The organism is Erysipelothrix larvae (assembly GCF_001545095.1).
Taxonomy (GTDB): domain Bacteria; phylum Bacillota_I; class Bacilli_A; order Erysipelotrichales; family Erysipelotrichaceae; genus Erysipelothrix; species Erysipelothrix larvae.
The window spans coordinates 2,131,314-2,188,984 of record NZ_CP013213.1 but is presented as its reverse complement, the minus strand read 5'-3'; the positions used below and the strand labels follow the sequence as shown (position 1 = coordinate 2,188,984).

Annotated in this window: 46 protein-coding genes, 2 tRNA genes, 6 rRNA genes and 1 other annotated feature; of the genes, 38 read left to right on the top strand and 16 right to left on the bottom strand. The window is 40.3% G+C overall.

The genetic code is table 11. The features are described 5' to 3' along the window. Nucleotides 1-14 precede the first annotated feature (14 nt). Nucleotides 15-1,499 carry a glycerol kinase GlpK gene (glpK, locus tag AOC36_RS10140; RefSeq protein ID WP_067633902.1) on the bottom strand — a complete coding sequence of 495 codons (1,485 nt, stop codon included), beginning with the start codon at nt 1,497-1,499 and terminating at the stop codon, nt 15-17. 105 nt (nt 1,500-1,604) lie between these two features. Between glpK and AOC36_RS10135 the strand changes: the two genes are divergently transcribed. Next, a complete protein-coding gene (locus AOC36_RS10135; protein ID WP_067633899.1) occupies nt 1,605-2,444 on the top strand; it encodes an aldo/keto reductase in 840 nt (279 codons plus the stop codon). Between the two features lie 166 nt (nt 2,445-2,610). Here the strand turns inward: AOC36_RS10135 and AOC36_RS10130 are convergent, their stop codons facing one another. Further along, nucleotides 2,611-2,946 (bottom strand): DUF6054 family protein, encoded by a 336-nt coding sequence (locus AOC36_RS10130; protein WP_067633896.1) that lies wholly within the window; start codon nt 2,944-2,946, stop codon nt 2,611-2,613. Nucleotides 2,947-3,060: 114 nt separating this feature from the next. On the opposite strand from AOC36_RS10130, the gene AOC36_RS10125 reads away from it, so the two are divergent. Beyond that, on the top strand, nt 3,061-3,492 hold the full coding sequence (locus tag AOC36_RS10125) for a GNAT family N-acetyltransferase (protein WP_067633894.1): 432 nt from the start codon (nt 3,061-3,063) through the stop codon (nt 3,490-3,492). A gap of 402 nt (nt 3,493-3,894) precedes the next feature. Here AOC36_RS10125 and AOC36_RS10120 read toward each other — a convergent pair whose 3' ends face one another. The 3 genes from AOC36_RS10120 to AOC36_RS10110 form a co-directional block, all read right to left on the bottom strand. Beyond that, on the bottom strand, nt 3,895-4,392 hold the full coding sequence (locus tag AOC36_RS10120; protein ID WP_067633892.1) for a tryptophan transporter: 498 nt from the start codon (nt 4,390-4,392) through the stop codon (nt 3,895-3,897). A gap of 96 nt (nt 4,393-4,488) precedes the next feature. Then, nucleotides 4,489-4,724: a binding site (T-box leader), on the bottom strand. A gap of 45 nt (nt 4,725-4,769) precedes the next feature. After that, nucleotides 4,770-5,504 carry a GNAT family N-acetyltransferase gene (locus AOC36_RS10115; protein WP_067633890.1) on the bottom strand — a complete coding sequence of 245 codons (735 nt, stop codon included), beginning with the start codon at nt 5,502-5,504 and terminating at the stop codon, nt 4,770-4,772. Further along, the gene (locus AOC36_RS10110; protein ID WP_067633888.1) at nt 5,494-5,823 is read right to left on the bottom strand and encodes a nucleoside triphosphate pyrophosphohydrolase family protein; all 330 of its coding nucleotides are present in this window, start codon (nt 5,821-5,823) and stop codon (nt 5,494-5,496) included. The genes AOC36_RS10115 and AOC36_RS10110 overlap by 11 nt, the downstream gene beginning before the upstream one ends. 313 nt (nt 5,824-6,136) lie before the next feature. Here AOC36_RS10110 and AOC36_RS10105 point away from each other — a divergent pair, with 313 nt between their 5' ends. From AOC36_RS10105 to AOC36_RS10070, 8 genes are all read left to right on the top strand, one after another. After that, nucleotides 6,137-7,591: a hypothetical protein gene (locus tag AOC36_RS10105; protein ID WP_067633885.1), complete on the top strand. Its 1,455-nt coding sequence runs from the start codon at nt 6,137-6,139 to the stop codon at nt 7,589-7,591. Between the two features lie 82 nt (nt 7,592-7,673). Further along, nucleotides 7,674-8,678, top strand: a complete 1,005-nt coding sequence (gene asnA / locus AOC36_RS10100) for an aspartate--ammonia ligase (protein ID WP_067633883.1) — start codon at nt 7,674-7,676, stop codon at nt 8,676-8,678. A gap of 141 nt (nt 8,679-8,819) precedes the next feature. Then, a complete protein-coding gene (locus AOC36_RS10095; RefSeq protein ID WP_067633880.1) occupies nt 8,820-10,811 on the top strand; it encodes a BglG family transcription antiterminator in 1,992 nt (663 codons plus the stop codon). After that, on the top strand, nt 10,808-11,596 hold the full coding sequence (locus AOC36_RS10090; protein ID WP_067633878.1) for a tyrosine-protein phosphatase: 789 nt from the start codon (nt 10,808-10,810) through the stop codon (nt 11,594-11,596). Before AOC36_RS10095 ends, AOC36_RS10090 begins: the two co-directional genes overlap by 4 nt. A 10-nt stretch (nt 11,597-11,606) precedes the next feature. Beyond that, on the top strand, nt 11,607-12,869 hold the full coding sequence (locus AOC36_RS10085) for a PTS sugar transporter subunit IIC (RefSeq protein WP_067633876.1): 1,263 nt from the start codon (nt 11,607-11,609) through the stop codon (nt 12,867-12,869). 16 nt (nt 12,870-12,885) lie between these two features. Next, nucleotides 12,886-13,185, top strand: coding sequence for a PTS sugar transporter subunit IIB (locus AOC36_RS10080; RefSeq protein ID WP_067633875.1), 300 nt, complete (start codon nt 12,886-12,888; stop codon nt 13,183-13,185). Nucleotide 13,186: 1 nt separating this feature from the next. Beyond that, the gene (locus AOC36_RS10075) at nt 13,187-13,507 is read left to right on the top strand and encodes a PTS lactose/cellobiose transporter subunit IIA (RefSeq protein WP_067633874.1); all 321 of its coding nucleotides are present in this window, start codon (nt 13,187-13,189) and stop codon (nt 13,505-13,507) included. 98 nt (nt 13,508-13,605) lie between these two features. Further along, nucleotides 13,606-15,033, top strand: coding sequence for a glycoside hydrolase family 1 protein (locus AOC36_RS10070; protein ID WP_067633873.1), 1,428 nt, complete (start codon nt 13,606-13,608; stop codon nt 15,031-15,033). Nucleotides 15,034-15,067: 34 nt separating this feature from the next. On the opposite strand, the gene AOC36_RS10065 is transcribed toward AOC36_RS10070, so the two are convergent. Next, nucleotides 15,068-15,514 carry a hypothetical protein gene (locus AOC36_RS10065; RefSeq protein ID WP_067633872.1) on the bottom strand — a complete coding sequence of 149 codons (447 nt, stop codon included), beginning with the start codon at nt 15,512-15,514 and terminating at the stop codon, nt 15,068-15,070. Between the two features lie 294 nt (nt 15,515-15,808). Here AOC36_RS10065 and AOC36_RS10060 point away from each other — a divergent pair, with 294 nt between their 5' ends. Continuing rightward, nucleotides 15,809-17,515: an ICP22 family protein gene (locus tag AOC36_RS10060; RefSeq protein WP_067633871.1), complete on the top strand. Its 1,707-nt coding sequence runs from the start codon at nt 15,809-15,811 to the stop codon at nt 17,513-17,515. Nucleotides 17,516-17,834: 319 nt separating this feature from the next. Next, a complete protein-coding gene (locus AOC36_RS10055) occupies nt 17,835-20,813 on the top strand; it encodes an LPXTG cell wall anchor domain-containing protein (protein ID WP_067633870.1) in 2,979 nt (992 codons plus the stop codon). Nucleotides 20,814-20,874: 61 nt separating this feature from the next. Here AOC36_RS10055 and AOC36_RS10050 read toward each other — a convergent pair whose 3' ends face one another. Both AOC36_RS10050 and AOC36_RS10045 read right to left on the bottom strand, forming a co-directional pair. Continuing rightward, nucleotides 20,875-22,287, bottom strand: a complete 1,413-nt coding sequence (locus AOC36_RS10050; RefSeq protein WP_067633868.1) for a GIY-YIG nuclease family protein — start codon at nt 22,285-22,287, stop codon at nt 20,875-20,877. Between the two features lie 274 nt (nt 22,288-22,561). Further along, nucleotides 22,562-22,645, bottom strand: a tRNA-Leu gene (locus AOC36_RS10045). Nucleotides 22,646-22,857: 212 nt separating this feature from the next. Here AOC36_RS10045 and AOC36_RS10040 point away from each other — a divergent pair. The 3 genes from AOC36_RS10040 to AOC36_RS10030 are packed head-to-tail and all read left to right on the top strand — an operon-like array spanning nt 22,858 to nt 24,831. Further along, on the top strand, nt 22,858-23,583 hold the full coding sequence (locus tag AOC36_RS10040; RefSeq protein WP_067633865.1) for a phosphopantothenoylcysteine decarboxylase domain-containing protein: 726 nt from the start codon (nt 22,858-22,860) through the stop codon (nt 23,581-23,583). 2 nt (nt 23,584-23,585) lie between these two features. Further along, nucleotides 23,586-24,107 (top strand): phosphopantothenoylcysteine decarboxylase, encoded by a 522-nt coding sequence (locus AOC36_RS10035; protein ID WP_067633862.1) that lies wholly within the window; start codon nt 23,586-23,588, stop codon nt 24,105-24,107. A gap of 13 nt (nt 24,108-24,120) precedes the next feature. Then, nucleotides 24,121-24,831 carry a type III pantothenate kinase gene (locus tag AOC36_RS10030; RefSeq protein ID WP_157777181.1) on the top strand — a complete coding sequence of 237 codons (711 nt, stop codon included), beginning with the start codon at nt 24,121-24,123 and terminating at the stop codon, nt 24,829-24,831. 184 nt (nt 24,832-25,015) lie between these two features. Here AOC36_RS10030 and AOC36_RS10025 read toward each other — a convergent pair whose 3' ends face one another. The 4 genes from AOC36_RS10025 to AOC36_RS10010 all read right to left on the bottom strand — a co-directional run bounded on the left by AOC36_RS10025 (nt 25,016) and on the right by AOC36_RS10010 (nt 28,203). Then, nucleotides 25,016-25,789 (bottom strand): LiaF transmembrane domain-containing protein, encoded by a 774-nt coding sequence (locus tag AOC36_RS10025; RefSeq protein ID WP_067633858.1) that lies wholly within the window; start codon nt 25,787-25,789, stop codon nt 25,016-25,018. After that, nucleotides 25,786-26,229 carry a LytTR family DNA-binding domain-containing protein gene (locus AOC36_RS10020; RefSeq protein WP_067633856.1) on the bottom strand — a complete coding sequence of 148 codons (444 nt, stop codon included), beginning with the start codon at nt 26,227-26,229 and terminating at the stop codon, nt 25,786-25,788. The genes AOC36_RS10025 and AOC36_RS10020 overlap by 4 nt, the downstream gene beginning before the upstream one ends. An 82-nt stretch (nt 26,230-26,311) precedes the next feature. Then, nucleotides 26,312-27,151 carry a deoxyribonuclease IV gene (locus AOC36_RS10015; protein WP_067633854.1) on the bottom strand — a complete coding sequence of 280 codons (840 nt, stop codon included), beginning with the start codon at nt 27,149-27,151 and terminating at the stop codon, nt 26,312-26,314. An 83-nt stretch (nt 27,152-27,234) separates the two neighbouring features. Continuing rightward, nucleotides 27,235-28,203: a lactonase family protein gene (locus AOC36_RS10010; protein WP_067633852.1), complete on the bottom strand. Its 969-nt coding sequence runs from the start codon at nt 28,201-28,203 to the stop codon at nt 27,235-27,237. Between the two features lie 171 nt (nt 28,204-28,374). Between AOC36_RS10010 and AOC36_RS10005 the strand changes: the two genes are divergently transcribed. After that, entirely contained in the window at nt 28,375-29,733 is a 1,359-nt protein-coding gene (locus AOC36_RS10005; protein WP_067633850.1) for a 6-phospho-beta-glucosidase, read from the top strand. A gap of 73 nt (nt 29,734-29,806) precedes the next feature. Here the strand turns inward: AOC36_RS10005 and AOC36_RS10000 are convergent, their stop codons facing one another. Continuing rightward, complete coding sequence (locus tag AOC36_RS10000) at nt 29,807-30,646, bottom strand: MurR/RpiR family transcriptional regulator (protein WP_232505366.1); 840 nt, start codon at nt 30,644-30,646, stop codon at nt 29,807-29,809. 392 nt (nt 30,647-31,038) lie between these two features. Here AOC36_RS10000 and AOC36_RS09995 point away from each other — a divergent pair, with 392 nt between their 5' ends. Then, nucleotides 31,039-31,239: a hypothetical protein gene (locus AOC36_RS09995; RefSeq protein WP_067633847.1), complete on the top strand. Its 201-nt coding sequence runs from the start codon at nt 31,039-31,041 to the stop codon at nt 31,237-31,239. Nucleotides 31,240-31,487: 248 nt separating this feature from the next. On the opposite strand, the gene AOC36_RS09990 is transcribed toward AOC36_RS09995, so the two are convergent. The 3 genes from AOC36_RS09990 to AOC36_RS09980 form a co-directional block, all read right to left on the bottom strand. Further along, nucleotides 31,488-31,575, bottom strand: a tRNA-Ser gene (locus AOC36_RS09990). A 183-nt stretch (nt 31,576-31,758) separates the two neighbouring features. Further along, the gene (locus AOC36_RS09985) at nt 31,759-32,286 is read right to left on the bottom strand and encodes an NUDIX hydrolase (protein WP_067633845.1); all 528 of its coding nucleotides are present in this window, start codon (nt 32,284-32,286) and stop codon (nt 31,759-31,761) included. 5 nt (nt 32,287-32,291) lie between these two features. Next, on the bottom strand, nt 32,292-34,040 hold the full coding sequence (locus AOC36_RS09980; RefSeq protein ID WP_067633843.1) for a M3 family oligoendopeptidase: 1,749 nt from the start codon (nt 34,038-34,040) through the stop codon (nt 32,292-32,294). Between the two features lie 339 nt (nt 34,041-34,379). Here AOC36_RS09980 and AOC36_RS09975 point away from each other — a divergent pair, with 339 nt between their 5' ends. The 21 genes from AOC36_RS09975 (at nt 34,380) to rrf (AOC36_RS09875) (ending at nt 57,418) form a co-directional block, all read left to right on the top strand. Next, nucleotides 34,380-35,348, top strand: a complete 969-nt coding sequence (locus AOC36_RS09975; protein WP_067633840.1) for an ABC transporter substrate-binding protein — start codon at nt 34,380-34,382, stop codon at nt 35,346-35,348. Nucleotide 35,349: 1 nt separating this feature from the next. Then, nucleotides 35,350-36,288 carry an ABC transporter permease gene (locus AOC36_RS09970; RefSeq protein ID WP_067633838.1) on the top strand — a complete coding sequence of 313 codons (939 nt, stop codon included), beginning with the start codon at nt 35,350-35,352 and terminating at the stop codon, nt 36,286-36,288. Beyond that, nucleotides 36,248-37,027 carry an ABC transporter ATP-binding protein gene (locus AOC36_RS09965; protein WP_067633836.1) on the top strand — a complete coding sequence of 260 codons (780 nt, stop codon included), beginning with the start codon at nt 36,248-36,250 and terminating at the stop codon, nt 37,025-37,027. The genes AOC36_RS09970 and AOC36_RS09965 overlap by 41 nt, the downstream gene beginning before the upstream one ends. A 54-nt stretch (nt 37,028-37,081) precedes the next feature. Continuing rightward, nucleotides 37,082-37,741, top strand: coding sequence for a TetR/AcrR family transcriptional regulator (locus AOC36_RS09960; protein WP_078055151.1), 660 nt, complete (start codon nt 37,082-37,084; stop codon nt 37,739-37,741). Further along, on the top strand, nt 37,734-38,054 hold the full coding sequence (locus tag AOC36_RS09955; RefSeq protein WP_067633832.1) for a hypothetical protein: 321 nt from the start codon (nt 37,734-37,736) through the stop codon (nt 38,052-38,054). The genes AOC36_RS09960 and AOC36_RS09955 overlap by 8 nt, the downstream gene beginning before the upstream one ends. After that, nucleotides 38,041-39,963 carry a V-type ATP synthase subunit I gene (locus AOC36_RS09950; RefSeq protein ID WP_067633830.1) on the top strand — a complete coding sequence of 641 codons (1,923 nt, stop codon included), beginning with the start codon at nt 38,041-38,043 and terminating at the stop codon, nt 39,961-39,963. Before AOC36_RS09955 ends, AOC36_RS09950 begins: the two co-directional genes overlap by 14 nt. 15 nt (nt 39,964-39,978) lie before the next feature. Beyond that, complete coding sequence (locus AOC36_RS09945) at nt 39,979-40,452, top strand: V-type ATP synthase subunit K (protein ID WP_067633828.1); 474 nt, start codon at nt 39,979-39,981, stop codon at nt 40,450-40,452. Then, the gene (locus tag AOC36_RS09940; RefSeq protein WP_067633825.1) at nt 40,452-41,024 is read left to right on the top strand and encodes a hypothetical protein; all 573 of its coding nucleotides are present in this window, start codon (nt 40,452-40,454) and stop codon (nt 41,022-41,024) included. The genes AOC36_RS09945 and AOC36_RS09940 overlap by 1 nt, the downstream gene beginning before the upstream one ends. Beyond that, a complete protein-coding gene (locus AOC36_RS09935) occupies nt 41,021-41,707 on the top strand; it encodes a hypothetical protein (protein ID WP_067633823.1) in 687 nt (228 codons plus the stop codon). Before AOC36_RS09940 ends, AOC36_RS09935 begins: the two co-directional genes overlap by 4 nt. Next, nucleotides 41,700-42,005: a hypothetical protein gene (locus AOC36_RS09930; RefSeq protein WP_067633820.1), complete on the top strand. Its 306-nt coding sequence runs from the start codon at nt 41,700-41,702 to the stop codon at nt 42,003-42,005. Before AOC36_RS09935 ends, AOC36_RS09930 begins: the two co-directional genes overlap by 8 nt. A 14-nt stretch (nt 42,006-42,019) precedes the next feature. Further along, nucleotides 42,020-43,789 carry a V-type ATP synthase subunit A gene (locus AOC36_RS09925; protein WP_067633818.1) on the top strand — a complete coding sequence of 590 codons (1,770 nt, stop codon included), beginning with the start codon at nt 42,020-42,022 and terminating at the stop codon, nt 43,787-43,789. Next, a complete protein-coding gene (locus tag AOC36_RS09920; protein ID WP_236922982.1) occupies nt 43,782-45,158 on the top strand; it encodes a V-type ATP synthase subunit B in 1,377 nt (458 codons plus the stop codon). The genes AOC36_RS09925 and AOC36_RS09920 overlap by 8 nt, the downstream gene beginning before the upstream one ends. After that, a complete protein-coding gene (locus AOC36_RS09915; protein ID WP_067633815.1) occupies nt 45,155-45,763 on the top strand; it encodes a V-type ATP synthase subunit D in 609 nt (202 codons plus the stop codon). Before AOC36_RS09920 ends, AOC36_RS09915 begins: the two co-directional genes overlap by 4 nt. A 358-nt stretch (nt 45,764-46,121) precedes the next feature. Continuing rightward, nucleotides 46,122-47,664: ribosomal RNA gene (locus AOC36_RS09910) — 16S ribosomal RNA — on the top strand. Nucleotides 47,665-47,937: 273 nt separating this feature from the next. Further along, nucleotides 47,938-50,844: ribosomal RNA gene (locus AOC36_RS09905) — 23S ribosomal RNA — on the top strand. A gap of 96 nt (nt 50,845-50,940) precedes the next feature. Continuing rightward, nucleotides 50,941-51,054 (top strand): 5S ribosomal RNA (rrf, locus tag AOC36_RS09900). A 118-nt stretch (nt 51,055-51,172) separates the two neighbouring features. After that, a complete protein-coding gene (locus AOC36_RS09895; RefSeq protein ID WP_157777180.1) occupies nt 51,173-51,736 on the top strand; it encodes a Pycsar system effector family protein in 564 nt (187 codons plus the stop codon). A gap of 171 nt (nt 51,737-51,907) precedes the next feature. Next, nucleotides 51,908-52,087: a hypothetical protein gene (locus tag AOC36_RS09890; RefSeq protein WP_067633811.1), complete on the top strand. Its 180-nt coding sequence runs from the start codon at nt 51,908-51,910 to the stop codon at nt 52,085-52,087. Between the two features lie 398 nt (nt 52,088-52,485). Next, nucleotides 52,486-54,028 (top strand): 16S ribosomal RNA (locus AOC36_RS09885). Nucleotides 54,029-54,301: 273 nt separating this feature from the next. After that, nucleotides 54,302-57,208 (top strand): 23S ribosomal RNA (locus AOC36_RS09880). A gap of 96 nt (nt 57,209-57,304) precedes the next feature. Then, nucleotides 57,305-57,418 (top strand): 5S ribosomal RNA (gene rrf / locus AOC36_RS09875). Together the 16S, 23S and 5S rRNA genes form the textbook arrangement of a ribosomal RNA operon. Nucleotides 57,419-57,671: the final 253 nt, after the last annotated feature.

Below are 57,671 nucleotides of genomic sequence, written 5' to 3'. Positions count from 1 at the left end.
GCGTGTGGTATGTGTTAATCTTCCCAATCAAGGCTTCTTCCCACTGCTTTTTCCCATCCATTTAAGAGTATTTCCCGGGATATATTATCCATGTTTGGGCTGAATGATTTCTCAAATCGATGTTCATCAAGAAGGGATTCTTTAGAAGGATAAAATCCAGTCGCAAGACCTGCAAGCATGCATGCGCCAAGAGCTGTGGTTTCTTTAATCTTTGGTCGATGAACTTCAAGGTTTAAGATATCACATTGAAATTGCATGAGGAAGTCATTGGCACTAGCACCACCATCAACATAAAGCGTATGAAGTGGCATGGTTGAGTCTTCTTTCATGGCATTTAAGATATCATTTGTTTGATACGCAATGGCTTCAAGGGCAGCACGAATCAAGTGATTCTTATTGGCACCACGTGTTAAGCCAAAGATTGCACCGCGTGCATCCATATCCCAATACGGTGCGCCAAGTCCAGTAAAGGCAGGAACAATGTAAACACCGCCATTATCAGGAACTTTTGATGCAAAGTATTCGGAGTCCATGGACGAATCAATGATGTTGAGTTCATCACGAAGCCATTGAATTAATGCTCCTGCAACAAATACCGACCCTTCAAGTGCGTATTCTACACGACCATTCAGTCCGACTGCGATTGTAGAGATGAGGCCGTGTTTAGAATGGACAAGCTTTTCTTTAGTATTCATTAAGACAAAACATCCAGTACCGTAGGTGTTTTTCACATCACCTTGATTGAAACAGGTTTGTCCAAACAAGGATGCTTGTTGATCCCCAACAACACTTGCAATTGGAATTTGTTCGCCACGGATGTTGGCGTGTCCATAGACATGACTGCTGTCAAGCACTTGTGGGAGCATGGATTCAGGAATGCCTAAGGTATCTAGAATTTTTTGATCCCATTGTAATGTTTTGATATTGTAGAGCATCGTTCGAGAAGCATTGGTCACATCGGTAATATGCACCTTACCATCGGTTAGTTTATAAACCAGCCAAGAATCAACAGTGCCAAAAAGCAAATCACCGTTTTCAGCCTTTTCCCTTGCACCAGGCACATTATCTAAAATCCACTTTACCTTGGTAGCAGAAAAATATGCATCCACGATGAGTCCTGTGTTTTCATAGATATAATCGGCAAGCGGAGATTCCTTTATCTCATTTGCAAGATCTGCTGTACGACGGCATTGCCATACAATGGCATTGTAGATTGGTCTTCCAGTGTGTTTATCCCAAACAAGTGTCGTTTCACGTTGGTTTGTAATCCCGATGCTGTCAATTTCTGAAGGATCAATGCCAGATTTCGCAATCACTTCATGCATGACCCCACTTTGAGTTGCCCAGATTTCCATTGGATCATGTTCAACCCATCCTTGTTTTGGGTAGATTTGTGTAAATAATGATTGTGCAGTTTCCACAATGTTATGATCTTTATCAAAGAGAATTGCACGAGAACTTGTTGTTCCTTGATCTAGTGCGAGTATGTATTTTTTCATAGTATCACCATGTTTATTGTAAGTAAGAATAAGTGTGGTGTCAATGATGATATTAATGGTCAAAAAGTGGACTTGTATGGTAAACTAGGTATAGGAGGATTTTTGATGAAAGACATTAAATTATCAAATGGTGTCGTGATTCCACAACTCGGGTTTGGAACATGGCAAACACCAAGTGGGGAAGTCGCAGTAAATGCTGTGAAACATGCATTAGAAGCAGGATATCGTCACATTGATACAGCACAAATGTATCGTAACGAAGCATCTGTTGGAGAAGCACTTGTAGAGAGTGGTATTCCTCGTAATGAGTTGTTTATCACAACCAAACTTACAAATCAAGTTCGTGGTTTTGATGAAGTGACTGAAGCAGTTGAAGCATCATTGGAAAACCTTAAGACAGATTATATTGATTTGTTTTTAATTCACTGGCCAAATCCTATTAAGTTCCGTGAAAATTGGGCAGAAATGAATGCAGAAGCATGGCGTGCTTTGGAAGCAATGGTTGAAGCAAAGAAAATCCGAGCAATTGGTATTTCTAACTTTATGCCACATCACCTTGAAGCATTACTTGCGAGTGCAAAAATTAAACCAACAGTTAACCAAATCTTCTTAGCACCGGGGTGTCTTCAAGAAGAACTTGTTGCATTATGTCGTAAACATGATATTGCGATTGAAGCATACAGCCCATTGGGTACGGGTAAAATCTTTGAAGTTGAACTGATGAATGAGATTGCAGCGAAGTACAATAAATCTGTGGCACAAGTCGCAATTCGTTGGTCATTGCAACATGATTTCATTCCACTACCAAAATCGGTAACACCAAGTAGAATTGAAGAAAACTTCCATGTCTTTGATTTTGAATTATCAGATGAAGATATGGCGAAAATCGATGCACTAGATGGTGTAGTCGGAGATCAAACAAATCCAGATACTGCTGGATTCTAATCACAAAGTCACACTTTTAACAGTGTGACTTTTTTAAGCAATAAACACAAAACGGTTTATGATAAACTAACGTACATCATAACCAATGCGTTTCAACGTCCTTTCTCATAGAAAAAGAATCAGTACCACAGTTTGGGGTATAAAAAAATCACGATGTACGTGATCTTTAAAGTGGTTTATAAGCATTGAGTGCAGAAGTGAGTGAGTTTAAGAAACTGGATTCACCAAAGGTATTGATCTTCAAGAAGACAGCTTGACTGCCGCCTGATGACATCGCAACGCATTCAATATAAGAATCATGATCATAAATAGATACCGTAAGACTGACACGGTTTTTACCTAAGTAAGAATAGCGTTCATAACAGCGCATCGCGAATTTCCCATCTCTGCTTTCATAGACTTCCTCAAGTGAGGCAGAAATACTTTTTCCTAAAACGACAGAGTCAATATACTCTGCGAGTTGTTGTACAGTTCCTGTTGTTTTGAATACATATTGTGCCATATTTACCAATCCTTTCCTAGAATTATCAGGTGTATAAATTATATCATGACAAGGGATGGTTTTCTTATTGTATGATGTAGTGGTAAAATACTATTATAAGAAGAGGTGAGTGAGATGATTAGAAAAGCATGTGTTGCGGATGCACCAAAAATATATGAGTTGTTGAAAGGGATATTAAAGCTCCATAAGTCGTGGTATCCTTCAAGATTCGCAGGAGAATCAAAGTATTCCTTAGAACAAGTCCAATCCATTATTGAAGAAGAAACATCCTTAATTTTCGTATCAGATAATGGGGATGGTGTTGATGGATATATCATTGTTAAGGATCAGTATGATGTGTTGTTCATTGATGATTTATGCGTTGACGAAACAAAACGTGGGCTCAGCATTGGCCGTAAACTGGTTGAGTACATTCAAGAGTATGCGCATGAGCACAATGCCTTTGAAATCCAACTGAATGTTTGGCTTCGCAATGAAGCAGCGGTTAAGTTCTATGAGAAGTTAGGATTTGAACCTCTAAGGACAATTCTCTATAAAGAAATATAAAGCCAGACCCATGGCTTTTTTTATAAATCAAAAAAAGATGAATCTAGGGATTCATCTTCAAGGAAAAAAGGTGGATTCTTATTAGCTATCATATTACAGTGGTTCTAAGGATTTTAGGAAATATGAATGAAATATGATGCGGTTGGAGATACCAGGCTAATAAAAACTTATCCCTTTATAATCTAAAGGGCCACATAAGGATACTCTACAACACAGGGTTGTAAAAGCTAGAGAAACTAGCTAATAGATAGTATCATTTTTACTACCTCTCTGCAATAACTTTCGATAGATTTTATTTATTTTTTGCTTGTTAATGGAAATAATAGTGAGAATAGTTCGTACAATGCCCTTTAATGCGCATTTTTTTACCGAGTCATTCAATAAAGTTGTGATATCGTAACCCTAGGCAGCAGGTGAAACACGCTTAAACCCTTTGTATAAGAATGTGAAGAAAATCATATTTGCAATCGCAGTAGGAACAACAAGCGATATAAATAGGGTTGAAAGTTCCAAAGGCAATACATTCATAACCATCAGTGTTAATAGGAACAGTAACCCTGATAATAGCGTGCCAATAAAGCTGAATAATGCAATTTTGATCATGGAATCCAATGATTTAAGCTTGGTCAGTACAAAGTACATTACTGGCCCAGTAATAAGCTTGTCAACAATATTCGCAATCTCTCCACCCGGTAAGGATGTGGTGAGGGATGCAAGAAAAGCACATGCGATGGATACGATTAGGACATCTTTAAAGCTGGGTGCAATGGTGATGCAGATAAAGAAGGTTGCGAGTAAGAAGTCTGGCTTCATATTTCCAAGAAGTCCAGGTGTCATGGCATGGAGTATCACTCCAAGTGAAAGCAGTGCGGCGTACGTTACTAAATTTTTGATGTTCATAGTGTCTCTCCTTTTCAAAAATATATGTGTATTTCAATTGTGTTCAAACCATCCATTTCACCTCCCTCGATGTTAAAATAAACTAAAAAACCTCGCCAACAGGGCGAGGTTTCGCGGTACCACCTGAATTTTCTACACTAAATCGTAGCTCATAAGAATACTATCATATCCTTTGCTTGCGATAACGGGAGCTTTCCGTCAGTAAGCTACTTACGTGAGTGTTCGCTTTGCCTTTCATGAGTCCATTCACTATGTTCACTAGATACGTTTCCACCAACCACGTACTCTCTATTTTAGATTCCATACTTACTCGTCTCAATCATTAAGTTTATTTGATATAACCTTAACACTTTTCATGAAAATGTCAAGGGTTTGTTTCAATCAATTTTCATTCTTTCAATCATAATCTCGGTCCATGCGTGGGTAAACCCTGCATTTATTGCGACATTGATTGACTGTGTATGGGTAAATTGGGTGCCATACGTGACAACTTTTTTTGGATAGAGTTGGTCGGCGCGTGTTGTAATTGCGCGGACTAAGAGTGCTCCAACCCCTTTACCTTGTGCGTGAGGCAAAACATTGATGCCCAGTTCAACTGTATAAGCTCCTGTTTGATTCAACCCTGCCATTGCGACTACTTCGCCATCAATGGTATATGAAACACCTAACAAATCAGGATGCTTCTCATCATAACAGAAACATTGATCATAATCTTTATTGCCCTTAAATTGTAGAATTTCATCGGGTTGATAGAAGATCAAGTTCTCATTTTCATACGGTTCAAACCAAGGTGACGGGATAAAGAAAGGTGCATAATTCACAATCGTATACCCATGTTTGTTGAGAAGTGTTTCAAGGTTCTTTAAATTTGATACCTCACCAAACCACTGTGCTTGACATGTGCTGTAGATGGATTTCATCTCATTCAATAAAGCTTCGTGATCAAGGCGACAGTAGATTAAGCCTTTGGTTATTACGATTGAACCGTTGGTTTTGGCCCATAAACGCATATCTGAGGTATAAGAACCCAAGGCAAAAACAGGATATCTTAAATCATGGCCTAAGAAATCAATTTCGAATTGTTGAAAAAGAGGGTGTTGATCATGAATCATGAGTCGAACCGATAAATTCTTTCAAGTTGGGGGATTGATTGTATTTGATTGAAGCACGCTGATCTTTCTCAATAAGTGCACGTGTGAGATCGATGTTGTGGACGGTAGCAATTGCAAGTGCATAGTGGATTACATCAACAAGTTCGGATGCCAGTGAATGGGTTGCATCTTCATGCTTTCGTCCTGCCATAATGTTGAGAACCTCTGCAGTCTCTCCAACCTCTTCAACAAGTTTCATAAAAAGACCGGTTGCGAGGTTTTCATCATGATATTTAAGTGCGAGATAATCTTGTAAGTTTTGAATGGTGAGTGTAGACATTGTGTGCTCCTTTAAACTGTGAAACGGGGTGGATAATCCTGAGAAAATAATCAAGACTATACTGCAATCCATATCATCATTTCATCAAATTGATGATCCCGTCAATGTATTTTGTGATAAAAGGATTATATCACAACTTGCTAGAACATCCTTCTATATTCATAATATTAACTTATATCTATTAATGAAAACCCCATCCATGATCCATAGAACATCGAATTGAGAAGGGTTAAGCATATTGTTTGCGTATGTTATCTTTGATATTATTTATGGAGTACCCTATGGAGTATGTAGGTTACCGGGGGATATGTGGATGAACATAAAAAGAAAATCATGGATTGAGATGATTAACATCATTGGGCGGAATATTATGTACATAGTTATCGTCTTATTCGTAAGCAATTTTTTAGGTGTCATAGATGAAGATTGGTTTTCAATGGCGCTTGGCTTTTGGGTGTTGTATCAACCAGTTAGACTTTGTATTTACCTTTATCAATGGTCTGCGAACCAACGCTATACCTTGATTGTTGATTCTGAAAAAATTACGGTCGGTAAGCAAGTTACTTATATCGAGAACAATATCTTTGAATTATCAACGCAACGCTTGATTCCACGTTGTAAGATGTTAGTGATGAATCCATCAGGTAGTGTTGAAGAAACGAGACTTGGAATCATTTCAAAATCAAACCAAGCAAAGATCCAAACAATCTTTCGCCGCATTAACCAAGCACAAAAAGCAAAGGTGTCTGAGGCACAGGAAACTGTGTCATTGAAGGAAACAATCGAACCAATGTCACAAACGATGGCATCAACACCACAAATAGAAACCTATCACTTAAAACAAGAGGATGGAATTGCGGTGGTAACAATTGAAAATCCTGAAGCACTTGAAGAAAATACCACGAAAAACACGCCGCTTTTATCCTGGGGACACGAGCCAATTACAGGGGTTTTGGAAGGCTTTAAAGTGCATGGAGTTTCCTATGTGAATCAAGACAAGGCTGTTTCAACCATCCTACAAACGCACACAGACCAAACAGTAACACCAGATATGATCAATATGTTTGACACACCACAAGGAATTATTGATGTTCGAATCACAGATCATACGCTTGATTTTCTAGTGGAATCAGATACAGACAATGCGCTTGAAGTCGAAGCCTATTTGAAAACAGTCTTTATCCACCTTAATAAACTCGATGTACATTACAAAGAAGCCCCCAACACACTTCCAATAGACAATCAAAAGTCTCTGATAGAGCTTGTGGTTTATGGGATCGGACTGTGTCTTTTACTGATACTTATCTACGTATTGTTGCATAGCTTTGCATTTTTAACCCAATTGGGGCAATCCATTTTCACCAAAGGTTCAGTCTATATTCTAAACATCACATACCTCATTCCCTTTATTACGCCATTCGTCCTTCTTTTCACCATGCAAGGATATAACAAAAAGGTGAATTTTCTTGGGAGTCTTGCAAATGATAACCAACGCAAGTACGTGAAGACAGGCTCCGTCATTTATATGTTAGGTGTTATCCTAGTCGTATATTTTATAGGTATAATCATTCAAGGTGGTATTCTCTTTGAAGTAAACATCCCGATAACATGGGAAGGGTTTAAGGATACAGTCTTTGTTTTAAAGAAATATGATCTCATGCGTGTCTATACATTTGGTTTTTGCTTGAATATATTCTCATGGTTTCTAATATTCAGTGGCACTGTTTTAAATATAAGAGAAAAACATAATAACACCACCGAAGGGTAATCATTGCACTTAAATTGCGATATTTGATTGAAAGTGCTGTGGATACCGTGTATAATTCATTTTAAAACAAGGGAGGGCAAGTATGAAGAAGACCAAATTACCCAAAGATTATAAGCCGTATTTATGCACCTATGAAACACAAACAGCGATTGGTTTTATAAACAATAACTTTGAAGAACAATTAAAAAATAGACTTGAATTAAAGCGTGTCTCTGCACCACTTTTTGTAGCGGCAAAGACTGGACTTAATGATGATTTGAACGGTGTTGAAACACCTGTATCGTTTAATATACCCGCACTAAATCGTGAAGGGGAAGTTGTCCATTCATTAGCAAAATGGAAACGCCTCGCACTACATCAATATGATTTCCATATTGGAAATGGATTGTATACAAATATGAATGCAATTCGACGCGATGAGATCCTGGACAATACGCATTCTGTGTATGTCGATCAATGGGATTGGGAACGTGTAATTTCAAGAGAAGAACGCACACTTGATTATTTGAAGAAGGTGGTACAGGATATTGTGGATTCAATCTGTGAAACAGAAGCAAGAGTCTGTGCGAAGTACCCAAATGTACCGTTAAAGCTCAGCAATCAAGTTTCCTTTATTACAAGTCAAGAATTAGAGGATCTCTATCCAACACTTACACCTGAACAACGTGAGCATGAATATGTTAGAGAACATCCTACGACCTTTATTATGCAAATTGGTGGTGACTTGAAATCAGGAACACCCCATGGCCAACGAGCACCTGACTATGATGATTGGTCACTCAATGGAGATATCTTGTTTTGGCATGAAGCATTGGGACAAGCCCTTGAAATATCCAGTATGGGGATTCGAGTGGATCGTGATGCGATGTTGAAACAACTCGAGACAGCAAATGCACTCCACCGTCTGAACTATGAGTTCCACCAAAAAGTTGTTGATGAGATTTTACCCTTAACAATCGGTGGAGGTATTGGTCAAAGCCGTATGTGTATGTTACTTTTAGGGAACGTTCATATTGGCGAAGTTCAAGTATCACTGTGGGATGATGAAACCCTTAGTGAAGCAGGCGAAGATATTAAATTATTGTAATTTTAAACCAAGAATTAGAAAATAAGGCATCATTAAATTGATGCTTTTTTCTTTTGAGGTAAAAGTAAACGGATATCACCAATTTATTTAGTGTAAAATGATAATAAATAAATGTAGAAAATTAAAGAGTTCCGTTACGTAATGGACAAATCACAGTTTGAAAGCGATTACGATGAATACTATACTTTAAGTGAGGTAAGGTTGATGATGGATACGTTACACATTAGAATACTCAATTCGCTCAGCACAGATCAGTTTATTTCAAGTCAAGAGATTGCACTTGAAGTTGGGAAATCTGACAAAACTGTACGCGCGAAAATTAAAGACTTAAATGAGATTCTGGCACATAATGGTGCGCACATAATTACAAAAATGGGCCTGGGATATCAGTTAGTGGTTAATAATGAGCGACAATTTCATGAGTTTATGAAGAAGTACAATGGATCAAATGATTCCAGTCAGAATCTTAGAAAATTGATTCATTGCTTTTTAGGAACCAGTGAATATTTAAAAGCTGATGATTTAGCGGAAATGTTATATGTTTCAAAGTCTACCTTAACGAAGTATTTAAATGAATTTCGTGTTTACCTTAGACAGTATGATTTGGAGATCGAATCAAGACCGCATTATGGGCTTAAGATATTAGGCTCTGAATTTAACTTAAGACGATTTATTGCAAGTAACTTTGCACAGGATTATTCACAAGACTATGATGAAGTTCAAAATGATGGTTCTTTTGATTACTCCGAATACACAGCACTTCACACGCTTGTGTCTCAGATTGTAATTAAGGAAGTTGAAGATTATGGCATTAATATGAGCGATGCTGTATTGCAAAGTGTCATATCGCATATATCGATTGCGATTCTACGCATTCGGACAAATTCTTTGATTGAACTGAGTTCTGAATTATCCGTAATTGATGGAAATGATCGTCATTATCGCATGGTTCAAAGCATTATGAAGAAAATATCAAAACGTCTTGATGTTAATTTTCCAGATCAAGAAATTGCATATATCTCGATGCATTTTATGAGTAAAAAAGTAATCGGACGGGATCAAATCGATAAGATTCCACAAGAAATCAATGCCTTAATTGATACGATTTTATTGAAGATATCAGTTGAGCGCCATGTTGATTTATCCAATGATTTGGACTTAAGAACGATGTTAGGATTACATATTGTCCCTTTGATCCACAGACTACGATTTGGAACTTATCTAAAAAATCCAATACTAGACGATGTGAAACTGGCTTGTATCGCTGGATATGATCTTGCGATTATTGCTTCTGAAGTGATTGAGGATTATGTTGGGGAAACTCTGCATGACCATGAAATTAGTTACCTTGCGATGCATTTTGATGTAGCACTTAACCAAAATAGAGAACGGATTTATCTAAAAAATATCTTGGTAGTATGTTCATCAGGACGTGCAAGTGGACAACTTCTTAAACATCGTTTCTACCAACACTTCTCACAATACATCAAGCAAATCGATGTGTGTGATATTCATGAAATCGATGCTTTTGAACAAGAAATGCATTACGACTATATATTCACAACAGTACCGCTGGATCGAAAGACCAATGCACCGATGTTTGAGTTTGAGTTTTTCTTAAATCAAGAATCGGTACATGCCATAGAGACAATATTAACACGTAAAAGTGGCGCAATGCATGTGATGGATGTGTTTAAAGAGTCGATGTTCTTTGTGAATGAAGCACCCCTTACAAAAGAAGCTGTGTTGAACGATTTGATTACACAGATTACACAACACGCAAAACTTCCAAAGAATTTTAGAGCATTAGTGTGGGAGCGGGAACGGTTCAGTACTACGGATGTATTACCGCATATTGCAATCCCACATCCAAATCGATTGGTAAGTGATGACTCATTTGTGGCGTGCATGGTATTGGATAAACCCATTAATTGGGGAAATCATGAGGTAAGTATTTTATTCTTACCATGTTTGTCAAAAGAAGACTCAGAGAAGTATGCATTTATTTATGATTGGATTATTAAGTTATCCAACTCGAAAGAGACAATACTAAACATTCAAAACAATAAAACCTATGAAAGTTTGGTAAATGGAGTATTAAAAATTACGAATGATAAGGAGCGAAATTTATGAGATATATTGATTTAGAAGGAACCTTTAATTTTAGAGATATTGGGGGATATAAAACAAATGAAAACAGGACGGTTAGTTTTGGGAAAATCTATCGTTCTGATGCACTGAATTTCTTAACACCGGAAGATGTGAAGCAGGTTGAAGCCTTAGGGATTAAGACAATCATTGATTACCGAAACGAAAAAGAACGTGTGGGTAATGAGGATGTTGAAATACCAGGAACGACAGTTTATTATCTTGATCCTAAAGCCGATGTTGCGGCATTAGCATCATCAGAAATGAATGATAAAGGCAGTGGAGGGCATCAATTTGATACATTAACTGCTGATTTTGCGAAAACACTCATGACACAACAAAATGTGCAATTTGTCCATAACAAGGATTCGGTTGAAGCCTATAAAGCAATGTTTGATATCATACTTGATGAAACCAATATTGCATCGGTTCAACATTGTCGAGGTGGAAAAGATCGAACAGGTTATGGTATCGCACTAATTCTGTTTGCATTAGGTGTTGATAAGAAAACGATTGTAGAAGATTACATGTTAACTAACTTCTACAAAAAAGATAAGAATGAGAAGAGTTTACAAGAATTATTCGATAAGACTGGGGATCATGATAAGGTCTTAGCGGTTCGTTATCTAAAAGAAGCCCATGAATCATTTATCATGGCAGCACTCAATGAGATTGATACTCATTTTGAAACGCCATTAAACTATTTACAAAAAGTGATTGGGCTAGATGACGAAAAAATTACAAAATTAAAAGATCTATATTTAGATTAAGAGGGAAAATATGAAAGACAAACTATTAGGCTTTGCAAGAGCATTTGAAAGTAATACATATATTAAAGCAGTATCAGGAGCAATGACTGGCTTGATGCCTGTTATGATTGTTAGCTCAATCGCTTCACTTGTAGCGTCCATTAATATTGGTGGATCACAAGCATTTATGGAAAGTGTTGGAATTTTAAAAGTTACCACAATTATTAACTCGATGACGATTGATATCGTATCAATCTATGCTGCCTTCTTGGTAGGGTATAAACTCGCAGAATTGAAAGGGAAAGACACACTGAATACAGCAGTGATGTCAACACTCGCATTCTTTATTCTTACGCCACTTACAAACGTCGAAGGACTCAAAGGTCTTGCTACTTCGAACTTAGGTGCGGGATCAATGTTCGTCGCAATCTTTGGTGGGTTAGGAGCAGCAGCACTCTATATCTTCTTAACAGATAAGAAAATTGTGATTAAGATGCCAGACTCTGTACCACCTGTAGTAAGTAAATCATTCTCAGCGATCATTCCAGGACTTGTAATTGCAGTGCTCTTTGGGATTCTTGCAATGGTGTTTGAACAAACTTCATACGGAAGCTTACAAAGCATGTTATTATCACTTGTTTCAATTCCTTTAAAAGCACTTGGATCAAATATTGTTGCAGTAATGATTATCGTTGCATTTATTGAATTCCTTTGGTTCTTTGGAATGCACGGTGTACTTGCAGTGTATCCTGTACTCATGCTTGTATTCTATCAACCAGGTCTTGAAAATCTAGCGGCATTCTCACAAGGATTACCATTACCACACCTCTTTACAATGGGATTTGTTTTAGGAAATAGAGGAGCACGTTCACTTGCTGTATCCATTCTTTGTATGTTCCAAGCTAAATCCGAACGTCTTAAAGCAGTGGGTAAACTTGGGTTTATTCCAGCTTGTTTCGGAATCTCAGAACCGATTAAATTTGGGATTCCACAAGTATTGAATATTAAAATGTTGATACCATTAATGTTAACACCTGCAGTTTCGTCACTCATCGCCTATACCTTAACAATCATTGGATTCCTTCCATTTGATAATGGCGTAAGTATGCCACTTGGATCACCGGTAATTATCTCTGGATTCTTTAACTACGGATGGCAAGGGATTGTGTCACAATTCCTACAACTTGTTGCATGTACACTCATCTATATTCCTTTTATTAAAGCACAAGATGATACTTACTTAGCAGATGAGATTGCAGTGAAAAACGAAGAAAATGCGGGAGCTACTGCATAATATTTAGGAGGATTTTATGAAAAAAATTGTATTGTTATGTGCTGGAGGGATGTCCACCAGTATCCTTGTAAACAAGATGAAGGATCATGCCAAAACGATTGGTGAAGAATGTGATATTGCAGCTTATGCTGTAGAATCACTCAAAAAAACCGCAGCAGATGCTGATGCAGTCTTGATAGGACCACAAGTTGGACATAGACTATCTGAAATACAATCACAACTTGACTGTCCTGTAGCGGTTATTGACATGGTTGTATATGGTATGATGGATGGAAAGAGTGCATTAAATCAAGCACTTAAATTAATTGGGGATTAGTATGGATGGGTTAGAACTCGCGTGCTTTCAACTTATTTCAAAAGCAGGAGCTGCAAAGTCACTTTGTTTTGAATCATTGAAGTATGCTAACGAAAAACAGTTTACTGTTGCAAGAGAAAAAATCTCAGAAGCGAAAGAGATATTCATCGAAGCACATACAGTTCATAGTCAGCTCATCACTAAAGAAGCACAAGGTGACTCTACAACAGTTACTCTGTTATTGTTGCATGCAGAAGATCAATTGATGTCCGCTGAGACAACACGAGATCTCATTGTGCAAATGATAACTATGTATGAAAAAATCTATGAATTAGAACATTAACTATTTTTAAAGCAGTCATTATATTCGTGACTGCTTTATTAAAGTATTTATTAAAGAAGGGAGTGTATGACATCAAATATGTCATACGAATCATGAGTATGAGTTTTCCAAAAGAATTTTTATGGGGTGGTGCTACAGCTGCCAACCAATGTGAAGGTGCATGGAATGTTGACGGTAAAGGTCCAAGTGTCTGCGATCATAATCGTGGCGGTGATTTACATACTAAACGTGTGTTCGATAAAATCATTGATGGGAATCGTTATTATCCAAGCCATGATGCAATTGATCACTACAACCGATTTGAAGAAGATATTAAGTTGTTTGGCGAAATGGGATTCAAAGTATACCGTATGTCCATTGCTTGGTCACGGATTTTCCCGCTTGGAGATGAAGAGTTTCCAAATGAACAAGGACTTGCTCACTATGACAAGGTCTTTGACACATGTTTAAAGTATGGTATCGAACCGCTGGTAACATTAAGCCATTTTGAAATGCCAATGGGAATTGTTGAAAAATACAATGGTTTTGAAACCCGAAAAGGTATTGAATTATTCGTGAAGTATGCAACTACAGTTATGGAACGCTATAAAGACAAAGTTAAGTATTGGCTTACATTCAATGAAGTGAATTTTGGTATGTTACCAATGGGACAATTAATTATCTTAGGAATGTATGACGAAGACATTATGAGTGGCAAAAAAGTGGATTATCAAAAACAATTCCAAGCACTCCACCATGTATTTCTTGCAAGCGCAAAGACTGTAATTGAAGGACACAAAATTAATCCGGACTTCATGATTGGAAACATGATTGCACATATGACTTTTTATCCACTCACACCAAATCCTGAAGATGTACGGTTAACACAAACCTTTGATAATTTGCTCAACAACTTCTGCAGTGATGTACAAGTCAAAGGTGAGTATCCTTACTTCATCAAAGAATATTTCAACGAAAAGAATGTAACAATTCATTTTGAAGAAGGGGATGTGGAAACGTTAAAAGAAGGTACGGTTGATTTCTATACCTTTTCATATTATGCAACAAACTGTATTACCGCAGAGAATGGTCATGAAATGACCATGGGTAATCTTATGGGAGGCGTTAAAAACCCGCACCTAAAGGCAAGTGATTGGGGTTGGCAAATTGATCCAACTGGATTAAGAATCACACTCAATAAATTGTATGACCGTTATGGAATTCCCTTGATGGTTGTTGAAAATGGACTGGGAGCCCATGATGAACTGGTAGATGGTACAGTTAACGATGATTATCGCATTGACTACTTAAGACAACATGTTGATATCATGGAAACAGCCCTTAATGATGGTGTCAATCTCATAGGATATACAATGTGGGGACCAATTGATTTGATTTCTGCAGGAACTGGTGAAATGAAGAAACGCTATGGTTTTATCTATGTTGATAAAGATAATGATGGCAGTGGAACCTTAAACCGATACAAGAAGAAGTCATTTTATTGGTACAAAAAACTCATCGCTTCACAAGGTGAAGATCGAATATAAAACAAAACTCTCCATGAACCTAAGTGGAGAGTTTTTAAGTGTTTGATAAGAACTGTTCTAGTGAATAAATGATGTTTGGAAGGGTAGATTGATCTATGATACGAGTCATTGAAAGACGATCGCCGCTACCTTCAGGATCGTGTACACAACGATTATAAAGATTGAGATCAAAGCGCATTGCGCCAGTTGTCTCGTAACTTTCGATGACAAGCAAAAAATCATGATCATAAAAGCCGTTACTGAGACGTATTGACCCTGAGCATGTTGCATATACTTTCTTTAGTCCACTCAGGAAATCCTCGAGATTACGCTTATAGAAATCAAGCGAATGTGATGTTGTATACATTGAAGACACGATATTGAGTCGTAATGTATACCGTGTTGTAAATTGAGTAGGTAGGGCTTCAAAGTGTGAATCAAATGATTCTAACTCTAGCTTTACCATCTGAGTTCCCTCAGCAAACAGTATTATTGACGCCATAGCAATCCCCCTTTTCTACAATCATACCATGAACACAATTCAAAGATGTGCTTCATGGGATAAATCCGACAATTTATTCAACGCAAATGGATTATAATGTACAATTGCATACAAAACATGCTCTAATACAGGTAAAATATCGAGAATTTTAAGGAAAAATGAAAAAAAATTACCAGTTGAAGAAAATAAAATATAAAATTTGTTTCATCACGTTGAAATGAATCGTGTTGCTATAAAAAATGATAATGACTATATTTACTCTGCAATGTCAACTGTAAAAGGAGTAATATAACAATGAAAAAGACCGTTGCTTTATTTTGCGCGTTACTCATTGGAACGCTAAATATGACCGCTTATATATTTGCAGACGAAGTTTCAGAGTATCCAGATTCACCTGAAAAAGTGGTGACCTTAACCGGATCACGAAAGTCGGTACGATTTGGTGACGATATGGTTGTGAAATTAGACGGAATAAATTTTAAGAACTCAATTGGAATTAAAAATCTTAAGTTCGATTATTTTACTGAAGTAATCGATACAACTCAAGAATTACAAAAAATTGTCATTCCTCGTTTCGATGCACGAGCGGATGGTAATGATCATGGTGTAATGATTCGTATTATGGCCATTGTCCAAAATGGATCATCGCTACGCATTGTAAAAGATATCAAGTTTTTACCCGATGATGGACAAGAACGTGTTGAAATAACACGAGCTGAGCTGTTGGAATGGTCGCAAGAAAACAATTATGGTAATCTACCAACCAAACTGTTCTTCAATTTTTCAAATATGAAAAATACAGAGATTGATTATGGAATGACACGCGTATTTTACGATATGTACCAATCTGCACCGTTTGAATTTCACTATAAAGTAGTAGAAGGAACGCCTTATAATGGTGCAGTGTATCAACTCTACCAAGGAGAACTTAGCTGGTATACAACTAATGTCAACAATCGGACATCAGTCTTAAAAAGTGTTTATCCTTATTTTGAAACATCTGATATAGAGGTAACTGCAAATGTAACAGAAGGACTTAAACCAGGCGATCTTGTAGAACTCAGTATAAAGGTTAAAAATAATAGTTCCCTCACCAATCGATTCCTATGGATGGGTCTTGAAGCAAGTGGTCTAGAACCTGTTTCAGTAGAAAGCCAATCAAGAATCGATCTGCAATTAACTCCCGAAGACTGGCGTGTTAGTGGAAACTTTTTGAATACACCTCTATACAAAAATGGTGCGTGGATAACAATAAGTCCAACTGATGAATACTCAGTGACGCAATTATTTAGAATTACAGAAGACTTCAATCAACCAACCCTTGAAGTGTTACCATACTTATTCGCCAATGGTGCATTTGATGAAAGAGAGTACAACGACGGGTTGACAGTGTATGTGGATGTTGAGGCCGAAGAACCTGAAGAACAAGAGACAGAAACAGAAACGCCAACCGAAACACCAGAAACACAAACCCCTGATGAAGGTGGAAACAATAGTGAAGACGTTGAAGAACCAACCGAAACACCAGAAACACAAACTCCTGATGAAGGTGAAAACAATAGTGAAGACGTTGAAGAACCAACCGAAACACCAGAAACACAAACCCCAGATGAAGGTGGAAACAACAGTGAAGAAGTAGAAGAACCAGCCGAAACACCAGAAACACAAACTCCTGATGAAGGTGGAAAAAACAGTGAAGAAGTTGAAGTGCCGTCTTTACCTGTAGAATCTCCTGTAGAAATTCCTGAGAGTCCATCAAATGAATCGGTTGATACTCCTGCTAATCCAAGTGATGAACAAGGAAATGACCTGGAAACAGGGAATGATACTGCTTCAAAAGATAGTGATGAAGATCAATCTATCGAAAAGAATGAAACATCAAAGGATGATCAAGAGCTACCAAGCACAGGACAAAAGTCACAGTTTACGCTATATGCTGGTATGATCCTCATGGGTATAGCATGCATGTTAAGTAACGCAATGCATCGAAAAAAAAGCTAGAGTGTAAGCAAAACGCGTGGTCTATCTAAAATTTAGACCGCGCGTTTATGTTTTTTAAAGCCCTTTTTTAAAAATAAAGCGGTAAAAACAATAAAAAAACCAATAAAAAAATATAATGGACAAATAAATTGAAATATCATTGCTTGAACAGCAATAAACATAGTAAAAACTTCCTCTAAAAGAAAAAAATGATAAAAAATTTCGTGTAAAACGAAATAAAATATCACATCTGCTTCAAAAAGTTGAAATAAACCACGTTGTTAATGATAATCGTTATCGGTATATTAGACACTGCAGTACCAATAAAGGAGTTATACTAATGAAAAAGTTACTTGGATTACTCGTAGCGACATTTGTGGTTATGCTGAATATGACCGCAATTGTATTTGCAGAAGATGAATCAGAATTCCCTGAAACACCTAAAACCACTATGACCTTAACAGGATCAAGAAAAACGGTACGATTTGGAGATGATATGGTTGTGAAACTCGACGGAATCAACTTCAGTAATTCGACCGGATTAAAAAACCTAAGATTTGATTATTACACTGAAGCAATTGATTCGACTCAAGAGATACAAGAAATCATTCTTCCTCGATTCGATGCAGTTGCAGATGAAGATGACCATGGGGTCGCAATTCGAATCTATGGATATTTGGAAAATGGATCGACTAGAAGTATCATAAAAGATATTATATTCTTGCCCGATGATGGCCAAGAATATGCCGTGATAACCCGTGAAGAATTATATGAATGGGCACAAGAAAATAACGGTGGAGCACTACCAAATATCTTGTACTATGAATTCCTAAATACATACAATGGTAAAGTTGATATTCGTGAAACACGAACATTCTATGAGATGAGACAATCAGCACCGATTGAATTCCGGTATTTAGTCGTAGAAGGAACGCCGTACAAATCCGCAACATACCAAAATTACCAAGGATCTCTCAGCTGGTATACTGATGATATTAAAAATAGAACAGCTGTTACAAAAACTGTTTATCCAAATTATGAAACATCAGATATCGAAGTATCTGCAAATGTTACTGAGGGGTTAAAACCTGGTGATCTTGTTGAATTAACGGTTGCAGTTACAAACAATAGTTCAATAGCGAACCGAAAGTTATGGATGGGATTAGAAGCACAAGGTCTTGAACTTGTCGATGACCAAGTCAAAACAAAAACCGAACTTGAATCAACCGCATCAGATTGGTACGTTAACGATTCTCACTTTGCAATCAAAGTCTTTAGAAATAACGCATGGATATTCGTAAATCCAAATCGTGATTATTCAGCAACACAGTTATTTAGAATTACAGAAGATTATAACCAAGAAACATTGGAAGTTAAGCCTTACTTATATACAGATGAAGCATTTGATGAGCGTGGATATAATGAAGGAATTATCCTCAATATTGACTTAAGCACTGACGCTGGAGAAGAAGAGGAAGAAGCGTTACCTCCTGAAGAATTTCCAGAGACAGGTAATCCTGGAGATGGTAATGAAACACCAGAAACAGGAAACCCAGAAGAAACAGGTAACCCAGGTGAAGAAGTAGATCCAGGCGAAACACCAGAAACAGGTAATCCAGAAGAAACAGAAAACCCAGGTGAAGAAGTAGATCCAGGCGAAAACCCAGAAACTGGCAATCCAGAAGAAACAGAAAACCCAGGTGAAGAAGTAGATCCAGGTGAAACACCAGAAACTGGTAATCCAGAAGAAACAGAAAACCCAGGTGAAGAAGTAGATCCAGGTGAAACACCAGAAACTGGTAATCCAGAAGAAACAGAAAACCCAGGTGAAGAAGTAGATCCAGGTGAAACACCAGAAACAGGCAATCCAGAAGAAACAGGTAACCCAGGTGAAGAAGTAGATCCAGGTGAAACACCAGAAACAGGTAATCCAGAAGAAACAGAAAACCCAGGTGAAGAAGTAGACCCAGGTGAAACACCAGAAACAGGCAATCCAGAAGAAACAGGAAACCCAGGTGAAGAAGTAGATCCAGGCGAAACACCAGAAACAGGCAATCCAGAAGAAACCGGAAACCCAGGTGAAGAAGTAGATCCAGGCGAAACACCAGAAACAGGTAATCCAGAAGAAACAGAAAACCCAGGTGAAGAAGTAGATCCAGGTGAAACACCAGAAACAGGTAATCCAGAAGAAACAGAAAACCCAGGTGAAGAAGTAGACCCAGGAGAAACACCAGAAACAGGCAATCCAGAAGAAACAGGAAACCCAGGTGAAGAAGTAGGTCCAGGAGAAGCACCAGAAACTGGTAACCCAGGCGAAGAAGTAGATCCAGGAGAAGCACCAGAAACTGGTAATCCAGAAGAAACAGAAAACCCAGGCGAAGAAGTAGACCCAGGAGAAACACCAGAAACTGGAAACCCAGAAGAAACAGAAAACCCAGGTGAAGAAGTAGACCCAGGAGAAACACCAGAAACTGGCAATCCAGAAGAAACAGGTAACCCAGGCGAAGAAGTAGATCCAGGCGAAACACCAGAAACTGGTAATCCAGAAGAAACCGAAAACCCAGGTGAAGAAGTAGACCCAGGAGAAACACCAGAAACAGGAAATCCTGAAGAAACCGAAAACCCAGGTGAAGAAGTAGATCCAGGTGAAAACCCAGAAACAGGTAATCCAGAAGAAACAGAAAACCCGGGTGAAGAAGTAGATCCAGGCGAAACACCAGAAACAGGTAATCCAGAAGAAACAGGTAACCCAGGCGAAGAAGTAGATCCAGGTGAAACACCAGAAACTGGCAATCCAGAAGAAACAGGTAACCCAGGTGAAGAAGTAGATCCAGGCGAAACACCAGAAACTGGTAATCCAGATGAAACAGGTAACCCAGGTAAAGAAGTAGATCCAGGCGAAACACCAGAAACAGGAAATCCAGAAGAAACAGAAAACCCAGGTGAAGAAGTAGATCCAGGTGAAACACCAGAAACTGGCAATCCAGATGAAACAGGTAACCCAGGTGAAGAAGTAGATCCAGGCGTAACACCAGAAACAGGCAATCCAGAAGAAACAGGTAACCCAGGTGAAGAAGTAGATCCAGGAGAAACACCAGAAACTGGTAATTCAGCAGAAGCTCCAGTGACTGATGTTAAGGTAATCGCTAAAGGTAAGTCAGATAACCAACTTACTAATCTAGGGAATGGTAGTTCAAAGAATATAGGAGAGCTACCAAATACAGGACAAAATTCCACTGTAGCCTTAAGTGCAGGCTTAGTTTTAATCGGTGGATTGTGTCTACTAATTAGTGAAATTCGTAGAAAGAAAACTAGGTAGTAAAAAAACGCGTAGGATATTATCGAATGTGATAACATCTGCGCGTTTTCTTTTTGTTATTTTAGGACTGTTTCTCCTTGAGTTTTAGAATTCTTAGAGACTCATAGTATTGTACTGCTTGTGCTTTCATGGTAAATGTGACCGTTGCATTATGATGTTCTTTTACAACACGTTCGATTTGTTCCAAACTTACATTAAAGAATTCTTTTCTTGTGTTGACTCGATTAACTTGGAACTCTTTAAATGTATTGTGAAGCGTTGCTTCAAGTTGGGGTGCATCATCAGAGAAAATCATAGCGTGAACATCGAATTCAAAAGGAACAGAAGCAGAGCCTAACTCCCTTACACGATCCATAGGCTCAAGGCGTCGCGTCAAGCCGATTTTATAGATGTTTTCACCGAAAGAACCTATATTTGAAATGATATAGATGTAGCCAGCTCTGGTATTTAGTTGACGGTTCTCAACGTCTTTTTTATCGAGTTGGAGTTGATTAAGTTTATGCTCTAGTTCTTTTATCTTAGTGACGTAGATTTCTCTTTCAACATCTGAGTTTGCTTTATTGAGATAATCAAATAATTTTTTTGATTCATTACTAAATTGCGTAATTTCCTTCTCAATTGCGCGTTTCGCTTGCTCTAGTTCACGTTCTGCTTTTGCTTCTTCGAGCATTTGTTCTTTTATTGCTTTTTGCTCTTCACGCTCTTGTTCCTTACGAACATTATACAGATGGATCTTTGCAAGTTCTTCAAGCTTTAGTTTGAGAAGGTCAGAATCTAAACTAATTCCATCATTTTTAAAGAGGGCATTAAGCGAATCGTAGAGTTTCATGATTCGTGAGCGTTGGGTATCAATATTCTTTGGTGTAGCTTTCTCAATGTATGAATCAGTTTCACCGATAAACAGCCGGAACAGTTTGCGATACTGATCTTTCATCGAAGCTTGTATGGACACTTTGACGTTGCTTGTTTGTTGAATCGTGTCGTTAATGATACGTTTTACTTCAGTTCTCAAGAGTGCAACTTGATTTTGGATTTCTTCTGAATGAATGTCCTCAAGATCAAAATGAGTATCCACGAAATCAGTGTTGAGGTACGATTCAAGTGTTTTTGTTTGTTCAAGTAGACTGGATTTCTCATCTTTTAGAGCTTCAATCTGTTTTTCATAATATTGACAGCGATTCTCAAGCTCGGATTTTTTATCTTCGAGTATAGCAAGGTTCTCTCGTTCAATATCAGGGACTTGGTCCTTAAGGTCTTGAATCTGTGAATAAAGTGAATCTTTCTGTATTTCTAGACTTTCTAAATGTGGGTACATTTCTAAAACTGGACCAATTTTGTTTAACTCTTTCAGGTAATTTTTGATGAGCAGGATGCCCAATGGAATTGTCAATATCAATAGCCAAGTCATTGATACAAGTGTAATCAGAATTAACTGAATAATGAACCATTTCTTAGTTCGAATGTTATGTTTCATTTTTATCCTCCTGTCGCATTGAGCGACTATAATAAAGGAGAAGTCTATATGACTTAAAATGTCACAATGAAATGACGGAAGTAATATCAAATAGAGGATAAATATATATAACCATATTTTATTATGCATAGTGAATGATGTAAAGGAAATGTAAGAAATATTGCCGTGTTTGAGTCGTAGTGTATGAACCATATTACGAGAACATGGATCAGTTTGTACACCCTTTGTGCAATTAGATAATAAAAACCCCACAATTTGTGGGGTTGATGTCAATTGGTGCGCGTGAAGGGACTCGAACCCCCATGCCAAAGGCGCTAGATCCTAAGTCTAGTGTGTCTGCCAATTTCACCACACGCGCATTATTTTGTACTGCTTATTGATTATACCAATCTCTAGATGAAAAAACAAGATGAAATGGCAAAAAAAATCAAAAATAAAGGTGTAAAATTGGGTGGTGCTTGATAAAAATAATAAACCATTAACAAACTACCGAAAATCAGTTGAAAGTAATCTTTAGGGAATCAATATAATGCTATGATATAATAGACAAAGATAAAGAAAGAGGTTGCTATGAAGATAATCATCACATCAGGTGGAACGCGCGAACACATCGATAATGTGCGTACGTTGTCGAACACCTCAAGCGGAAGATTAGGTCAACTCTGTGCTGAGGCATTCGCTCAAAGTGGTTATGACGTAATCTATATCCACGGTGTTCATGCATATATCCCAAACGGTGACATACTCAAAATACCAGTAGAAGGTGTTCTAGATTTAGAAAGAGAAATGAAGGCTGCATTAATGGACCCAGACGTTGTTGGTGTAATTCATGCAATGGCTGTGAGTGATTACTTTGTATCCTCAGTATCCAACTTCGAACAGCTCGCAAATCATATCGAAAACAAGACAAAAAAAGATGTTGTGCATATATTGAATACATTTGAAGAACATGGCTTTGATCGTGTACATAAAATTGGATCGAATGAATCAGGACTTGCGGTTTTGTTGAAGCCGGCACCGAAAATTATTCCCATGATCAAAGATCTCAGAAGTGATGTGATTTTAGTTGGATTTAAACTGCTCGTTGATGTCAGTGAAACTGAGCTCATTGATGTTGGGTATAAGTTATTAATGAAGAACCACTGTGATTTCGTTCTTGCAAACGATCTTGTGAATATTAAAGGTGATAACCATATTGGTCATTTAATCCAAGATGACCATACATACAAGACATTCCAAACAAAACAAGCGATTGCTGCAGGGTTAGTCGCAAAGATTTCAGAAAGGGTTAAATAATTATGCGAATTATATTAGGAGTAACAGGAAGTATCGCTGCCTATAAGGCGGCTGATTTAGCAAATTCCTTTACCAAAGAAGGACATGAGGTCCATGTGATTATGAGCAAGGCGGCAACGGAGTTTATTACCCCTATGACACTACAAGTGCTCTCAAAGAATTATGTTAATACTGATGTTATGGTAGAACCAGACCCACAACGCATTGAACATATTGACTTAGTGAAAGAGGCAGACGTACTCTTAATTGCACCAGCTACAGCAAACATCATTGGTAAGATTGCAAATGGTATTGCGGATGAAATCGTTTCAACGGTCGCGCTTGCAGGGCATGAGCTCAAAAAATACATTGCACCTGCAATGAATACTCGTATGTATGAAAACCCAGTAATGCAAGAGAACTTGCTAAAGCTTGAGAAACTTGGATATACCATTATAGAACCGCGGTCTACATTATTAGCATGTAGAGATGTAGGGAAAGGGGCTATGGCTACGGTAGAGACAATCCTAGCTGAAGTTATGTAGTATGAAATTATGTATGAACGCAGGAAATACCAATGTGACATTGGGCGTTGGCGAAGAGGATGTCATATTGTTTGAAAAAATCAGACGTGTTGATGAATCGGGAATCCGACAATTGTTGTTAGAAATAAAAGAGACGTATGAGATTGAAGCATGCCTTCTCGCAAGTGTGGTACCCAGTCAAGACGAAAGATTAATTGATATTATTAAATCCGTATTTGAATGCGAGGTGCGGATTTTAGAACTTAAGGATGTTCCACTGGACATCACGTGTTACACAACGCAATTGGGGCTTGATCGAGCATTAACTGCCTATGCAGCAATGAACCGTTACCCACAACCTTTTATTGTTTTTGATTTAGGAACCGCGACGAGCATTCAAGTCGTAAATCAAGATAAGTTTCAAGGGGGTTTGATTTTGTCAGGATTAAGAATGGGTTTGGAATCGCTTCATAAGCGCACAGACTTGCTTCCAGAGGTTGACGAAATCAATGTCGATAAAGTCATCGCAACATCCACAGAGACAAATATGCTTAATGGTGCTGTATATGGAGCGATAGGCGCAATTGAAGGTGTAGGAATGCGCATCGAAATTGAACTTGGATCTGAGTGTACGTGGATTCTCACAGGTGGAAATACACGATATATACGCAACTATCTATACCGTGATTTTGAAGTAAACCTCGTCTTGCTTTTGCAAGGAATGTTAGATGTGGCCCGTTTATAACGAACTGATAAAACCAATAACTGATCCTTTTCATGATATTGTGCGACACTTTTTGAATGTGATGCACTTATAAATACTTAGGAAAGGATTGGTTTTTTTTGTTTGTGATCTCAATGATATACGGATTCTTCTTATGAAAAAAAGGCCTGAAATACAAGATTTTAGGCCTTTTAGGAATGAACCCTTAGATTATGACAATATCGATATTACCAAATGCTGCATCACCATCAACGACGACTGTAGGCGCACCTTCAACACTTGCACGATTACCACTTCCTGTCACAGCACCCAAGGATGTAGTCACATTATTAATGATGTTCACATCACGGGGTAAATAAAGTGTTGTTTTCCCGAAGTTACAATCAACTTTAATGGTTGCACCAGATGGTGAGAAGACCGCGTTGTCAAAGTAAACCCGAAGGTTTCCGAAGTTATTTTCCACTTCTGCACGCTTGAGGTTTATGGAATTTACATACCGAGAAGCATCCCCGAAGTTGTTTTCAACGTAAACAATTTCACCTTCGTTTTCTTCATAATAAGAACTTCCAAAGCCACCTACGGATTCTTTTACTTTATCTTTTACATGTTTTCCACTTACATAGATATCTTCGCCATCTACGTTAACTTTGAATCCACGTTTTCTTTTTTTTGACCTGAAGTTACGCGAAATCATTTGGAACCCAATGGTTAGCAGTAAGGCTGCGGTATAAACTGCCCACATAGAACCTCGTGGGATTGAAAGTTCAGGTCGGTAGATATGGGCGATAATTGCCAATGGGAAGAATACCCCTCCCCATGATAATTCAACGAGGTTAATGAGTACAACGCCACCCAGTAAGAATGACCAAATAAGTTTGGTAACATTTCCTGTAATAAGGTCAAATGCAATGCCTAATGTAGCGACAGCGATGAGAATTAAGATAATTCCCCAATAAATTCCTTTGTTTTTTCTGATCATATTGATCGTTCCTCCATTTTCTCTTTCAATACCGGATAATACTTACGGGATACATAGACTATTTTATGTGATTCATGAAATTGTATCTCACGAACAGTCGTTGCGATACTCCGTTGTATTGACTCTACTTTTTTAATATTGACGATTGTTGATTTTGATATCCTCGCAAAGTGATTGGGTAACAATGATTCCAGTTCATACAGTCGGTATCGTGTTTGATAGGCTGCATGGACAAGGTGTGCAAATACAACTTCATTCTCTGTCTCAAAGAACAGAACGTCTTGTAATGCGAGTGGAAACTCATTGCCCCTATGTGTCGCGAAAACCGATTGGTTTTCATACTCCTTGATGAATGCTTCAATCTCAGGAGTGATCTCATGACAGGTTATTGTGAGTGTATCTGAATCGTGATTCGCATCGACAATCACGTTTATTTTCATGGGTTCTCCTCCTGTGACTCTATAATATTAAAATCAACCCTACTTCTCAATATTTTATCGGTAAGTGGTCATGAAAACGAGGTTATGTGGTATGTTTTCGAAGCTTTCTTAGAAGATCAATCTCGTGTTTGTAACCCTCAATCTCATTGGGTGTCTCTAAATAGAATGGTAAATGTCTGAGTTTCGGGTGATTAATGATGCGATTGAAGGCATCAATTCCAAGGGACCCTTGGCCAATCTTCTCATGACGATCTTTATGCGAAGCAAAGGGGTTTTTGCTGTCGTTGATATGAATTGCATGAAGTTTGTTTAACCCAATGATTGAGTCAAAGGCGTCAAGAACACCATCAAGGTCATTCACAATATCATACCCAGCATCATACACATGACAGGTATCAAGGCATACACCGATTTTGTCTTTGAAGTGGATTCCTTGGATAATTGCATCGAGCTCTTCAAAACTTCTTCCCACTTCACTGCCTTTTCCCGCCATGGTTTCTAATAAAACGATGGTTGTTTGGTCTTCAGTGATTATGCGATTTAAGTGGTCGATGATCATAGGAATCGCAACATCAACCCCTTGACCAACATGACTTCCAGGGTGGAAGTTATAGAGACTACCAGGAATGAAGCTCATGCGGTATAAATCATCACGCATCACTTCCTCGGCATATTCACGAACATACGCCTTATCGGAACATGGGTTTAAGGTATAGGGTGCATGCGCAAGGACATGGGTAATACCGTAATGGTTTGCAAGTGTATTGAATTGATGGATATCCTCAATGTTTAGAGGTTTTGCTTTACCACCCCGTGGGCTCCGTGTGAAAAACTGAAATGTATTGGCGTTGATTGACTTGGCTTCTGTTGCAAGGTGAGCATAGCCTTTAGAAAATGATTGATGACAACCGATGATGAACATAAAATCCTCCTAATTTATAATAAGAATATTATAACCTAAATTGAACCGTATAAAAATAAAAGAACCCAAGTGGGTTCTTAGTGTTATCGTATGAAATGTACACACACTGCTTCAGGAGCGTTGAAATCGGTTGAAACAACTTCAAGAAGTCCGCTTTCTTTATCACGTTTTAGGACACTGATGTTATCGGTGTCTTTATTCGCAACAAGTAAGTAACCTTGATCAGGTGTGATGTCGAAATCACGCGGGTGTTTTCCCCCAGCAGTAATGTTTTGAATCATTGTTAATGAAGCATCATCATTGACTTCAAAGACACTGATTGAATCATGACCACGATTTGATGCATACACAAATCTTCCATCATCAGAAATGCGAATTGCTGCCCCACTTTTCACGTCTTGTTGTGATGCAGGGAGTGTGGAGAGTGTTTGGATGTGAGTGAATTCAAACTCATCATCTTTTAATACAATGATTTCACTTGAAAGTTCACCAAACACATAGATTACAGGTTGAGTTGGATGGAATGCGATGTGACGCGGTCCAAATCCTTTAGGTGTAATATAGGTTGAAATCTCATTGAGTAAACGATACTTATGAACCATATCAAGACCTAAATCACACACATACAAATCTTTTGTATGTGGATGGGTTCTTACATAGTGAGCATGAGACCCTTCACCATAATGCAACGTTTTATCTAAAAGACCTTTTTCATACGCATGAACGAGTCCCATGTGATAGTTTGCGTCAAAGGTAGTGTCTGTAGCTTCATCATAATGTACATAACATGGTGGATTTCCATCTTGAGCATATGTAGCTACCTGTGTTGGTGGTGTTGTGTTTAAATCAAATACATGAATTCCCCCTTGTCCATTCACATCCGCAACACTAAACAAACGGTTTGTTGGTTTATGTGTGTCCAGATATGTAGGGTTATTTGTTTCCACAAGCAATGAAAGATTGCCAAGTGTCCCGGTGTTTGAATCAAAATCTGCGGTATATATACCCTTACTGTCTTTCTTTGTATAGGTACCAATAAATACTTTGTGCATTAGTAAAGCCTCCCTTTTGAGATTATTATAGCACACCCTTGTGGAAATAAATTTCATGACTCTTAGCACTAAGAAGTAAATTGTGAAATCATGGTGCAAATTAGCGGATTTAATTGATTTACAGTGGATTCAACCGTTACAATGAGTTTATGAAAAACCAGGAGGAACACTATGAGTAAGAAACTAAAGATTGTTACTATCGGTGGTGGAAGCAGTTATACACCAGAATTATTTGAAGGACTTATTAATCGTCAAGATCGCTTGAACATTCGCGAAATTTGGTTGGTTGATATTGAAGACGGGCGTGAAAAACTTGAAATCGTTGGCGCAATGGCGAAACGTATGGTTGAAGCTGCAGGTCTTGATTGGGATGTTCATTTGACACTAAACCGTCGTGAAGCATTAAAAGATGCGGATTTCGTGACAACACAATTCCGTGTAGGGCTCCTTGATGCGCGAATTCGCGATGAAAGAATTCCAGCTAAGTATGGTATGTTAGGGCAAGAAACAAATGGTGCTGGCGGAATCTTCAAAGCATTTAGAACAATTCCTGTAATTTTAGATATTATTAAAGATATGAAAGAACTTTGTCCTGATGCATGGCTTGTTAACTTTACAAACCCAGCAGGTATGGTGACAGAAGCTGCAATCAAAGTAGGTGGATGGAAACGCACTGTTGGACTTTGTAATGTACCAATTGGTTCTTATAAGATGAACCATGAAGCAATGGGTTATGACAAAGATGATGAAAAACTATTCCATAAGTATGCAGGGTTGAACCACTTCCACTGGCATCGTGTATGGGATGTTGATGGTCGTGAAGTAACACAAGACATCATTGATGTATTGATGGATCCTGAAAGTGAAATCACGAAGAAACATATGGTTAAGAACATCAAAGCACTTAACTTCTCAATGGAACAAGTAAAAGACCTTGGTATGATTCCATGTGGATACCACCGTTATTACTATATTGAAGAAGGGATGCTTGAAGAAGCACTTGAAGCATATGAAAAAGGCGAAACACGTGCACAAGTTGTTAAGAAAACTGAAGCAGAACTCTTTGAACTTTACAAAGATCCTAAGCTTAACTACAAACCAGAACAATTATCAAAACGTGGTGGTGCACACTACTCAGATGCTGCATGTGAATTAATTGCATCGATTGCGAATGATTCACGCACTGTAATGGTTGTTTCAACACAAAACAATGGAACAATCACAGACTTACCATATGACTGTATTGTGGAAGTGTCCAGTGTAATTACAGCACACGGAGCAGAACCATACAACTGGGGATCATTCCCTTCAGCTGCGCGCGGTCAACTTCAACTTATGAAAGCAATGGAAGAAGTTGTTATTGAAGCTGCAGTAAGTGGAAGCTATGCAAAAGCAATCCAAGCATTCACAATTAATCCATTAATTCGTTCAGGTGAAAAAGCACTTGAAATGTTGAATGAAATGTTGATTGAAAACAAAGATTACTTACCACAATTCAAAGAAACAATTGAAGCTTTAGAAAGCAAATAATAAACGTAGACCTCATCTTCTTGATGGGGTTTTCTTATGTGTTGATAAAAAAAACAAAAACTTTCGTCTTTGTTTAGTAGTTTGATGCAAATTTTAGGAGTTGTTGATACTTATCATAATTCAATGAGAACATCAGCGCAAACAATAAGTCGATAACCAGTTGCATTGCTGCACGAGAAGAGAATGCCGCCATTTTATGGATGAGTTCTTCTTGGGGTGGAACGTGGATGACTTTATCTGCCAATTTTGATAGTGGGTTTTCTTGCGGCCCTGTAAGAAGGATGGTTTTGACGCCATTCTTTTTAAGTGCCTGCATAATTCGGATATTTTCACCACTTGAACCATAGTATGAAACAACGAATGCAACACTATCTGGTGATTGTGTTAATGAACTCATCAATTGGAATCCATTTTGAGTTTCAACCGTAACACTTACACCAATGCGTAACAGTTTATACTGAAAGTCTTGAGCAATTAACAGTGATTGACCGCTCCCATATACATGGATACGCTCTGTTTCAACTAAGAGCTTCGCAACTTCTTCAAGCTCATGAATATCAAGTTTATTATAGGTGTCCATCATTGCTTGAATGTTCAAATTAAGAATGTTTTTCACAACTGTGTTTGAAGAATCATTGGGGGCAAAAGGAACATTATCGTGGATACGTGTTCGCGTTAAGTTTGATGTACTTAACTCACTTGCTAGTAAAATCTTAAATTCTGAAAATCCATCGGTTTTCACTTTCCTGCAAAAACGTGTAATGGTTGCGGCACTTGAATAAGTTGCCTCCGCAAGATCGTGGATTGTCATATTTGTTGTCTTATGGGGGTTTTCTAAGATATAGGCAGCAATGACTTTTTCAGAATCAGAAAAAGCTTCAGCTTCCTTTAAGCGGTCGGTTAGTAAAATCACAGTAAATCACCTCTAGGCATATTATACATTATTTATTGAGAGACTTGTTAAAAAAATAGCCAGAGGATCATACAATCTATGATAATGGATCATGATTAATCAATCCTTGGTGAACAAATGGGACGTTTTGGTAACTCCAAACCAAAAACAACCAGTCTCAACACTTTCCTAAAACGTATCGAGCTAAATATAAACAAGATACAGAACATTCCTGACATATTGAAAGAAGATGATAAAAACGAGGGACTAATTGAAGTTGACGACTATAACTGTCGTATACTCTTGGTATGATCACCATATAGACACAAAAGTCCAAAGACTTACGGTAGAGATGTTCAAGATGACATCATGAACACCTGTATTCTGGACGCGTAAAATATGGAGGCGATTATATGAGTGTGATTAATACATACAAGCATCATACAGAAGCGCTTGTAGAGGTTGATGAAAAAGGTGTAAAGACGATTATCTATGCAGGACGTACCTTTAAGAGTTTCAAGGATGTTATTAGTTATAAACAATCGGAGAAACCAAAACAGACAAGTTTCAAAGAAATAAAAGAACATTATGCGCGGGCAAAGGGTGATTTTTAAATTTAAGATTTACGAGCTGAAAAGTGTATATTATTAGAACGGATAGCAAGATACTGTTTAAGGATTGATTTGGATAATTAAGCGTATCCGTCACTTATGTTAGTTCAAGCAGCGCATCTATTCTTAATATATAAAGGAGTAGTCTTGTACATTTATTGTTGTATAACGATAGAATTAATCTTCTCAAAATCTTCTCACTCGATAAAAAAGTATTAAAAAACCCACTAAACAGTGGGTTAAACGCAATATGGCGGAGAACATGGGATTCGAACCCACGGAAGCATACACTTCGCCACCTTTCCAAGATGGTGCCTTAAGCCGCTCGGCCAATTCTCCAAGTGCTCATTTATTATAGCAAAATCCCCGAACGATGACAAACCTTTTTGTATAAATATCTGAACAGTACGGTCGTAGAAATCAAAGGAAATCAAAATTGGAGTTTCGTTAAGTGAATTCATCTAAATTGAAGGGTGCTGTTTGTGTATAAAACAGCACCCTATCTTGTGTTAATTCTAATTTTTATTGCTCAATATATGCTTTTACTTTTAATGCAAGTGCCACTGTTTTCCCATCTTCAATATATCCTTTGTGGATGTCTTGAATTAAATGGTCTAGTGATACAAGTTCAACACTTAATGATTCCGTTTCATCAAGGTTTTGTTGTGTTTTCTCAAGGTCATATGCATAGTACATATGAATCACTTCATCAGAACCACCTGGTGATAAATAAAGCTGACCGAGGTAGACCAATGCGTGTGCTTTGTAGCCGGTTTCCTCTTCAAGTTCACGAAGTGCTGATTGTTCATGGGGTTCATGAGGATCAATCAATCCTGCAGGAAATTCTAGGAGTTCTTTGTTTGCGCCAAAGCGAAATTGTTTAACCATTAAGAACGATGTGTTGTCATCGGGTGATGCCGCAATACAAACACCCCCTGGATGATTCACAACTTCAGCAGTAAATGTTTGATGATCGCCTATATCGAAGGTATCCATCGATACATCCACAATCACCCCTTCATAGACTTTTTGTGTTTTTATTTTTTGCATAACAATTACTTACTGGTCAGTTCAATGTAGAGGTCAATGCGTTGTTTCACAAGCTCAAGGCTTTGTTTCCAGAATGCTTCATCACTGACATCGATGTCTGCAAGAAGGGCAACATCTTCACAAGTTGCTGTAGGTGTGCTCTTAAGAAGGTTACGGTATTTTGGTACAAATGCTTCGCCTTCTTTTTCAAATTGAGCATAAAGACCCAGTGCAAATAGACCCCCAAATGCGTATGGGAAGTTGTAGAAGTTGAGTCCAGCACTGTAGTAGTGTCCTTTACATAACCACATATAAGGGTGGTAGGTATCAGGGTCAACCCCATCACCATAGGTATCCTTTTGTGCTTGAACCATGATTGCTTTAAGATCATCTGCAAAGAGGAACTGATCTTTACGTCTTTCTAAGACATTGTATTCAAACTTAAAGCGAGAAAGAATGTCGACAGTAATTTGTGTTAAGTCTTGAAGTGAGTTTTCTAAGAGTAGAATTTTTTCTTCGTCGCTGGCAGTTTTTAATGCAGCGTTTAAGACGATGTTCTCACAGAATGTGGATGCTGTTTCCGCAACAGGCATCGTATAGTCCGTATTGAGAATGGCATTGTCTTCAATCATCATCCCATGGTAAGCATGACCAAGTTCGTGTGCAATGGTCACAATGTCTGACATTGTTCCACCATAATTAGTCAGCACGCGGCTTTGTTTAATAAAGGAAAGGTTTGAACAAAATGCACCATCGCGTTTTCCTTTGCGAGGTAGAAAGTCAATCCAATTTTCTTTGTAAGCACGATCTGCCATGTGGCTGAGATCTTCTGAGAAATCCGCAAAGCTTTCCACAATGATTTTATGGGAGTCTTCAACAGAATATGTTTTTGGGTTCTCAAGCTTATACGGTGCAAATAAATCATACCAAGGCAATCCGTTTTCATGACCCAGTAGTGTTGCTTTATGTTTTAAGTAGCGTCTGAATTCACCGAAGTAGGATTCAATGGAATTCAATAAAGCATCCAATGTCTTTTGAGACATGCGTGAATCGAAAAGTGTCTTTTGAATTGGACTGTCATACCCTCTTAAATCACTGGTGAGGTTAACTTGTCCTTTAATGCTGTTTAAGGCAAAAGCAACACTGTCTTCAATCTTTGGATACAGCTCAAGTTCAGTTTGGTAAGCCTTTTTACGGGTTTCACTGTCTTCGTCATACGCCAAGTTACGAATTGATGAGAGTGTGTATGTTTCACCTTCTTTTTCAATGGTTGTAACTGAGGTTAAGTGACTTTGAAGTGTGCTCCATGCACTTGCAGCGTTGATGTTCATCAAGCTGATTGCGTTTTCAACATCTTCGGATAAGTTATACGCTGCTTTATCAATGATTTCTTGAAGGATGAAGCGGTGCTCATTTACCAATTCATGAGTGCTTGCCCACTCATCGAAGTGATCCTTTTGACTGATAAACCATGTTTTAAATCGTGCAGTTGGTGCAGATAGTTTACTAAAAATAAGACTGATCTTCCCTGCATAACCTGCACTTTGTGTATCGGTTGTATTTGTTGCCATGTTAAGGTGTACAAATGATGCGATACGTCCCCCTAATGTTTCAAGGTCTGATAAGGTTTCAAGCCATGAAACAAGACTGTCGCAGTCTTTTAAATCCTGAGATAAAGCGTCAAGCGCTTCAATTTTTGATTCGATCAATTCTATATCCGCATCGAATGTTTCATCGTATGCACGATAGAGTTCATCAAGTGACCATGTATACATATATTTCCTCCTGATATTAGACTCATTAATTATAGCATGAAACCTTTGTGTTTCAAGAAAATGCAAAAATTTTTCAATAAAGCTTGAAAATGTTTCTGAGAAGTGGTATATTGTTTTCAAGAAAGGTGGAAGTAATCATGAAATGTACACAAATTAAACACAGCATTCACAATTCTGGCTACTTCTTTAGCTACTATCCTTAATTAGGTTAATGCCATACTGGACATTGACCGTTTTGCATTGGTTAAAGGTTCATGTGGCTAAGATACATAAAGTAAACGACGCGGCCACATGTTATGTGGTCTTTTTTATAGTTTCGTTTACAAAAGGAGAGAGAGTATGAAACGATTAGGAGTTATGATTTGCGCACTATTAATATTAGTAGGATGTGGAAGTGGAAAGGGAGCGAGTGATGATAAGGTCTTAAAGATTGGCGTCTTGCAACTGGTAGACCATCCTTCACTGGATGCAACCTTAACGGGATTAAAGGAAGAACTTGATACCCTATTAGGCAGTGATAAATATGAAATCATTTACAAAAATGCACAAGGAAGTCCAGTGGATGCCAATACCATTGCAGCACAACTTGTGGAAGAAGATGTTGATTTGATTTACGCAATTGCAACAATCGCAGCACAAGCAGTCTTAAATGCAACAAAAAACACAGAGATTCCAGTAGTCTTCAATGCAGTAACTGATCCAGTGGATGCAGGGTTGGTTGCGACACTTGAAGCGCCAGGTGGTAATGTAACTGGAGTGAGTGATGCCGCACCGATTGATAAGCAAATGGCGTTAATCAAGGAAGTTATGCCAAATGCACAAAATATTGGGGTTGTGTACAACGTGGGTGAAGCAAATTCATTGATCCAAGTAGAACAAACGAAACAAGCAGCTTCAAAAATTGGGTTAAACGTGATTGAGTCGGGAATTTCACAAGCAAGCGATCTACAACTTGCATCGGGAACCTTGGCTGAAAAAGTAGATGCAATGTATGTTATTACCGATAACATGGTTGTATCAGGAATATCGACATTAATTGACCAAACAAACAAAGCAAACGTACCCGTATTCGCTGCAGAAGCAGGACAATTCGATAAAGGATTGTTGGCTTCAGATTCAATCAGCTACAATGACTTGGGACATGTTGCAGGGAAGATGGTAAAAGAAATCTTGATTGATGGTAAGAAGCCTGAATCATTGGCAGTTCAAGGTGCTAATGAAACTGAATTATTAGTGAGTGAATCAGTGGCGAAACAACTTGGAATTGAAATTCCAAATACAGTCCTTGAAAGAGCGACCCTAAAATAACATGACAAATTTATTATTAACCGTATTACAAGAAGGATTCCTCTATGGCGTCCTTGCAATGGGTGCAATGATGACCTACAACATTATGGGAATCGCCGACTTAAGTGTCGACGGTTCTTATCCATTAGGTGTAGTAGTCAGTGCTGTACTGATTGTGAATGGTGTTAATCCTTGGATTGCCCTTGTGGTTTCATTTCTCGCAGGCGCAATCGCTGGCTCACTGACAGGATTGCTCCATGTTAAGTTAAAGATTACCAGTTTATTGAGTGGTATCTTAGTGATGACGGGACTCTATTCAGTCAATTTAATGATCGCGGGGGGTGTTTCTAACATCCCGCTCTTTGGCGAAAAGACCTTGCTTGATACAACCTGGCTTTCTGCTATGAACCTACCTGCTTGGGTGGTAAATTTCTACCCTGTTCTGGTGCTTTTTGTGATTGCGATGATTGCGAAAGTGGGGGTTGATTGGATTTTATCAACACGTGCTGGATACTTACTCAAAGTAACGGGTGATAATGAAGGCTTAGTGTTAACACTGGGTGAAAACAGTGATGTTGTGAAAGTCTTAGGACTTGCACTCTCAAATGGCCTTGTGGCATTGAGTGGTGGAATGGGTGCTTCCTTAGGAAGATACTTTGATATTTCGCTGGGTGCTGGGATGGTCGTGATGGCACTATCCTCGGTATTGCTGGGAACTTTGTTATTATCAAAAACACGCTTAAAAATGACAACACAAGTCATTATCGGTGCAATGATTTACCGTCTGATTGTTGCGATTGCGATTAAATGGGGACTCAATCCAATTCACCTCAAACTAATTACCGTAGGAATCTTCATTACAACAATCATCTTTACCAATAACCCACTGTCAAAGTTTGTAAGAAAAAAGGAGAACGATAATGTTACAGTTCAACAATATTCACAAAACATTCAATCCTAATACTGAAGCCCGTAACTGTGTTTATCGTGGCCTTAACTTAAACGTTGATGAAGGCGAGTTCATTGTTATTGTTGGCTCAAACGGAAGTGGGAAATCCACATTGCTCAACATGATAGGGGGAAATGTTTTACCCGATCAAGGTACCATCCAATTTAAAGATGAAAACATTATGAAAATCAAACCCTATAAACGATTCCGCGTTTTTTCTCGTGTCTTTCAAGATCCAAGCATGGGAACATCCCCATCATTAACAGTGTTTGAAAACCTCGCAATGGCGGTTCAAAAGGGAAATCTTTTAAACCTTAAAGGATTGAAAAAACACGCAGACAGTTCTGAGTTTGTTGAGGGGTTGAGCGAACTTGGCATGGGTCTTGAACATAAAATGGATATCAAAGTCGGCCATCTATCGGGTGGACAACGCCAAGCACTCTCGCTCTTGATGTCACTGATTAATGAACCCGAAGTCTTACTGTTGGATGAACATACGGCTGCATTGGATCCAAAAAGCAGTGAACGGATTATGCAAATCACAAATGATATGGTTACAAAACGTCATATCACAACACTCATGGTGACCCATAATATTAACCATGCGCTTACTTATGGTACGCGCCTCATCATGTTTCATGAAGGAGAAATTGTCTGTGATGTCAGGGGTGAAGAAAAACAAAATCTCACTCAAGAAAGAATCATCGAACTCTTCAGACAACATGAACCTTCCATACTCTCGACAATCTAAAATTGGGCTTTGGCCCTTTTTTTTGTATCAAAAAAATTTGACCGCTGGTCAAAAATGCGTTATTATATTCGTGGTGATAAGAAAATGGTATGTTCAAATTCAGAAAAAATCCGTAGAGAAGCCATTCTAGAACGCGCGCAAGCGTTGTTTTTAGAGCACGGTTACGATGAGACGTCGATTGCGCATATCGCAAAGACGCTGAATATTGCAAAGGGATTAATCTATTATTATTTTGACACGAAAGAAGACATTTTAAATGCTGTAATCGAGCGAAAATGTGAACTTCAATTATCGATGTTGATTGATAAAATGGATAGTGTGGACGCAAATTTTAATGAATCGTTGGTATTATTGATTGCGGAGTATTCGAGTTTTAAACAAAAAACGATTTCGACGTATCGAAAAGTACTTCAACACGAATCACGATTGTTTGCGGAATATCATCGGCAATATCTTGTTAAGTTGCATGATGTTATTGAAAAAGTTGTGGCAATGGGAATCCAAGAGGCAAAACTGGTGGTGAAATATCCCTTAGAGATGGTAATCATGGTTTTGGAAGGTGCCTATCGGTTGGAGTTCTTTGAAAAGATACCACTTGAAGAAAAGCTGGGGCTTATTGAAACAGCACTGCACCTCAATCAAGGTGAGTTAATGCAGGCGGTTTTAAGGCTTAGACATGAAAAAGTAATTAATGGAGGTGATGCAGTTGAGTGACTTACTCAGTAGAATTGAAGCGAAGGAACGCGAAATCCAAGCTCAATTTGAAAAATCAGAAAAAGAAAAAGAAGTGATTGTGGGTCAATATCGTGACAAAGCATTTCAAGAAATTGGGAAGATGAAATCTGAGTCAGAACAGCGTAAGAAAGAAATGCTTGAAGTGATGAATGATGACCTGAGATCATTTAAGTCTCAAGTGGATGCACAAACACAAAATGAGAAGATGCGTGTTGATGCACAATTTGAAAAGCACAAACAACAAGCGAAACAGTTATTGATTAAGGAGGTGTTGTTTGATGGCGATCGTTAAAATGAGCGAATTCAAGTTATTTGTCATGAATGATGATTTAGAGACTGTCTTACAAGCCTTGCAACGGTATAAAAATGTCAACTTTGCACAGTCTGTATCGCAAGAACATCCAGGATTTCATCCTGTAAAATCAACCTATGATTTTGAGAATAACGAAATCAAACGATCCATGATTCAGCTTGTCATTAAACGTGTACAAGATGCGAATCGAAAGAAAAAAGAATCAAAGGGGTTGTTTGGTTCATTGAATGTGAAAAACATGTCCTTTGAAGAAATTGAATCAGTGGTACACAATACAGATCTGGATGAAATCCTAGAAACCTATTCCGAAATGTATGAACGTAAGACAGGTCTTATCAATGGATTTCAATGTTATGTTCCATGGGAACATAAAGGGCTTCCTATTGATGTTATGAAACTGCTTGTGCATCAAAAACCGATGATTGGGACAGTCGCATGTGATGATGCGAAACAATTTGATGCTGAACTACATCGTGTTGATTCTGTGTTTTATATGACGAAAGAAGTGCCTGACAAAAATCAAGTCATCTTCGTAATTCTACCCCCTAAGGGATCTGAAGAAACACTGTCAATCACAGCAGAGAAATATGACTTATCCTATCGTTCAGCAGTTTCTTTGGAAATTACTAAACAAGTGGATGAAATGATCTCATTATTAAATCGAACCTTAGAGAAGCGTTTGAATATGAGAAATCGCATTCAGTCAATTGGACCCTTTGAAGATGTCTTGAAGATTCATTATGAATACTTAAATAATGAAGCACTCAAAGAATCCGTGAAATCTCAATTTATACAATCAAAACACGTAACGATTATGCGAGGGTGGATTGAAACAGAATTTGAAGATGAATTTAGAACGGTCGTTTCAGACAGTGTATTGGGGAAGGTGGATCTAGAAATCACACCCGCTCCCCTTCATTCAATGGAAGTGCCGATTAAACTTAAAAACAATGGCTTCAATAAAGCCTTTGAACCCATTACAAACATGTACTCACAACCCCGCTATGATGAGTTGGATCCAACACCCATTTTCGCCCCATTTTATGCATTTTTCTTTGGCATGATGTTGGCGGATTTAGGGTATGGATTGGTTATGGCGATTGGATTAGGCTTGGCATTGAAATTCATTAATTTCAAACCACAAACCAAAGATATGTTGAAACTGTTATTTTATGTAAGTTTCCCAACAATGTTATGGGGATTAATCTACGGCTCATTTTTTGGTGGATTAGTTCCGATGAAAGCCTTGATAGATATCAATTATGACTTTACAATGGTGCTTATTTTAGCTTTAGGATTTGGCGTATTCCATCTTTTTGCGGGAATGGCAGTGAAAGCATACCTGCACATTCGCGATTATAAATTTAGATATGTCATCTACGATGTCCTGTTTTGGTATATGACACTATTAGGTGCCATCGTCTTGGTATCCATGATGTTTACTGACTTCTTAGCACCCTATCAAACAATCGCCATGTGGACGATGATTATTGGGATGGTTGGGATAGTCTTAACCAATGGACGCTCTGCGAAAACAATTCCAGGGAAAGCAGTCTCAGGATTATATAGTTTATATGGACTGACAAATTATGTGGGGGATATCGTATCCTACTCACGACTTATGGCCTTAGGGCTTGCAGGTGCATCCATCGGGATGGCATTTAATACGATGATGGGAATGGTTCAAGGGTTTGGATTTATGGGAACACTTGCAGGCATCGTCATCTTTATGATTGGACATACCTTTAACCTTTTAATTAGTGGATTAAGTTCGTATGTACACTCAGCACGACTCACATATGTAGAGTTTTTCGGTAAGTTTTTCGTTGGTGGTGGACAAGCGTTTAAGGCGTTTCGATCATCCGCAGAATATATTAATGTTGAATAAAAGGAGATTTGATTAATGGAACAATTTATTTTGGAATATGGTGGGTTAGTATTTGCGGTATTAGGAATGGCACTGGTTGTCGCGATTCCTGGACTGAGCAGTGGTAAAGGTGTTGGTATGGTTGGTGAAGCAACCACAGGGTTGATGGTCGATCAGTCTGAAAAGTTTGGGAAGAGTTTGCTCTTACAAATGATGCCGGCATCACAAGGGTTGTATGGATTTGTTGTGGCGATTATGACATTGGGACGCTTACACGTTGGAATGGGACTTCAAGAAGGGCTGTTCATCTTGATGGCATGCTTACCCATGGCAATCGTTGGTGGACCTACTGCAATCTCACAAGCTAAAGTTGCGGTGAATGGTGTTCACTTACTTGCACGTAATGAAAATGAAATGACAAAGAATATTATCTATGCCGTTATGGTTGAAACCTACGCCTTGCTTGCGTTTGTTACTTCAATCATTATCCTAAACTCGGTGACCTTTTAGTGAGTCTTGAACATTCAGTAATTCTGGATGCGCTTGAAGAAGTTGGGAAGCGTGAACGTGAAGCGTTTCTAGACGCTGCACATAATGCAGGGAAATTGGTGTATGACACCATGCTTCAAGATGCACAAAAAAGAGGTGCCATTCGTGATCAAAAGAATCAAGAAGAAACGGCATTCTTGAAAAGTCGTGAAATGGCACGGTATAAAAACCAAGCAGCCCTTAGTGTGAATGAACATAAAATCCGTCACATCAATGCGTTGCTTGATGAGGTATACAATGAACTCGAAAGTCTTGATAATGAGGCGTATATTGATTTGTTGTATCGAAGCCTAAATAAACAAAAAACCGATGAAAAACCACGGATTCATGTTGCTTCAAAGCACTTTGACTTAGTGGTGGAAGCGTTGGGTCAGACCTATCAGATTATTAAAGATGAATCGATTGGGAATGGATTTATCTTAAACTACACACATTTTAATGTGAATATGGAACTTAAACAGATTATGCGCCATAAACGGGATAATCTGACCAATAAAGCGATGGATATTTTGTATGGTGGTGATGATGAATGACCCAATCCATTATGTTGCATCATATCCTCAGAGCACCCAGTGATTTATATCTAAACAATACAACGCGTGAACAACTTCAAAAGCTCATGCATAGCCAATCGATTGTGACATCTTTAGATGCGGACCAATGGTTTGATAGACAATGGGACCGGTTGTTTGAAACGGTTGAATCCTTTGATGTGGATTGTTCACTTTTTGAACCATTATATATAGAAAGAGACTTGGTAAAAAAAGCAGAGACCTTGGATTGGGAAACGGACACTGCGATCTTAAACAGTTTAACGGCGTACCAACAGATTCCTTTAGGAATTACTTATGCTAAGATCAAGATCGACTTCTACAATCTCAAACGGTTGTTGATGTTTAAACGTGAAATGAATGTGGTTGCGACTGGATTTATTGATCGCGTTTCCCTTGAAACCTATGCCAGTGATGTTAAGGGACTTGTTCGCAATTCCATCTATCATGAACCATTGGAAGGCCTTGATATAAAAAATGTGGAACTTTTAGAAAAACGAATCATCAGAGATGCGATGGAAGCCCACCGCATGGATGGAACCTCAGACAATGGTCTTTTCAGTAAGCTTTATTTTAATATGAATGAACTGATAGAACTCAGAGGACGCATGAAAGCAGAACTGTTCAATATTGAACTCAGTGAGGTGGTGCTTGCATATGAGTAATGTTGCCTATGTTTCAACCCAAAAAGAAGAAGGGGTTATGACCAGTTTAGGAATGGAACACATCTATTATGATGGAAGCATTCCCTTTGACTCCTTTATTCGTGAACTTAAATATAAACACTATCAGATTGTCTTTATCAGTGAGACAATTTATACACACTATGCCAAGATAATCGATGGCGCAAACACTGATTTATCCATATCCATACATGTCCTTGCGAATCGTCAAGAACACCAGGGTGTGGGACAAAAACGTTTGAAGCATCTGTCTGAAGATGCTGTTGGATTTCATAAGTGAGTAGGAGGAATGATATGAGCCAAGGATTTATTGAAAAAATATCAGGACCCTTAGTGGTTGCTAAGGATATCCCTGGGGCACGACTGTTTGATACAGTACTTGTGTCACATGAAAAACTATTGGGTGAAATCATTGAAATACGTGACTCCTATGCATCCATTCAAGTATATGAAGAAACATCTGGTATTAGTGTGGGTGAACCGGTTGAATCGTTGTACCAACCCTTAAGTGTGCGTTTAGGACCTGGATTGTTGTCTTCGATGTTTGATGGGATTGGGCGTGATTTAAATGCGTATGCCCTTGCGACCGGAAATTTTCTATCACGTGGAACCCATGTTGATCCACTGAACACCCAAAATAAATGGGCGTTTGAACCCCTTGTCCATGAAGGAGATCATGTAGAACCCGGTGATCGCATCGGATATGTCATGGAACGTGGTCTGAAACATTACATCATGGTACCACCACAAGTTCATGGTGTGTGTCACCACCTTGTGAAGGGTGAATATACAATCGAAGATATTGTATGCATTCTTGATACAGATAAAGGGAAATATGAAATGACAATGGTACAATCATGGCCAATCCGCCGTGGTAGACCTTATGTTCGAAAACATTTGCCCTACGAACCTTTAGTAACAGGACAACGTGTAATTGACACCTTCTTCCCAGTTGCGAAAGGAGGGACGGCTTGTGTTCCAGGACCGTTTGGTTCTGGCAAGACTGTGGTCCAACACCAACTCGCAAAACACTCCAATGCAGAAGTGATTGTTTATATTGGATGTGGTGAACGGGGTAATGAGATGACCGATGTACTCAATGAGTTTCCTGAGATTAAAGATCCCCAAACCGGACGCCCATTAATGGATAAAACTGTACTCATCGCAAACACATCCAACATGCCAGTTGCAGCCCGTGAAGCGTCAATCTATACGGGAATCACAATCGCGGAATACTTTAGAGACATGGGGTATGATGTTGCGATGATGGCAGACTCAACATCACGATGGGCAGAAGCACTGCGTGAGATGAGTGGTCGTCTGGAAGAGATGCCAGGTGATGAAGGGTATCCAGCCTACTTGGGTTCTCGACTTGCAGAAGTGTATGAGCGTGCAGGTGTTGTGGATGTATTGGGTGAAAACCAAGAAAAAGGATCCATCACAATGATTGGTGCGGTTTCCCCAGCGGGTGGTGATTTATCCGAACCGGTAACACAAGCCACCCTACGGATTGTGAAAGTCTTTTGGGCTCTTGATTCACAACTTGCATACCAACGTCACTTCCCAGCGATTGATTGGCTTGAAAGTTATTCGCTTTATGATGAGTCTTTAGACCGGTATATGCGCCGTAACGTCCACAAGAATTTTTCAAAGTTACGTCAAGAAGCCATGTTTTTATTGAAAGATGAAAAACGCTTGTTGGAGATTGTTCAGTTGATTGGACGCGATGCCTTATCCGATCAAGAAGTGCTCAAGTTAGAAATTGCCCGCATGATTCGTGAGGATTTCCTCCAACAAAATGCATTCCAAGAAGAAGATACCTTCACAAGTTATGAAAAACAAGCAACAATGCTTCATGTAATCATGGAGTTTTACGCAATGGCACGCAATTACTTAGTGCACGATCATATTTATATTGCAGATATTATCAATATGGATGTGGTCTACAAAATATCACGAATGAAATACATACCATCACAAGATCTTGGAAACATTGAAGGCCTTGTGAACGAAGCAAAACAAGAATTTGAAGCATTGAAGGGAGGTGTCGATCATCATGCGTGAGTATAAAACAATCCGAGAAGTTGTCGGACCTTTGTTAATTGTGGATGGAGTTGAAAACATCCAATATGATGAAGAAGTCGAAATCTTTGTAGATGAAGATGATGTCCGTATTGGAAAAGTCCTTGAAGTTGATGGAACCTCTGCAGTCGTGCAACTGTATGAATCAAACATGGGAATTCGCCCCGAAAGTACGCGCATTCGATTTAAAGGGGAACCCATGAAACTGAAAGTTTCCGATGAAATGATGGGGCGGATTTTTGATGGTAAAGGACGCATCATCGATGGGGGTCCAGAACTGTTGTCCTATGAACGACGCGATATCAACGGGAAGGTTATGAACCCTGTATTACGGATGTTTCCCAATCAATTCTTACAAACCGGCATTTCCGCAATCGATGTTTTAAACACCTTGGTTGTAGGACAAAAACTTCCAATATTCTCTGGTGCGGGGTTACCACATAATGAATTGGCGACACAAATCGCACGTCAAGCAAAAGTCTTGGATGAATCCATCGACTTTGCGGTTGTCTTTTGTGCGATGGGAATCTCTTATGAAGAAGCACGGTTTTTTGAAGACGAATTCAAGCGTACAGGTGCACTTGAACGCTCAGTGCTCTTTATGAATCTTGCAAATGATCCAGCCATTGAACGCATCTCGACACCACGAATGGCACTCACAACGGCAGAATACCTTGCCTTTGAAAAAGGCATGCATGTCATTGTAATTATGAGTGATATGAACTATTACTGTGAAGCATTGCGTGAAATCTCTGCATCACGCAAAGAGATTCCAGGACGAAGAGGCTATCCAGGGTATATGTACACCGACCTTGCAACGCTGTATGAACGTGCAGGACGGCTTCAAGATCGAGAGGGTTCAGTGACATTGATCCCAATTCTATCCATGCCTGAAGATGACAAAACACACCCAATTCCAGACTTAACCGGCTATATCACCGAAGGACAAATTATTCTATCGCGTGATTTAAAACGCAGTGGTATTGAACCGCCAGTGGATGTTTTACCCAGCCTAAGTCGACTTAAAGACAAGGGAATCGGTGATGGGAAAACCCGCAAGGACCACTCCGATGTAATGAACCAACTGTTCGCAAGCTATGCTAAAGGTAAAGAAACCATTGAACTTGCAAGTATCCTTGGAGAAAGTGCTTTATCGGATCTAGACTTGCAATATGCATCCTTTGCCCGTGCCTTTGAAAAAGATTTCCTAGATCAAGGGTTTTATGAAAACAGATCGGTTACTGAATCATTAGATATTGCATGGAAGCTCTTAGGGATGTTGCCGAAAACAGAACTCAAACGTGTGCGTGATGAATTCTTAATTACCTATTATCATGGAGAGACATCATGACACGCCTTCGGGTGAATCCAACACGGATGGAAATGCGCAATCTAGAGCGCAAACTCCAAATTGCCAGTCGAGGTCATAAACTTTTAAAAGAGAAACAAGATTCACTGGTCCAACGATTCCTTCATTTAAGTGAGGAAACGAAGAACCAACGCCGTCGTGTTGACTATGAGTTTGAAAAGATGTACGGATTATATCACGTTGCATCTTTAAACTCTGATGCCTCACACATTGAAAAACACCTCAGTAAGAAAACCTTGGATGCCCATGTGGATGCGCATCGTGAACATGAACTGGGGGTTCGAGTCTTGAAGTATGACTTAAACATCGAAGACCAAGAAGTATCTTCACGCAGTGTCTTTACAATATCGCATGAAGTCTTGCAAATTGAAGCGATGTATGCGCAAATGTTACCGGAATTGGTAAAACTTGCTGAGCTTGAAAAAAGATGTATGGTTCTTGCGAGTGAGATCAAAGAAACACGCCGTCGTGTGAATGCTTTGGAACACCGTACGATTCCAGATACAAAAGAAACAATTGCGTACATTAAAATGAAAATAGACGATCATGAACGAAGCCAAAAGGCACGGGTCATGAAAGTGAAGTAATCCTAGGAACCCTGATTTATGATGATGCATAAAAAAGGGTTCTTTTTTTTGAAGAAGATTCGATAATTACCCGGTGACCTTAGCGGATAAATCGATATCAAACAAGCGCAAAACACAGTAAATAGCCACGTAATATCACCTAAAATGAATAAAATAAAAATAAAGTAAAAAAGATGAAGAATAGTGTTGACTTGTGGTAGGTGTAATGGTATTATTATCAAGCCGGTTCGGTAAGAACGGCAACGAATTGGTCTTTGAAAACTGAACAAGAAACGTCAATTTCGAAAATAGAAATTAAAACAAAAACAAACTGTCAGAGTTTGTGTTTATATAAGATAAACAAAAAAAGAGAAAGAATCAAATGGAGAGTTTGATCCTGGCTCAGGATGAACGCTGGCGGCGTGCCTAATACATGCAAGTCGAACGAACGGACCTAGAAAACTTGTTTTTTAGAGAAGTTAGTGGCGAACGGGTGAGTAATACATAAACAACCTGCCCCAATGCCTGGGATAACAGTTGGAAACGACTGCTAATACCGGATAGGTTTAGATATGGCATCATATTTAAAGTAAAGATGGGATACATCACAATGGGATGGATTTATGGCGCATTAGTTAGTTGGTGAGGTAACGGCTCACCAAGACGATGATGCGTAGCCGGCCTGAGAGGGTGACCGGCCACACTGGGACTGAGACACGGCCCAGACTCCTACGGGAGGCAGCAGTAGGGAATTTTCGGCAATGGGGGAAACCCTGACCGAGCGACGCCGCGTGAGTGAAGAAGGCCTTCGGGTTGTAAAGCTCTGTTGTAAGGGAAGAAATGTACGGATAGGGAATGATCTGTGCTTGACGGTACCTTACCAGAAAGCCACGGCTAACTACGTGCCAGCAGCCGCGGTAATACGTAGGTGGCGAGCGTTATCCGGAATTATTGGGCGTAAAGGGAGCGTAGGCGGTTTATTAAGTTTAAGGTGAAAGTTCGGGGCTCAACCCCGTGACGCCTTAGAAACTGGTAGACTTGAGTACAGGAGAGGTGAGTGGAATTCCATGTGTAGCGGTAAAATGCGTAGATATATGGAGGAACACCAGTGGCGAAGGCGGCTCACTGGCCTGATACTGACGCTGAGGCTCGAAAGCGTGGGGAGCAAATAGGATTAGATACCCTAGTAGTCCACGCCGTAAACGATGGATACTAAGTGTTGGGAAGAATCTCAGTGCTGCAGTTAACGCAATAAGTATCCCGCCTGGGGAGTATGCGCGCAAGCGTAAAACTCAAAGGAATTGACGGGGGCCCGCACAAGCGGTGGAGTATGTGGTTTAATTCGACGCAACGCGAAGAACCTTACCAGGTCTTGACATACCGCGCAAAAGCACAGAGATGTGTAATAGTTATGGCGGATACAGGTGGTGCATGGTTGTCGTCAGCTCGTGTCGTGAGATGTTGGGTTAAGTCCCGCAACGAGCGCAACCCTTGTCTCTAGTTACCAGCATGTAAAGATGGGGACTCTAGAGAGACTGCCGGTGATAAACCGGAGGAAGGTGGGGATGACGTCAAATCATCATGCCCCTTATGATCTGGGCTACACACGTACTACAATGGCGTATACAAAGGGAAGCGAAGCAGTGATGTGGAGCGAATCTCATAAAGTACGTCTCAGTTCGGATTGGAGTCTGCAACTCGACTCCATGAAGTCGGAATCGCTAGTAATCGCGGATCAGCATGCCGCGGTGAATACGTTCTCGGGCCTTGTACACACCGCCCGTCAAACCATGGGAGTTGGTAATACCCGAAGCCAGTGGCCTAACCCGCAAGGGAGGGAGCTGTCGAAGGTAGGATCGATGACTGGGGTTAAGTCGTAACAAGGTATCCCTACCGGAAGGTGGGGATGGATCACCTCCTTTCTAAGGAGTATTAGAAAGACGTCGAAATTGGTACACACGTTTCTTGTTTAGTTTTGAGAGATCGAAGCGATCATCTCAGGATCTTTGAAAACTGAATAATAGAAGAGATTCAGATAGGTAAAAAAATGGATCTTTTTGGATAGTTGAAAAACTAAGAACACAAAGTCAAAGTTAAAAAGCAATTTAACAGTAACTTAAGCAAACAAACAAAGCGAACACATAAAAAAAACAAAGCGCAATCCAGTCTTATGCAGGCTGAGGTTGTAATGACGTGATTAAATATGGAAGGGCGTACGGTGGATGCCTAGGCACTAAGAGCTGATGAAGGACGCGACTAACAGCGAAATGCTTCGGGGAGTGGTACGTACACAATGATCCGGAGGTATCCGAATGGGGGAACCCAATACTGGTAGAGCAGTATTACAGTCAAATGAACACATAGTTTGATATGAGGCAACCTTGCGAATTGAAACATCTTAGTAGCAAGAGGAAAAGAAAATAAAGAATGATTCCCTGAGTAGTGGCGAGCGAAACGGGAAGAGCCCAAACCGACTTTAGGGTCGGGGTTGTAGGACCACGATATGGGATTGATTTGAGATAGAAGAATGGCATTGAAAGGCCAGCCGAAGAAGGTGCAAGCCCTGTATTTGAAATTGAGAATCACTCTAGTGGGATCCTGAGTACGGCGAGGCACGTGAAACCTTGTCGGAATCTGCCGGGACCACCCGGTAAGGCTAAATACTCCTTAGTGACCGATAGTGAACCAGTACCGTGAGGGAAAGGTGAAAAGAACCGCTGGCGCGGAGTGAAATAGAACCTGAAACCGTATGCTTACAAGAAGTCAGAGCCCGTTAAAGGGTGATGGCGTGCCTATTGCATAATGAACCGGCGAGTTACGATAGTGTGCGAGGTTAAGCTGAAGAGGCGGAGCCGAAGCGAAAGCGAGTCTGAATAGGGCGAAATAGTACAATGTCGTAGACCCGAAACGAAGTGATCTAGCCATGACCAGGTTGAAGTTTGGGTGAAACCAAATGGAGGACCGAACCGACCATCGTTGAAAAGCTGGCGGATGAGTTGTGGCTAGGGGTGAAAAGCCAATCGAACTTCGAGATAGCTGGTTCTCCCCGAAATAGCTTTAGGGCTAGCGTCAAGTGAATGCCATTGGAGGTAGAGCACTGAAAGTGTGATGGCCCCATCTAGGGGTACTGATCATTATCAAACTCCGAATGCCAATGGTTAATGCTTGGCAGTCAGTCTGTGGGTGATAATGTCCATAGACGAGAGGGAAACAGCCCAGATCGCCAGCTAAGGTCCCAAAATACATGCTAAGTGGAAAAGGATGTGGGGATGCACAGACAACTAGGAGGTTGGCTTAGAAGCAGCCACCCTTGAAAGAGTGCGTAACAGCTCACTAGTCGAGTGACCCTGCGCCGAAAATGTACCGGGGCTAAGCATGTTACCGAAGCTGCGAATTTATAGTAATATGAATGGTAGGGGAGCGTTCTATACAGCGTTGAAGGTGTACCGTAAGGAGCGCTGGAGCGTATAGAAGTGAGAATGCCGGTGTGAGTAGCGAAATGTCAGTGAGAATCTGACACACCGATTGCCTAAGGTTTCCAGGGGAAGGCTCGTCCTCCCTGGGTAAGTCGGGACCTAAGATGAGGCTGAAAAGCGTAGTCGATGGACAACGGGTTGATATTCCCGTACCCACAATACAAGTGAAGGAATGACAGAGAAGGCTAGATACAGCGCACGACTGGAAGAGTGCGTCCAAGCGAAGGAGCAGATGTGTAGGCAAATCCGCACATCAATGCAAAGGCGTGATGGGGAGTGAACCCGTGAGGAAGTAGCGAAGGTGTTGATGCCAGCTTTCAAGAAAAGTTTCTAGCGATAATTGTATGGTGGCCCGTACCAAAACCGACACAGGTGGGCAAGGAGAGAATCCTGAGGTGAGCGAGAGAACTGTTGCCAAGGAACTCGGCAAAATGACCCCGTAACTTAGGGAGAAGGGGTGCTCTATGAAGAGTAGAGCCGCAGTGAAGAGGCCCAAGCGACTGTTTAACTAAAACATAGCTCTCTGCAAAGCCGCAAGGCGAAGTATAGGGGGTGACGCCTGCCCGGTGCTGGAAGGTTAAGGGGATGTGTTAGGAGAAATCCGAAGCATTGAACTGAAGCCCCAGTGAACGGCGGCCGTAACTATAACGGTCCTAAGGTAGCGAAATTCCTTGTCGGGTAAGTTCCGACCCGCACGAAAGGCGTAACGATTTGGGCGCTGTCTCGGCAGCAGACTCGGTGAAATCTTAGTACCGGTGATAATGCCGGTTACCCGCAACTAGAAGGAAAGACCCCATGGAGCTTTACTGTAGCTTGATATTGAACTTTGAGCCTACATGTACAGGATAGGTGGGAGACTGTGAAGCGTGTACGCTAGTATACGTGGAGTCACAACTGGGATACCACTCTTGTATGTTTGAAGTTCTAACCGCGGTCCGTAATCCGGATCCGGGAACGTGTCAGGTAGGCAGTTTGACTGGGGCGGTCGCCTCCTAAAGAGTAACGGAGGCGCCCAAAGGTACACTCAGATTGGTCAGAAATCAATCGACGAGCGCAAAGGCAGAAGTGTGCTTGACTGCGAGACTTACAAGTCGAGCAGGGACGAAAGTCGGGCTTAGTGATCCGGCGGTTCCGCGTGGAAGGGCCGTCGCTTAACGGATAAAAGCTACCCTGGGGATAACAGGCTAATCTCGCCCAAGAGTTCATATCGACGGCGAGGTTTGGCACCTCGATGTCGGCTCATCGCATCCTGGAACTGAAGCCGGTTCCAAGGGTTGGGCTGTCCGCCCATTAAAGCGGTACGCGAGCTGGGTTCAGAACGTCGTGAGACAGTTCGGTCCCTATCTGTTGTGGGCGTAGGAAATTTGAGGAGCGCTGTCCCTAGTACGAGAGGACCGGGATGGACATACCGCTGGTGTACCAGTTGTTCTGCCAAGAGCACCGCTGGGTAGCTAAGTATGGAATGGATAAGCGCTGAAAGCATCTAAGCATGAAACCAACTCCAAGATGAGATTTCCCATTCGTAAGAAGTAAGATCCCTGAAAGACTATCAGGTTGATAGGTCAGAGGTGGAAGTGTAGCGATACATGGAGCTGACTGATACTAATAGATCGAGGTTTTAATCACAAACGTCTTATAAACAACAACACATCCGAAAGGATACAACGTCAACTTATCAATCGACTTTCTATTATTTAGTTTTGAGAGATTCTCTCAATTTGATCTGGTGATTCTAGCGAAGTGGTCACACCTGTTCCCATCCCGAACACAGTAGTTAAGCACTTTAGCGGCGACAATAGCTATGCCTGCCATAGTTAAGATAGCTCATTGCCAGTTAATCAAGGACCTTCACTTTGAGGGTTCTTTTTTTTAGATATCTTTGTTTAGCATGTGCAGCTATGATATAATTTATAACAATAAATAAGATTTATCTTAAATATAGAAAGGTGACACCATGATGGAGTCTTCGAAGCATGCAATAACAAAGGAAGAAGCAGTCGATATTCTTGATCGTACAATTGGGTTTGTGCAAAACTGTGATAATAAGACATCAATATTACTCGCTGTCTTCGCGGGACTTTTTACCATAGTATTCTCGACAGAATGCCCTTCAATAATCCAAGAAATTACTATAGAATCACTTAAACTTAATTCTGTCATGCACTTTATATTTTTTATTTTAGGATTATTATCAGTTCTCTTCATTATGGTTGGGATTATTACTTTGATCTTTGTATTGATTCCAAAAGTAGAAGGGAAGGATATTAAAGGGTTAGAATTTGAACAAAAATCAAAGATTTTTTTTGGTGGCATTGTAATGTTTGAATCGTACGATAAATATAAGGATTCTTTATTGCACATGACAGAAGAGGAGTATATGAATCATATCGTCTCACAAATTTATATCAATTCCATCATCTGTTCCAAGAAATATCGGAAATATACAATAGGGATGAGATGCTCTTTGGTAGGCTTTGCATTGTTTTTTATCTGCCTAACATTCGGATTGTTTATTTAAGATTTATATGCAAACAATAAGAAATACTTAATGGATTTTTAGAGTTTTTTCGTATATTATAGTTAGAAGATGAGAGTTTGACTCTTCTGACTTTGAAATGAAAGAATTAACGTGCGATAGATTTCGCCAGGATCAATTTAATATTAGTCTTAGTTCCTGATATGAAGTGGGATGTTGTATTTTGGTAAAACCTTAAGATTGTCGGTTGTATCGGTCCTTGTTCTTGTGGGCGTGCTAATTCAAGAAAGACAATTGAAAATTGCAGTCTCTTTGATTGTGTCTGGAATTGTAATCCTTTGCGCGAATCACATACTTGATTGGGTTATTCGTGATGCTTTGATTCGAAATTAAACTTGTGTTGGCAATACGCCTATTGGCATTGTTTTTATATTCATAGGCACATGCTTTTCTGGTGCGGAGGAAACTGAAGAGAGAAAACTCTGGCCAAGGGTGAGTGATGGATTGCAAATTGAGCGCTCAAAGCGCTCAATTACTATTGTTCTTGGGCTCATTAAAGCACCTTATTTAGGGGTGATAATTTTTTTTAAAAATTAAGTGAAAAAAGATGAAGAATAGTGTTGACTTGTGGTAGGTGTAATGGTATTATTATCAAGCCGGTTCGGTAAGAACGGCAACGAATTGGTCTTTGAAAACTGAACAAGAAACGTCAATTTCGAAAATAGAAATTAAAACAAAAACAAACTGTCAGAGTTTGTGTTTATGAAAGTAAACAATAAAAGAGAAAGAATCAAATGGAGAGTTTGATCCTGGCTCAGGATGAACGCTGGCGGCGTGCCTAATACATGCAAGTCGAACGAACGGACCTAGAAAACTTGTTTTTTAGAGAAGTTAGTGGCGAACGGGTGAGTAATACATAAACAACCTGCCCCAATGCCTGGGATAACAGTTGGAAACGACTGCTAATACCGGATAGGTTTAGATATGGCATCATATTTAAAGTAAAGATGGGATACATCACAATGGGATGGATTTATGGCGCATTAGTTAGTTGGTGAGGTAACGGCTCACCAAGACGATGATGCGTAGCCGGCCTGAGAGGGTGACCGGCCACACTGGGACTGAGACACGGCCCAGACTCCTACGGGAGGCAGCAGTAGGGAATTTTCGGCAATGGGGGAAACCCTGACCGAGCGACGCCGCGTGAGTGAAGAAGGCCTTCGGGTTGTAAAGCTCTGTTGTAAGGGAAGAAATGTACGGATAGGGAATGATCTGTGCTTGACGGTACCTTACCAGAAAGCCACGGCTAACTACGTGCCAGCAGCCGCGGTAATACGTAGGTGGCGAGCGTTATCCGGAATTATTGGGCGTAAAGGGAGCGTAGGCGGTTTATTAAGTTTAAGGTGAAAGTTCGGGGCTCAACCCCGTGACGCCTTAGAAACTGGTAGACTTGAGTACAGGAGAGGTGAGTGGAATTCCATGTGTAGCGGTAAAATGCGTAGATATATGGAGGAACACCAGTGGCGAAGGCGGCTCACTGGCCTGATACTGACGCTGAGGCTCGAAAGCGTGGGGAGCAAATAGGATTAGATACCCTAGTAGTCCACGCCGTAAACGATGGATACTAAGTGTTGGGAAGAATCTCAGTGCTGCAGTTAACGCAATAAGTATCCCGCCTGGGGAGTATGCGCGCAAGCGTAAAACTCAAAGGAATTGACGGGGGCCCGCACAAGCGGTGGAGTATGTGGTTTAATTCGACGCAACGCGAAGAACCTTACCAGGTCTTGACATACCGCGCAAAAGCACAGAGATGTGTAATAGTTATGGCGGATACAGGTGGTGCATGGTTGTCGTCAGCTCGTGTCGTGAGATGTTGGGTTAAGTCCCGCAACGAGCGCAACCCTTGTCTCTAGTTACCAGCATGTAAAGATGGGGACTCTAGAGAGACTGCCGGTGATAAACCGGAGGAAGGTGGGGATGACGTCAAATCATCATGCCCCTTATGATCTGGGCTACACACGTACTACAATGGCGTATACAAAGGGAAGCGAAGCAGTGATGTGGAGCGAATCTCATAAAGTACGTCTCAGTTCGGATTGGAGTCTGCAACTCGACTCCATGAAGTCGGAATCGCTAGTAATCGCGGATCAGCATGCCGCGGTGAATACGTTCTCGGGCCTTGTACACACCGCCCGTCAAACCATGGGAGTTGGTAATACCCGAAGCCAGTGGCCTAACCCGCAAGGGAGGGAGCTGTCGAAGGTAGGATCGATGACTGGGGTTAAGTCGTAACAAGGTATCCCTACCGGAAGGTGGGGATGGATCACCTCCTTTCTAAGGAGTATTAGAAAGACGTCGAAATTGGTACACACGTTTCTTGTTTAGTTTTGAGAGATCGAAGCGATCATCTCAGGATCTTTGAAAACTGAATAATAGAAGAGATTCAGATAGGTAAAAAAATGGATCTTTTTGGATAGTTGAAAAACTAAGAACACAAAGTCAAAGTTAAAAAGCAATTTAACAGTAACTTAAGCAAACAAACAAAGCGAACACATAAAAAAAACAAAGCGCAATCCAGTCTTATGCAGGCTGAGGTTGTAATGACGTGATTAAATATGGAAGGGCGTACGGTGGATGCCTAGGCACTAAGAGCTGATGAAGGACGCGACTAACAGCGAAATGCTTCGGGGAGTGGTACGTACACAATGATCCGGAGGTATCCGAATGGGGGAACCCAATACTGGTAGAGCAGTATTACAGTCAAATGAACACATAGTTTGATATGAGGCAACCTTGCGAATTGAAACATCTTAGTAGCAAGAGGAAAAGAAAATAAAGAATGATTCCCTGAGTAGTGGCGAGCGAAACGGGAAGAGCCCAAACCGACTTTAGGGTCGGGGTTGTAGGACCACGATATGGGATTGATTTGAGATAGAAGAATGGCATTGAAAGGCCAGCCGAAGAAGGTGCAAGCCCTGTATTTGAAATTGAGAATCACTCTAGTGGGATCCTGAGTACGGCGAGGCACGTGAAACCTTGTCGGAATCTGCCGGGACCACCCGGTAAGGCTAAATACTCCTTAGTGACCGATAGTGAACCAGTACCGTGAGGGAAAGGTGAAAAGAACCGCTGGCGCGGAGTGAAATAGAACCTGAAACCGTATGCTTACAAGAAGTCAGAGCCCGTTAAAGGGTGATGGCGTGCCTATTGCATAATGAACCGGCGAGTTACGATAGTGTGCGAGGTTAAGCTGAAGAGGCGGAGCCGAAGCGAAAGCGAGTCTGAATAGGGCGAAATAGTACAATGTCGTAGACCCGAAACGAAGTGATCTAGCCATGACCAGGTTGAAGTTTGGGTGAAACCAAATGGAGGACCGAACCGACCATCGTTGAAAAGCTGGCGGATGAGTTGTGGCTAGGGGTGAAAAGCCAATCGAACTTCGAGATAGCTGGTTCTCCCCGAAATAGCTTTAGGGCTAGCGTCAAGTGAATGCCATTGGAGGTAGAGCACTGAAAGTGTGATGGCCCCATCTAGGGGTACTGATCATTATCAAACTCCGAATGCCAATGGTTAATGCTTGGCAGTCAGTCTGTGGGTGATAATGTCCATAGACGAGAGGGAAACAGCCCAGATCGCCAGCTAAGGTCCCAAAATACATGCTAAGTGGAAAAGGATGTGGGGATGCACAGACAACTAGGAGGTTGGCTTAGAAGCAGCCACCCTTGAAAGAGTGCGTAACAGCTCACTAGTCGAGTGACCCTGCGCCGAAAATGTACCGGGGCTAAGCATGTTACCGAAGCTGCGAATTTATAGTAATATGAATGGTAGGGGAGCGTTCTATACAGCGTTGAAGGTGTACCGTAAGGAGCGCTGGAGCGTATAGAAGTGAGAATGCCGGTGTGAGTAGCGAAATGTCAGTGAGAATCTGACACACCGATTGCCTAAGGTTTCCAGGGGAAGGCTCGTCCTCCCTGGGTAAGTCGGGACCTAAGATGAGGCTGAAAAGCGTAGTCGATGGACAACGGGTTGATATTCCCGTACCCACAATACAAGTGAAGGAATGACAGAGAAGGCTAGATACAGCGCACGACTGGAAGAGTGCGTCCAAGCGAAGGAGCAGATGTGTAGGCAAATCCGCACATCAATGCAAAGGCGTGATGGGGAGTGAACCCGTGAGGAAGTAGCGAAGGTGTTGATGCCAGCTTTCAAGAAAAGTTTCTAGCGATAATTGTATGGTGGCCCGTACCAAAACCGACACAGGTGGGCAAGGAGAGAATCCTGAGGTGAGCGAGAGAACTGTTGCCAAGGAACTCGGCAAAATGACCCCGTAACTTAGGGAGAAGGGGTGCTCTATGAAGAGTAGAGCCGCAGTGAAGAGGCCCAAGCGACTGTTTAACTAAAACATAGCTCTCTGCAAAGCCGCAAGGCGAAGTATAGGGGGTGACGCCTGCCCGGTGCTGGAAGGTTAAGGGGATGTGTTAGGAGCAATCCGAAGCATTGAACTGAAGCCCCAGTGAACGGCGGCCGTAACTATAACGGTCCTAAGGTAGCGAAATTCCTTGTCGGGTAAGTTCCGACCCGCACGAAAGGCGTAACGATTTGGGCGCTGTCTCGGCAGCAGACTCGGTGAAATCTTAGTACCGGTGATAATGCCGGTTACCCGCAACTAGAAGGAAAGACCCCATGGAGCTTTACTGTAGCTTGATATTGAACTTTGAGCCTACATGTACAGGATAGGTGGGAGACTGTGAAGCGTGTACGCTAGTATACGTGGAGTCACAACTGGGATACCACTCTTGTATGTTTGAAGTTCTAACCGCGGTCCGTAATCCGGATCCGGGAACGTGTCAGGTAGGCAGTTTGACTGGGGCGGTCGCCTCCTAAAGAGTAACGGAGGCGCCCAAAGGTACACTCAGATTGGTCAGAAATCAATCGACGAGCGCAAAGGCAGAAGTGTGCTTGACTGCGAGACTTACAAGTCGAGCAGGGACGAAAGTCGGGCTTAGTGATCCGGCGGTTCCGCGTGGAAGGGCCGTCGCTTAACGGATAAAAGCTACCCTGGGGATAACAGGCTAATCTCGCCCAAGAGTTCATATCGACGGCGAGGTTTGGCACCTCGATGTCGGCTCATCGCATCCTGGAACTGAAGCCGGTTCCAAGGGTTGGGCTGTCCGCCCATTAAAGCGGTACGCGAGCTGGGTTCAGAACGTCGTGAGACAGTTCGGTCCCTATCTGTTGTGGGCGTAGGAAATTTGAGGAGCGCTGTCCCTAGTACGAGAGGACCGGGATGGACATACCGCTGGTGTACCAGTTGTTCTGCCAAGAGCACCGCTGGGTAGCTAAGTATGGAATGGATAAGCGCTGAAAGCATCTAAGCATGAAACCAACTCCAAGATGAGATTTCCCATTCGTAAGAAGTAAGATCCCTGAAAGACTATCAGGTTGATAGGTCAGAGGTGGAAGTGTAGCGATACATGGAGCTGACTGATACTAATAGATCGAGGTTTTAATCACAAACGTCTTATAAACAACAACACATCCGAAAGGATACAACGTCAACTTATCAATCGACTTTCTATTATTTAGTTTTGAGAGATTCTCTCAATTTGATCTGGTGATTCTAGCGAAGTGGTCACACCTGTTCCCATCCCGAACACAGTAGTTAAGCACTTTAGCGGCGACAATAGCTATGCCTGCCATAGTTAAGATAGCTCATTGCCAGTTAATCAAGGACCTTCACTTTGAGGGTTCTTTTTTTTAGATAAACAAAGGCATAAGGGTTTGTGTTTTTGATCGTGGTGAAAGGATTCCTAAATAAAGCACTTTAAAGATATCGCGTTGAGGGGCTTTGATGAGATTAATGTCCACACTATATAAAAGAATCTAGACGAAACACAATCCATCGCAAGTTTGATATACGGTTTCGCACATGATGTGGTAATACTCTGATATGCTTTCCCAGCGCATTCTACTAATC

Excerpts from the sequence above, each read along its gene's own strand:
- glpK (WP_067633902.1), bottom strand. The coding sequence starts at position 1,499 with ATGAAAAAATACATACTCGCACTAGATCAAGGAACAACAAGTTCTCGT.
- AOC36_RS10135 (WP_067633899.1), top strand. The coding sequence starts at position 1,605 with ATGAAAGACATTAAATTATCAAATGGTGTCGTGATTCCACAACTCGGG.
- AOC36_RS10130 (WP_067633896.1), bottom strand. The coding sequence starts at position 2,946 with ATGGCACAATATGTATTCAAAACAACAGGAACTGTACAACAACTCGCA.
- AOC36_RS10125 (WP_067633894.1), top strand. The coding sequence starts at position 3,061 with ATGATTAGAAAAGCATGTGTTGCGGATGCACCAAAAATATATGAGTTG.
- AOC36_RS10120 (WP_067633892.1), bottom strand. The coding sequence starts at position 4,392 with ATGAACATCAAAAATTTAGTAACGTACGCCGCACTGCTTTCACTTGGA.
- AOC36_RS10115 (WP_067633890.1), bottom strand. The coding sequence starts at position 5,504 with ATGATTCATGATCAACACCCTCTTTTTCAACAATTCGAAATTGATTTC.
- AOC36_RS10110 (WP_067633888.1), bottom strand. The coding sequence starts at position 5,823 with ATGTCTACACTCACCATTCAAAACTTACAAGATTATCTCGCACTTAAA.
- AOC36_RS10105 (WP_067633885.1), top strand. The coding sequence starts at position 6,137 with ATGAACATAAAAAGAAAATCATGGATTGAGATGATTAACATCATTGGG.
- asnA (WP_067633883.1), top strand. The coding sequence starts at position 7,674 with ATGAAGAAGACCAAATTACCCAAAGATTATAAGCCGTATTTATGCACC.
- AOC36_RS10095 (WP_067633880.1), top strand. The coding sequence starts at position 8,820 with ATGGACAAATCACAGTTTGAAAGCGATTACGATGAATACTATACTTTA.
- AOC36_RS10090 (WP_067633878.1), top strand. The coding sequence starts at position 10,808 with ATGAGATATATTGATTTAGAAGGAACCTTTAATTTTAGAGATATTGGG.
- AOC36_RS10085 (WP_067633876.1), top strand. The coding sequence starts at position 11,607 with ATGAAAGACAAACTATTAGGCTTTGCAAGAGCATTTGAAAGTAATACA.
- AOC36_RS10080 (WP_067633875.1), top strand. The coding sequence starts at position 12,886 with ATGAAAAAAATTGTATTGTTATGTGCTGGAGGGATGTCCACCAGTATC.
- AOC36_RS10075 (WP_067633874.1), top strand. The coding sequence starts at position 13,187 with ATGGATGGGTTAGAACTCGCGTGCTTTCAACTTATTTCAAAAGCAGGA.
- AOC36_RS10070 (WP_067633873.1), top strand. The coding sequence starts at position 13,606 with ATGAGTTTTCCAAAAGAATTTTTATGGGGTGGTGCTACAGCTGCCAAC.
- AOC36_RS10065 (WP_067633872.1), bottom strand. The coding sequence starts at position 15,514 with ATGGCGTCAATAATACTGTTTGCTGAGGGAACTCAGATGGTAAAGCTA.
- AOC36_RS10060 (WP_067633871.1), top strand. The coding sequence starts at position 15,809 with ATGAAAAAGACCGTTGCTTTATTTTGCGCGTTACTCATTGGAACGCTA.
- AOC36_RS10055 (WP_067633870.1), top strand. The coding sequence starts at position 17,835 with ATGAAAAAGTTACTTGGATTACTCGTAGCGACATTTGTGGTTATGCTG.
- AOC36_RS10050 (WP_067633868.1), bottom strand. The coding sequence starts at position 22,287 with ATGAAACATAACATTCGAACTAAGAAATGGTTCATTATTCAGTTAATT.
- AOC36_RS10040 (WP_067633865.1), top strand. The coding sequence starts at position 22,858 with ATGAAGATAATCATCACATCAGGTGGAACGCGCGAACACATCGATAAT.
- AOC36_RS10035 (WP_067633862.1), top strand. The coding sequence starts at position 23,586 with ATGCGAATTATATTAGGAGTAACAGGAAGTATCGCTGCCTATAAGGCG.
- AOC36_RS10030 (WP_157777181.1), top strand. The coding sequence starts at position 24,121 with ATGAACGCAGGAAATACCAATGTGACATTGGGCGTTGGCGAAGAGGAT.
- AOC36_RS10025 (WP_067633858.1), bottom strand. The coding sequence starts at position 25,789 with ATGATCAGAAAAAACAAAGGAATTTATTGGGGAATTATCTTAATTCTC.
- AOC36_RS10020 (WP_067633856.1), bottom strand. The coding sequence starts at position 26,229 with ATGAAAATAAACGTGATTGTCGATGCGAATCACGATTCAGATACACTC.
- AOC36_RS10015 (WP_067633854.1), bottom strand. The coding sequence starts at position 27,151 with ATGTTCATCATCGGTTGTCATCAATCATTTTCTAAAGGCTATGCTCAC.
- AOC36_RS10010 (WP_067633852.1), bottom strand. The coding sequence starts at position 28,203 with ATGCACAAAGTATTTATTGGTACCTATACAAAGAAAGACAGTAAGGGT.
- AOC36_RS10005 (WP_067633850.1), top strand. The coding sequence starts at position 28,375 with ATGAGTAAGAAACTAAAGATTGTTACTATCGGTGGTGGAAGCAGTTAT.
- AOC36_RS09995 (WP_067633847.1), top strand. The coding sequence starts at position 31,039 with ATGAGTGTGATTAATACATACAAGCATCATACAGAAGCGCTTGTAGAG.
- AOC36_RS09985 (WP_067633845.1), bottom strand. The coding sequence starts at position 32,286 with ATGCAAAAAATAAAAACACAAAAAGTCTATGAAGGGGTGATTGTGGAT.
- AOC36_RS09980 (WP_067633843.1), bottom strand. The coding sequence starts at position 34,040 with ATGTATACATGGTCACTTGATGAACTCTATCGTGCATACGATGAAACA.
- AOC36_RS09975 (WP_067633840.1), top strand. The coding sequence starts at position 34,380 with ATGAAACGATTAGGAGTTATGATTTGCGCACTATTAATATTAGTAGGA.
- AOC36_RS09970 (WP_067633838.1), top strand. The coding sequence starts at position 35,350 with ATGACAAATTTATTATTAACCGTATTACAAGAAGGATTCCTCTATGGC.
- AOC36_RS09965 (WP_067633836.1), top strand. The coding sequence starts at position 36,248 with ATGTTACAGTTCAACAATATTCACAAAACATTCAATCCTAATACTGAA.
- AOC36_RS09960 (WP_078055151.1), top strand. The coding sequence starts at position 37,082 with ATGCGTTATTATATTCGTGGTGATAAGAAAATGGTATGTTCAAATTCA.
- AOC36_RS09950 (WP_067633830.1), top strand. The coding sequence starts at position 38,041 with ATGGCGATCGTTAAAATGAGCGAATTCAAGTTATTTGTCATGAATGAT.
- AOC36_RS09945 (WP_067633828.1), top strand. The coding sequence starts at position 39,979 with ATGGAACAATTTATTTTGGAATATGGTGGGTTAGTATTTGCGGTATTA.
- AOC36_RS09935 (WP_067633823.1), top strand. The coding sequence starts at position 41,021 with ATGACCCAATCCATTATGTTGCATCATATCCTCAGAGCACCCAGTGAT.
- AOC36_RS09930 (WP_067633820.1), top strand. The coding sequence starts at position 41,700 with ATGAGTAATGTTGCCTATGTTTCAACCCAAAAAGAAGAAGGGGTTATG.
- AOC36_RS09925 (WP_067633818.1), top strand. The coding sequence starts at position 42,020 with ATGAGCCAAGGATTTATTGAAAAAATATCAGGACCCTTAGTGGTTGCT.
- AOC36_RS09920 (WP_236922982.1), top strand. The coding sequence starts at position 43,782 with ATGCGTGAGTATAAAACAATCCGAGAAGTTGTCGGACCTTTGTTAATT.
- AOC36_RS09915 (WP_067633815.1), top strand. The coding sequence starts at position 45,155 with ATGACACGCCTTCGGGTGAATCCAACACGGATGGAAATGCGCAATCTA.
- AOC36_RS09895 (WP_157777180.1), top strand. The coding sequence starts at position 51,173 with ATGATGGAGTCTTCGAAGCATGCAATAACAAAGGAAGAAGCAGTCGAT.
- AOC36_RS09890 (WP_067633811.1), top strand. The coding sequence starts at position 51,908 with ATGTTGTATTTTGGTAAAACCTTAAGATTGTCGGTTGTATCGGTCCTT.